Consider the following 56,263-nt stretch of genomic DNA (forward strand, 5'->3'; position numbering starts at 1 on the left):
AGGTTGTTCGCGCACTTGCCCTCGGCGACCCGGTCGCCGAGCCGGCGGGCGGCCTCCAGGGCGTGCTCGTACACGGTCACCGCGTCGTCGTAGCGGCGGCGCAGCGCGAAGTACTCGCCGAGGTTCAGCGCCAGGCGTACGGCCCCGCGCGCGTGGGCGGGCTCCGCGGCCCAGTGGGCGGCCGCCACCAGCGACCCGCGCTCGGCGTCGAGCCAGGCGAGAGCCGCCTCGCGGTCGGCGAAGCCGCCGGGGTCCGGGGCCCCGGCCGCGGCAGCGGGAGCGGGCACCGCCAGCAGGCGCCTTCTGGCCGCCGTCGCCCGGTCACCGTAGTGGGCGAGCAGCCGGGTCCTGGCCTCCTCGTGCCGCTCGTGCAGGCGCGGGTCGGCGCGGACTTCGGCCACGGCATAGGCGCGTACGAGGTCGTGCATGCGCCAGCGTCCGCGCGCGTCCCTCGGCTCCACCAGGTGGGCGCGGACCAGCGTGTCGACGCCGCGGACCGGGAGAGGCCCGCCGTAGCTCGCGGTCAGCGCGGTCACGGACACGTCCGCGCCGGGGTGGAGGGCGAGCAGCCGGAAGAGGTGGGCCTGCTCGTCGGTCAGCAGGCGGTACGACAGGTCGAAGGCGGCCCGCACGGCGCGTTCACCGTCGTCCAGGTAGCGCATGCGCGTCGCTATGTCCCGCAGCTCGTCGGCGAGTTCGGCGACGGGCTTGCCGGGGTCGGCGACCAGCAGGGCCGCGGCGATCTGCAGGGCGAGCGGGAGGTGCCCGCACCGCCGGCACAGCTCGCGCGCCGCGTCGGCCTCCCCTTCCAGCCGCCGGTCGCCCGGGTCGGCGGCGGTCAGCGCCTCGTGCAGCGCCGTCAGCGCGGCGGCCGGGGGGAGCATGCCCAGGCGCAGTTGGTGGGCGCCGAGTTGCGCGAGCACGTTCCTGGACGTGGTCAGGACGCGGTGCGCCGGGTTGCCCGGCAGGAGCGGCCGCACCTGGGAGGAGGTGGCCGCGTTGTCGGCCAGCAGCAGCACGGGGCCGCGGTCGGCGGCGACCCGTTCCAGTACGGACCGGTAGAGGCCCGCCCGCTCGTCCGCGGTCGGCGGGGTGTGCTCGGGCTCGACGCCGAAGGCGCGGAGGAGCACTTGGAGGGCGCCGTCCGCGGTCAGAGGGCTCTCGTCGGCGCCGTGCAGGTCGACGAAGTGCACCCCGCCCGGGAACCAGCCCGAATGTCGCGCCTCGTGCGCCGCGCGGAGGGCCAGGGAGGTCTTGCCCACCCCGCCGAGGCCGGAGATCGCCACCGGGGGCGCGGCCGGCGTGACACCGCGCGGCGGCGGACGTAACAGGTCGAGGAGTGCGGTCAGTTCGTTCGTACGGCCGACGAAGGAGGGGCCGGGAGCCGGCAGCGCCGAGAGGTCGGCGTGGGCACGGGGAGGTGACGGGGAGGGTTCGCCGGTCGGGTACGGGACGGGCGGGGGCGCCCCGTTGTCGGCGGCGGGACGGCCGCCGCGGTTGGCGTTCCGCTCCCGGCGGGCCTGTGTGAGGAGTTGGCCCCACCACGCCTCCGGTCGCGCCGGGTATCCGGTACGGCCGACGCGCCCGGCCTCGCTCTGCAGGAAGGCCGTCAGCACCAGGAAGTACCGCGTGTGGGCAGGACCCGGCACGCTGCCCGAGTTCAGCCAGCCGCTGAGCGTCGAGTCGGCGATCGTCGCGGGCGGGCGCTGCTCGCGGCCCAGGCGCACGAGCCGGTCCAGCGTCGGCCGGCCGGCGGCCTCGTACACCGCCGCCAGCTCCGCCCAGAACCGCTGCGCCTCCCCGGCCAACCGGAACTCCCCCCGTACTCAGGAACCTTCCGACGCTCTCCGGGTCACAAACCTCCCGGAAGCCGACACAAACCTACCGCCGACCGGCCCGGTGGCGGGCTCCCGAGGCGGCGCCGCCTTCGCCGGAAACCCCCCGGAAGCGCCCTCATGGGCCGGCGCCCGGCCGCAACAACGCGGCCGGCACCCCGCCCGGAAGGCAACGCCATGACCGACGCACCCACCCCGAACCGGCCCGCCGCCCCGCGCTCGGACGCGGCTCCGTCGACCACCGCCACCCGCACCCGCGCCCGCCGCTGCCGGGTCCTGCTCACCGCCGTGCGCTGCCTCGCCCTCGCCGCATGCGGCGGCGCCGCGGAAGCGCTCACCACGTGGCTGCTGCAGCGCTGACCGGCGCCGCCCCCGCCCCCGTTCAGGCCGGCGGTCGGCGGTGCGTCCAGAGGTCCAGCGGCGGCGTCGGCGGCACCGGGCGGAGGCTGCCCGTTCTGGTCCAGCCCCAGGTCTGGTACGCCGCGCCCGCCGCCGCGTTGTCCTGCGGCAGCAGCGCCACCGCGGGGGACGGCGCCCAGCGGGCCAGCAGGTGCTGCTGCAGCCGGGTGGCGATGTGCCGGCGGCGCTGGTCCGGCACCACCATCAGCTCCGCCACCACGAACGCCCGCGGCGACGAGGTGACTTCCGCCAGGGCCAGCGGCGGCCCCTCGGGGAGGTCCGGCCACCACACGCCCGAGCGGTCCGCCCGGAACCCGTACGCGCAGCCCACCGGGCGGTCGCCCCCGGCCAGCACCATCTCGAACCCCGGCCGCTGCACGTGGTCTTCGAGCCGGCGCAGGAAGCCCTCCCGCTCCGGCGCCGCCCCGCCGACCGCACCGTTGTACGAGGCGACGTAGACGTCCGCCACGGCCTCGCGCTGCGTGTCCGCCTGCCACCGGCTCAGGCCACGTAAGAACAACTCGGACACTCGTCCTCCCCCGGTCCGGCCGGCCGCACCGGCCCGAGCCCCTGTGACCACAGAGTAGACCCGCCGACCGTCGTGCACATGCCCCCGAACCGGACGACCTGCCGCCTACTTCTCCAGGCTCACCGTCAGGCTCCTGCCGTACGCGTGATGCGTGTCCACCACGAGCTTCGTCCCGCCGGCCACCCGGCTGACCCGGACCCCGTCGTCGCCCGCGGCTTTCCGCAGCGGCCGCCCGCGCAGCACCACGGTGACAGTGTCGCGGTCCATCGTCGGGTCCGCCACGGCCACCTCCACGCGCCCGTCGTCCCCGGTCCGTACGAGCACCGAGGCGGGCCCGTCGATGCTCAGCCCCGCGGTGTCGTGGCGTCCTGGGGTGAAGGCGTTGGCGGCGGTCATGCGGAGACCTGAGTGGCGGACCGCCTGGAGGCGCGGGGAGTTGGCGGTCACGACGAGGGGGCCGCGGCGGTACGCGTCCAACTGCGCGGCGGAGGCGTGCGGCACCAGCGCGTACGCCAGGCGCGCGAGCCCGTGCCGCGGCTCGTGGTCGACGGTGGCGCTGAACACGGTGCGCGTCACCGCCGTGTCCGGATTGCCGGTGCGCACGACGCGGCGGCTGCGCGTGACGTCCTCCAGCCCGACCCGTACCCGGGGCGCGTCCAGGAAGACGTACCCGACGGCCGTGCCCTCCGCGGCGTCCGCGTACCGCAGCCAGCTCAGTTCGGCCGTGCCGGGACCCTCCCAGGCGCGGCCGTCGCGGCGCGCGCCGGTGACGGTGACGGCGGCGGAGGGGTCCGCGGTGCGGGCGTCGACGGTCGTGGTCACCGTGCGCCCGGCGGGGTCGCCGACGCCGGCGGCGAGGACGACGATCTCGTCGTCGAGCATGAACCACGACTTGGTGGCGGTCGCGTTCCGGTAGACGACGAAGTCGCCGGGGAGGCGTTCGCGTTCGGCGTACGCGACGTCGTCGGACTGCACCATCGCGGACGTGCCGTACGCGCCGAGGACGGCGCCGCCCGAGTGGCGGTTGGTGCCGCGCGGGAAGTAGACGTAGGTGTTCTGCGACTCGGACGACGAGGTGAAGTTCAGCGGGTGGCCGGGGTTGTCGTACCAGAGCTTGCCGTCGTACAGCTCCGGTACGGTGCCGCGCCGCTCGACGGGCGCGGTGGCGCCGGCGAGGCCGTAGGGCGAGACGACCGTGTAGTAGTCGACGCCGTACGAGCGCGTCTGGTCCTGCCCGGAGAGGTACAGGTAGTACGCGCCGTCGCCCTGGAACCAGGGCATCAGGTTCTCGCCGCTCATGTACTCGTACTTGCTGATGCGGTCCGAGCTGCGCGCGAGCGCGAACGCGAAGCCCGGGCGGCGGTGGACGTGCTTGTCCATGGCGTTGTAAGCGACGCTGCGCGCGGCCGGGTTGAGGTCGGCGGGCGGGATGGCCGCGTCGCCGACGATGTCGGCGTAGCGCACGACGCTGACGGGGGAGACGAACCCCGCGGGGTCGAGGGCGGCGCGCGAGGTGGCGCGGATGTGCTTGACGTAGCTCTTGAGCGCGGCGGCCTCGGCTCCGGCCGCGTAGTCGGCGAGGTCGACGACGGCCTCGACGACGGCGGCGACGTCGGTGTAGCCGGAGGTCGTGCGGACGACGGCGCGGCCCTTGACTATCTCCATCATCCAGCCCTCGAAGATCAGCGGCGCGAAGCCGTCGCGCACCCAGCGCTGCACGACGGGCACGAGTGCGCCGGTGTTCGCGAAGCCGGTGCCGTCGAGGATCTTGAGCGTCTGGACGACGCGCGTGAGCAGCCCCTTCCCGTACGAGCCGGTGTACGCGACGGAGTGGTGCTGGATGAACGAGCCGTCGGCGTAGTAGCCGTCGGTGTTGCCGTGGCGGATGTCGTACGGGTCGATCGTGGCGAAGACGGTGAGCTGGTCTTCGAGCGCCTTGGCGATGCGCGCCTCGCCGCCGGTCTCCTGGGCGGCGGCGAGCAGGGCGCCCTGGATGATGCGGTTGGTGGTGATGTCGGCGAGGTTGGCGCCGGTGTGGAAGCGGGAGTCGAGATCGACGTCCCCGTCCTTGCCGTTGCGGAGGTACGCGTCCATGGAGGCGACGTACGTCGTGAGCAGCCCGGCGGGGACGGCGCCGGGGACATCGGCGAGGAGCGCGAACGTCTTGCCGACGTGGGTGGAGATCGCGATCTCCCAGTTGTGCCAGTTGCCGTAGTAACCCCGGGCCTGGTCGCCGTAGTAGCGCTCGTGCAGCCACACCAGCCCGTCGACGGCGCGGCGCTGGGCGGCGGTGTCGCCGTGCAGGTCGCCGCCGGGGGCGCGGGTGGCGAGGGCGATCTCGTAGAGCATGCGGTACGAGGTGGCGAGGTTGACGTCACTGGTGCCGAGGGGGACGCCGGCGAAGAGCTCGCCGGTGGCGGTGCCGGTGTCGGCCATCGCGGCGAGGTTGGCGCGGGCGGTGGCGTGGAGGGCGGCGACCTTGGCGGCCGCCTCGGGACGGGCGTTGATCTCGGGGGTGCCGGCGAAGACGGCGCGGGTGTTCGCGAGGAGGAGGGCGGGGTCCGCGGCTTCCGCGGTCCCGGCGGCGAAGCCCGTACGGGCCGGGAGGACGGCCAGCAGGCCGGCGGCGGGCAGGGTGGACAGCAGGCGTCTGCGGGTGAACTCCATGGGGTCCTCCCCCGGTGCGTTGGGGCACTGGCAGCCGGAGTCAAGCAGATGGGGGAGGCGCCGACAAGCGCTTGCGTGCCCCGTACCGGAAGATCGCGTCCGGAGATCGCACCGGGAAGAAGGGGCACGTGACGGGCGGGGCCCGGCGCACAGGTAGCCGGAGCGCACCGGCGGGAAGACGATCGCCTACCGCCGGACCCCGCCCGGCGGAACCAGCTTGATGCATGCAAGAAGTTGTTGCAAGTACTGTGCAATAAGCGCGTAGGGTGATCGGGGACGGATGTCCCACGAAAGGAGCAGCGCCTGATGAGCACGTACGCGCTACCGGATCTGCCCTACGACTACGCGGCATTGGAGCCGGCGATCACCGGGCAGATCCTCGAACTGCACCACGCCAAGCACCACGCGGCCTACGTCAAAGGCGCCAACGACACGCTGGAGCGGCTCGCCGAGGCGCGCGACAAGGAGCAGTTCGGCAACCTGGTCGGGCTGGAGAAGACCTACGCCTTCAACCTCTCCGGGCACGTACTGCACACGATCTTCTGGGAGAACCTCTCCCCGGACGGCGGAGACCGCCCCGACGGCGCCCTCGGCGACGCCATCGAGGAGCACCTGGGCGGCTTCGAGGCGTTCCGGAAGCAACTGAGCGCGGCCACCGCCTCGGTGCAGGGCTCGGGCTGGGGCGTGCTGGCGTGGGAGCCGCTGGGCAAGCGCCTGATCGTCGAACAGGTCTACGACCACCACGGCAACGTCGGCCAGGGCAGCACCCCGCTGCTGGTCTTCGACGCCTGGGAGCACGCGTACTACCTGCAGTACAAGAACGTCCGCCCCGACTACGTCCAGAAGTTGTGGGACCTCGTGAACTGGGACGACGTCTCGGCGCGGTATGCGAAGGCGACCGCCCGCGGCTGACAATCGGACTTTTTCGGCCGAGGTTTCACGGGAAACACTGCCAGAAGACGACCGGCCGCCCCCTCCTGTACGCGAGGGGGCGGCCGTCGCGTAAGGGGCGCGTCGCACGGTAGTGCGTTTTCGTTCCGTACGACCAGACTTGCCGGTTCCTGCCGGTGACGGGCCGCGGGCCACTACGATCCACGCTACCCCCCACCCCCATCGGCGAGAGCGAGAGCATGCGGTCGGACACGCGTCAGAACGCACACCTCACCTACCGCGCCAACGCGGGCGCCGGCCGCCACGGCTGGCTCCGGCTGACCCCCGCCTACTCGGTGAGCCTCGTGCGCCGCTACGCCGCCGAGATGCCGCCCGGCTCCGTCGTCACCGACCCCTTCTCCGGCACTGGCACCACGCCGCTCGCCGCCGCCGAGCACGGGCTGACGGGGCAGTCCCTGGACGTGAACCCCTTCCTGATCTGGCTGGGGAAGATGAAGACGGCCGCGTACGAGCCGGATCACCTGCGCGAGACCCGGCGGGCGCTCGCACCTCTGGTGCACCGCGCCGAGGAGTTATTGCCCGAGGCCGGCGAGCTGTGGCAGCCGGAGCTGCACAACATCGGGCGCTGGTGGGCGCGGAGCGCGCTGGACGCGCTGAAGGCGATACGCCGGGCGCTGGACGTCGCGGCGGGCGCGCTGCCGCCGGGCGGGCGGGACCTTCTGGACGTCGCGTTCTGCCGGACGCTGATCGCGTCGAGCAACGCGGCGTTCAACCACCAGAGCATGTCCTTCAAGGAAGAACACGCGGGCGGCGACAGCGCCCTCCAGGCACTCGACCCCGACGCCGCGCGGGCCGTGCTGGAGACGTTCCGCCGCGAGGCCGGCACCACCCTCGCGAACGCCGCGACCCCGCTGCCCGGCGCGGCGCGCGTCCTGTACGGCGACTCCCGCGACATGCAGCCCGCCGCCGGCCGGCTCACGCCCTGCGACCTGCTGCTGACCTCGCCGCCGTACGTGAACCGCATGTCGTACATCCGCGAGCTGCGGCCGTACATGTACTGGATGCGGCACCTGCGGCGGGCGGAGGACGCGGGCCGGCTGGACTGGCAGGCGATCGGCGGCACCTGGGGCGCGGCCACCTCGCGCGTACGGGCCTGGCGGCCGCCGGGCCCCGAAGCCGAGGGGGTGCCGGAGCCGGTCGCGGGCGAGCTGGCCAGGACGCAGGCGGCGATCCGCCGGGACGGCGGGCGGAACGGGCCGCTGCTGGCGAACTACGTCGGCAAGTACATGCACGACATGTGGGGGCACTTCCGTGCGGCGTACAAGAACGTGCGCGGCGGCGGGCGGGTGGTCTACGTGATCGGCAACTCGACCTTCTACGGGAACCAGGTGCCGGCGCAGGAGTGGTACGCGGCGCTGCTCCGCGAGGTGGGCTTCGCGGGGGTCGAGGTGGAGGTCATCCGCAAACGGAACAGCAACAAGGCGCTGTTCGAGTACGCGGTGTCGGGCGGGCGGGCGTAGGGCTCGCATCTGCCGGGACGGGCGGGTCCGGTCCGCGGGCGGCCGGCGCGGTGGTACGCGGCGGCGGGGGTTTATCCACAACTGGGGAGTAATCCACAGATTGGCGCTGCGGGCGCCGGCGGGCCGTGCCGAGGACGCAGAATGTCGGCATGAGCGAGATCGACGGGGGCAAGGCGGGACGTGCCGGTGACGACGCGAGCGTCGGCGGCGAGGGCTACGGAGACGGCGGGGTCGGCGGAAGCGGCGGGGGCCGGGGAAGAAGCGGGGACGGAGCGGGCGGCGAGGCAGACGCCGGCTCCGGCGGTGCCGCGGACGCGGCCCCGGCGTGGGAGCGGCGGTTCCGGGCGCCGCGGATCAGCCTGCCCGGGTGGGCGGAGGACGCGCCGGATCGCGCGCTGTACGTGTCGAACGTGACGGGCACCTTCGAGCTGTACGCCTGGGACCGCCGCACGGGCGGCGTCCGCCAGGTCACCGACCGGCCGAACGGCACGACGGACGGCGCGCTGACGCCGGACGGCGAGTGGGTGTGGTGGTTCTGCGACACCGACGGGGACGAGTTCGGGGTGTGGCGGCGGCAGCCCTTCGCGGGCGCCGCCCCGGGGCAGGACCGGGCGGCGGCGCCGGGTCTGCCCGCGGCGTACTCGGCGGGACTCGCGCTCGGGCGGGACGGCACGGCGGTGGTCGGCCGGTCCACGGAGGAGACGGGGACGACGATCCACCTCGTCCGGCCCGGGGGCGAGCCCAGCGAGATCTACCGGCACCGGGAGTCCGCCGGCGTCGGCGACCTCTCGCACGACGGCAGGCTGCTGGCCATCGAGCACACCGAGCACGGCGACGCGATGCACGCCGCCCTGCGGGTGCTGCGCCTCGGCGGCGCCCCCGGCGGCGACCCGCTGGTCGCCGACCTGGACGACACCAAGGGCGGCCGGGAGGAGCTGGGCCTGGAGGTGCTGGGCTTCGCCCCGGTGGCAGGCGACGCGCGGCTGCTCGTCGGGCACCAGCGGCGGGGCCGCTGGGAGCCGATGATCTGGGACCCGGTCACGGGCCAGAGCCGGGAGCTGGAGCTCGACCTGCCGGGGGACGTGTCGGCCGAGTGGTATCCGGACGGCAGCGCGCTGCTCGTCCTGCATACGTACCAGGCACGCAGCGAGCTGTGGCGGTACGGGCTGGAGGGCGCCGACTCCGGCGCCATGACCCGGATCGAGACGCCGCCGGGGACGATCTCGGGGGCGACGGCGCGGCCGGACGGCACGGTGGAGTTCCACTGGTCGTCGGGCGCGGAGCCGCCGCAGGTGCGGTCCGCGCAGGGTGCCGTGGTGCTGCAGCCGCCGGGCCCGGCGGCGCCGCGCTCGGTGCCGGTGGAGGACGCCTGGGTCGACGGGCCGGGCGGGCGGATCCACGCGCTGGTGCAGCGGCCGCCGGGCGAGGGCCCGTTCCCCTGCCTGTTCGACGTGCACGGCGGCCCCACGTGGCAGGACAGCGACGCCTTCGCGGCCGGCCCGGCGGCCTGGGTCGATCACGGCTTCGCCGTCGTCCGCGTCAACTACCGCGGCTCCACCGGCTACGGCCGGGAGTGGACCGACGCCCTCAAGCACCGGGTGGGCCTCATCGAGCTGGAGGACATCGCGGCGGTGCGGGAGTGGGCCGTCGCCTCCGGCTTCGCGGACCCCGAACGGCTGGTCGTCGGCGGCGGCTCGTGGGGCGGTTATCTGGTGCTGCTCGCCCTCGGCACGCAGCCGGACGTCTGGGCGCTGGGCCTGTCGGCGGTGCCCGTCGCGGACTACGTCGCGGCGTACGAGGACGAGATGGAGGCCCTGAAGGCGATGGACCGCACGCTGATGGGCGGCTCGCCGGAGGACGTCCCCGAGCGCTACGCCGCGTCGTCACCCCTGACGTACGTGGACGAGGTGCGGGCGCCGGTCTTCGTCTCCGCGGGGGTCAACGATCCGCGGTGCCCGATCCGGCAGGTGGAGAACTACGTCGGGCGGCTGGCGGAGCGCGGGCACCCGCACGAGGTGTACCGGTACGACGCGGGGCACGGCTCGCTGGTCGTGGACGAGCGGATCAAGCAGTTGGGGCTGGAGCTCGACTTCGTTCGCCGTCATCTGCTTCCGGACCTGGCTCCGCGGCCGCAGCAGCCGGATCCGGAGCCGCGGGACCGCCCTCGTCAGGATCGGGGGAGGTGAGGCCGAGGGCCGTGTCGCGCGCGACCTCCGCCTCGCGGCGGAAGAGCCGGTACCACATGAAGATCACGAAGCCGGCGAAGACGAACCACTGGGCCGTGTAGCCGAGGTTCTGGAACGCCTTGAGGTCGAGCCCGCTGCCCTGAGGTACCTCGGCGGGGACGGGCTGCATCCCGCCGTCGGCCTCGAAGAGGGTGATCCAGGCCGTGGAGACCTGCTCGTCCACGACGTTGACCAGCGCCGCGGCGCTGATCATGCCGACCTGGCCGCGGGGCAGCCCGCCTTCGGTGTGCACGCCGGGGGAGCCCTGGTGCTCGGACGCCTGGAGGGCGCCGGTGACGGTGACCTCGCCGGCGGGCGGCTCGGGGGCCCTGGCCGGGTCGGCCTCCCCGGGCAGCCAGCCCCGCAGGACGGGAACGGAGGTGGTACGGGCCCCGGCGTCGCCGTCGTCGCCCACGGGGGCGTCGGTGCGCAGGAGGGTCAGGACGTAGAAGCCGGTCTCGCCGTCGAGGGTGCGGTCGGGGACGAGGAGCTGGGGGCCGTAGCGCCCGGTGACGGTGGCGGCGTCGCCCGTGGTCTCCTGGGTCACGGGCAGCAGCTCGGCCATCGGCCGGCCGTCGATGCCGTCGGCGGCGCGGTCCTGCTGCTCCTGCTGTTCATGGTGGGTGTCCACGCGCGTCTCGAAGCGGCTCATCTGCCAGCTACCCATGACCAGGCAGACCGGGATGGCGAGTGCGGCGAGGACGTTGACGACCCACCACCGGGGCGTCAGCAGGAACCGGTACACGCCTCCACGGTACGGCCTCCCCCGCGGCCGTCCCGCCCAGGGGGCGGGATCGGGGCGGTCTGTCGGGGCGGTGTATCGGGTCGGTCTATCGGGGCCGGGGTCAGGCGCCCGGGAGCGGCTCGGTGTAGTAGACGGTGCCGGCGCAGGCGTTCTGGACCGTGATGCTGGCCACGGCGGAGGAGTCGGCCTCCGGCGAGTGGGTCAGGGTGACGGAGCCGTCCGTCGTGCCGTCGCCTTCGCCCGGCTCACCGGTGCCGCCGGTGTCGCCGCCGGTCTCGGTGCCCTGGTCCGTCTCGGACTGCGTCTCGTCCGGCGACGACTGGGTGTCGTCGGTGGGGTCCGGGGTCGGCGTGGTGGCGGTGGTGGTACAGCCGCCGTCGGTGCTGGTCTCCGGCACCCAGGCGAACTCCACCACGTACGACTCGTTGGGCGCGAGCACCAGCGCGCCGGTCGCCTCCGGCGGCGGCAGCAGGTCCGTGGCCGCGTCGCCGGCGGTGTGCGTGCGGGTGTCGACCGCGCTCGCGTTCGCCGCGCCGAAGGTACCGCCCACCCGCACGCCCTCCGACGACTCGACCACGCAGGCGGTGGTGGAGACGTTGGTGACGGTGAAGGACCCGGTGACCCGGCCCGCCTCGTCGGGCGTGCCGCTCGCCGCGACCGGCTCGCTGATCTGCGTCGGCGCGCACGGCTCCGCGGCGGCCGTGCCGCCCTCGGAGCCGCCGGTCGGCGCGGCGGTGTTCTCGTCGTGCCCGGGGCTCTCGGTCTTCTCTTCCTTCTCGCTCGGCTCCTCGCTGCCGGCGGTGGCGTCCGTGTCGTTGCCCTCGACGGCGCCGCCCCCGCCCTGCTGCCCGGCGCCGGGCAACTGGCTGTTGGCGACGCCCTGGCGCGGGTTCTTCTCGCTGGTCGAGCCGGCGACGTTCATCAGCGTCGGCACCGAGACCGCCAGCGCGACCACCGCGACCGCGGCGACGGTGACCAACTGGCGGCGGCGCGTACGCCGCGCGGGCACCGCCCGCTGGAGGTACTGCAGCGTGCCGGGCGCCGGCTCCAGGCCGTCGACGGCGGAGTGCAAGAGCAGCCGCAGCTCGTCCTCGCCGCCCGCGTCGTCGCCGTCACCGTCGCCGTAGCCACCGGGCCACCGCGGGATCCCGGCACCGCCGGGACCGCCCGCACCACCCGAGCCGACCGCACTACCCGCACCGTCCGAGCCGCCCCGCTCCCGGCGGTCGTCCGGAGACGCGGGGCCGTCCAGCCCCTCCGTACCACGGGACGCGGCAGCACCACCGGAGCCGGCAGCACCGCCCGGCTCGTCCGGGCCCGCGCCGGCCCCCTTCGACTCACCCGCCGCGCCCTGCACCTTCGCCCCGTCATCCGGCCCCGCGGCCTCAGCCGCCGCCACAGCCCCCGAAGACTCGGAAGCCTCCGGCAGCGAAGCCTCCGGCGCCGCCGCCGTCACCTCGTCCGAACCCGCCGGCACGTCCGGCGCCTCCGGCAGCTCCGCCGTCTCCGCCACATCCACTGCCCCACGTCCGCTTCCAGACCCGGTCCCGGCCGGACCGCCGGACCCCGACCCGCCGGATCCCTCGGCGCCCCGCTCCCACGGCGGCCCCGATCCGTAGAAACGCTCGCTCATGCCGGCGCTCCCATGGCTGTTCGCAGTGCGGCGATGCCCCGGGAGCCGTACGCCTTGACGGAGCCGAGCGAGATGCCCAGCGCCTCGGCCACCTGAGCCTCGGTCATGTCCGCGAAGTAACGCAGCACGAGCACCTCGCGCTGCCGGCGCTGCAGCCCGCGCATCGCCTGGATCAATTGGTCGCGCTCCAACTGTTCGTACGCACCCTCTTCCGCGCTGGCCATGTCGGGCATGGGCTTGGAGAGCAGCTTCAGCCCGGTGATGCGCCGACGGAGCGCGGAACGTGACAGGTTGACGACCGTCTGCCGCAGATAGGCGAGGGTCTTGTCCGGGTCCTTGACCCGCTTGCGCGCCGAGTGCACGCGGATGAATGCCTCCTGCACCACGTCCTCGCAGGAGGCGAGGTCGTCGAGCAGCAGCGCGGCGAGACCGAGCAGCGACCGGTAGTGGGTCTGGTACGTCTCGGTGAGGTGGTCGACGCTGGTGCCCTCCGCCATGGCGTCGTCAGCGTCCGCCGCGGACTTCTTCTCGGCAGGCCGCGCCGGCCACGGCGCGATCACCGGCAGTCCCCGGGACGCCGCGGAAGAACCGGGGCGCAGCGCGGGGCCGGCCGGAAGGGTCGCAATGCTGAGTGCCTCTGCCACGCCTGTTTGACACACCGACCCCCGTCAAGGTTGTACGCGCACGGCGGCAACGCCGGTCGTGTTACCGCGCGTACTGCCATGCCCACTCCCTCGCTACCCGTGCGGCCGGCCAATGCGGGCAGGGACAGAGACGTCTCTCGGCGCCGCCGCGGTTGCAGACGGCGCGAACCGAAATCGTCGGATGGCAAGGGCGTTCGGCGCAAGCGGTATGGACCAACGGATCGATGACGACTGGCTCAACGACCGGTGCCGCCGTAGACGACCGCCTCGTCGCTCTCGCTGTCGAGACCGAACGCCGTGTGCACGGCCCGTACCGCGTCCTTGACGACGTCCTCGCGGGTCACCACCGAGATCCGGATCTCCGAGGTGGAGATCAGCTCGATGTTGACGCCGGCGTTGGACAGCGCCTCGAAGAACGTGGCCGTGACACCGGGGTGCGAGCGCATGCCCGCGCCGACGAGGGAGATCTTGCCGACCTGGTCGTCGTAGCGCAGCGACTCGAAGCCGATCGACGGCTGCGCCTTGGTCAGCAGCTCCATCGCGCGGTGCCCGTCGGTCTTGGGCAGGGTGAAGGAGATGTCGGTCAGGCCGGTGGCGGCGGCCGAGACGTTCTGCACCACCATGTCGATGTTGATCTCGGCGTCCGCAATCGCCCGGAAGATGGCGGCGGCCTCGCCCGGCTTGTCCGGGACCCCGACCACCGTGATCTTCGCCTCGGAGACGTCGTGCGCGACTCCGGAGATGATCGCGTGCTCCATGCCTTCTGCTCCCTCGGAGATATTGCCTACCCAGGTGCCCGCATGCCCCGAGAACGAGGAGCGGACATGAATGGGCATGTTGTACCGGCGGGCGTACTCGACGCAGCGGTGCAGCAGGACCTTCGACCCGCTGGTGGCCAGTTCGAGCATGTCCTCGTACGGGATCCGGTCGATCTTACGGGCCTTCTTCACCACCCGCGGATCGGCGGTGAACACGCCGTCCACGTCGGTGTAGATCTCGCAGACCTCCGCCTCGAGCGCCACCGCGAGCGCCACCGCCGTGGTGTCCGAGCCGCCGCGGCCGAGCGTCGTGATGTCCTTGCTGTCCTGCGAAACACCCTGGAACCCGGCGACGATCGCGATGGCGCCCTTGTCCACCGCCTCCTGGATCCGGCCGGGCGTGACGTCGATGATCCGCGCCTTGTTGTGCACGGCGTCGGTGATCACACCCGCCTGGCTGCCGGTGAACGACAGCGCCTCGTGGCCGAGCTTCTTGATCGCCATCGCCAGCAGGGCCATGGAGATCCGCTCGCCCGAGGTGAGCAGCATGTCGAGCTCGCGGCCGGTCGGGATCGGCGAGACCTGCTCGGCGAGATCGATCAGCTCGTCCGTCGTGTCGCCCATCGCGGACACCACGACGACGACCTGGTGGCCGGCCTTCTTGGTCTCGACGATCCGCTTGGCGACGCGCTTGATGCCCTCGGCGTCGGCGACGGAAGAGCCGCCGTACTTCTGCACGACAAGGCCCACGTGCGCTCCTCGCAATGGTGTTTCGGTCGGCTCAGTCTACCGAGCCGGCGGGTACGCACAGGGCGGGCCGACTCGGAGACGTACCTGCCCGGGAGCACCGCGGGCACACGGAAACGTAAGGCAGCTCACATCCGGAGCCCAAAAATCCGGGCGCGCGAGCGGCGCGCGAACTCGGGGCGGGAGATCGGTACTCGGCACATGCGCGCGGCGTACGCACCGCTGCGCGCGCCCCGGCCCGTACACCGCGCCCCGGCTCGGGTGCGCCGCGCCCCCTCCTGCCTCAGGTGCGCCGCAGCCCCAGCGGCTCCGCGATCTCCGCCGCCATCACGCGGCCCGCCTCCTCCTCCAGCCGCCCGTCGTCCAGCGCGGCGTCGCTGTCGGTGTCGAGCCCGTCCAGCTCCCCCAGGGGCGTGTCCAGCCGCACATGGGCCACCAGCGACTGCAGCGCGCGCAGGCAGGCGCTCGCGGTCGGCCCCCAGTTGGACAGGTACGAGAACTGCCACCACCACAGCGCCTCGTTGACCCGCCCCGCCGCGTAGTGCGCGCGGCCGTGCCGCAGGTCGGTGATCACGTCGGCCAGGTCGTCGGAGATCCGGCTGGCGACGGGGGTGCTGCGCGGCACGTACGGGTCGAAGACCTCGGAGTAGACGTCCACCGGGTCCAGCAGCTCGGCGAACCGCTCGCGCAGCTCGTCCACGTCCGGCTCGGGGCCGGTGTCCGGCTCGTACCGCTCGTCCGGCACGAAGTCCTCGTGCGCCCCCAGCCGGCCGCCGGCCAGCAGCAACTGCGAGACCTCCAGCAGCAGGAAGGGCACGGCGCTGTTCGGCTCGTCGCCCTTGGCGACCTCGGTGACCGCGACGATGAAGCTCTCGATCGAGTCGGCGATCTGGACCGCGAAGCTGTCCGGGTCCTGCGTCGCCTGGTGCGTGGTGGCGTCAGACATCGAGCAGACCTCCTCTGTCGGCGCCCCGCGCACCGGCAGGCCGCGTGCGGCGGCCTGCCGGGCTGCTGGGCGCTGCGCCGGGATCCAGCCGGCGGGCACGTGGTTCCGTTTCAGACATCGAGCAACCGCCTGCCTTCGAAGGCGCGGCCGAGGGTGACCTCGTCCGCGTACTCCAGATCGCCGCCGACGGGCAGTCCGCTGGCCAGCCGGGTCACCTTCAGACCCATGGGCTTGACCATGCGGGCCAGATACGTGGCCGTGGCCTCGCCTTCGAGGTTGGGGTCGGTAGCCAGGATCAGTTCGGTGACGGCGCCGTCCGCGAGCCGGGCGAGCAGTTCCCGTATCCGCAGGTCGTCGGGGCCGACGCCCTCGATGGGGCTGATCGCGCCGCCGAGCACGTGGTACCGCCCGCGGAACTCACGGGTCCGCTCGATGGCCACGACGTCCTTGGGCTCCTCGACCACGCACAGCACGGCGGGGTCGCGCCGCGGGTCGGCGCAGATCCGGCAGTGCTCCTCCTGCGCGACGTTCCCGCAGACCGCGCAGAACCGGACCTTCTCCTTCACCTCGGTCAGCGCATGCGCCAGCCGGCGGACGTCGGCCGGCTCGGCCTGCAGGATGTGGAAGGCGATGCGCTGCGCGCTCTTGGGACCGACGCCGGGCAGCCTGCCCAATTCGTCGATCAGATCCTGGACCACGCCTTCGTACACGCAACGCCTCTCTCGTGTCCGCTCTCCTGCACCAAGCTAGCCGCTACCGCCGGGTTCAACCCGCTTCGGGGATGGCCTCCGGTTCCGGAACCCGGCAGATCCGGACGGCAGGGAACGGCCCCGCGGGACGACGGCGGAAGGGGGGGTCAGAAGGGCAGCCCCGGCATCCCGCCGAGCCCCTGCGCGAGCGGGCCGAGCCGCTCCTGCTGAAGCTGCTGCGCGGCGCTGTTCGCGTCCCGTACGGCGGCGACGACGAGGTCGGCCAGCGTCTCGGTGTCCTCGGGGTCGACGGCGCGCGGGTCGATCACCAGCCCGGTCAGCTCGCCGGAGCCGGTCACCGTGGCCTTCACCAGCCCGCCGCCCGCGCTTCCCTCGACCGGCGTCTCGGCCAGCTCCTGCTGGACGGAGGCGAGCTCCTGCTGCATCTTCTGGGCCTGCTGCAGCAACTGCTGCATGTCGGGCTGGCCACCACCAGGCATCACGTCGCTCGCTCCTTGTCGCGCTACTGCAGTTCTCTGCTGACTGGCTCTGGGTCTACGTCTTCTGCTTCTGCTTCTGCTTCTGGGTCGAGATCGCCGGCCGGGTGTCAGGCCGGTCGTCCAGGCGAGCCTACGGTCTCGGCCGCCGCGCTGCCGTCCATCGCAGGGAGGACGCGCGCCACTTGGGTTGCCCCGCGGGGAGTCGCCGTTCCTCCCGCCGTCGTCATCCTTCAGGAGTACGCGGACGGGCGGGCCGCCTAGTCGTGGCGGATCTCCTCTATGACGGTGGCGCCCAGCTCGCGGACGATGAGGTCGTGGCCGGACAGGGCGGTGTCGACGAGGTCGGGGTCGTCGTCGTCGGGGATGTCGTCCTCCAGCGGCGGCGGGGGCCCCGGATCGGGGGGCGGCCCGAGGTCGGGCGGGGGCTGGCCGCCGGGACCGGCCGACGCGGGCCGGGACTGCTGGGGAGGAGCGGGCGCCGGTACGGAGGGCGCGGGCGAGGTCGTCTGTACGGACTGCCGCAGCCCGGCGCCGCCACCCCCGCCACCACCACTGCCACCGCCGAACCCGCCGCCACCACTGCCGAACCCGCCGCCGCCTCCGGGACCGGGGCCGCCCGGTCCAGGCCCCCCGCCGCCACCGGGCCCCGCCGCCGGCCCGCCGCCGGCACCGCCGGTCGGGTCCACGATGGCCTCGACCTTCCACTGCACGTCGAACCGCTCCGCCAGCACCTCGCGCAGCACCTCGTCGCTGCCGCCGTTGACGAAGCTGTCCCGGGCGCCCGCGTTGCCGAAGCCGAGCTGGAGGGTCCCGCCGTCGAACCCGGTGACCTGGGCGTTCTGGCTCAGCAGAATCCAGGTGAAGCGCCGCCGGTGCTTGACGGCCTCCAGGATGTCGGGCCACATCTGCCGCACGGAAGCGGCCCCGGCGGCCCCGCCCCCCTGCTGTGCGGGCACGCCCTGAGCCGTAGCAGCGGGTGCCTGCGCCGCCACGGGCGCGGGCGCGGGTGTCGCGGCGGGTGCCGAAGCCGGAACCGGCGCGGGAGCAGGAGGCGGCGGCGCGGGTGCCGCGCCACCGGACGCGGCCGGGGCGCCACTCCCTGGCCAGGCCCCGGGCCGCCGTGCCTGCGGGTCACCGCCGGCGGAGGCGGGCGGCCCGGAGGGCACGCCCCCACCGGCATCGCCCGCAGGAGCCGCGGCCCCAGACTCAGCCCCAGCGCCAGGCGCAGGCGCAGCGCCAGGCGCAGGCGCAGCGCCAGGCGCAGGCGCAGGCCCGGCTCCGGAACCACCGGTGCCGGCACCGGGAACCGGTCCCCCTCGCTCGGCAAGGGCGGCGCGGGCACCCCCGGCACCTCCGCTGCTGCCACCGCCACCACCGAGGGCATCCCCGCCCCCGCTCCCACCCCCGCCGGGAGGCTGGTGGGCATCCGGCCCGGGCACGTACCCCACGGTCGGCGGCCCGGTCGCGGCGTTGCGCTCCAGGCGGTCCAGCCGGGCCATCACCGAGCGCTCGTCCCCGTACGCCCCGGGGAGCAGCACGCGGGCGCAGATCAGCTCGAGCTGCAGCCGGGGCGCGGTGGCGCCGCGCATCTCGGTCAGCCCCTCGTTCACGAGGTCGGCCGCGCGGCTCAGCTCGGCCGCACCGAAGGTGTCGGCCTGACGCCGCATCCGCTCCAGCACGTCCGCCGGAACGTCGATCAGCCCCTTGTCCCCGGCGTCCGGCACCGCGGCGAGGATCAGGAGGTCCCGCAGCCGCTCCAGCAGGTCGGTGACGAACCGCCGCGGATCGTGCCCGCCCTCGATCACCTGCTCCACCACGGAAAACGCACCCGCCCCGTCACCCGCCGCGAAGGCGTCGACGACGGAGTCGAGCAGGGCGTCGTCCGTATACCCGAGGAGGGCGGTGGCCATGGCGTACGTCACACCCTGCTCGCCGGCGCCGGCGAGCAGTTGGTCCATGACGGACATCGAGTCCCGTACGGAGCCGGCCCCGGCCCGTACGACCAGGGGCAGCACCGCGTCCTCGACGGGGATGGCCTCGACGCGGCAGACGTCGGCGAGATAGTCGCGCAGGGTGCCGGGCGGGACGAGGCGGAAGGGGTAGTGGTGGGTCCGGGACCGGATGGTCCCGATGACCTTCTCCGGCTCGGTCGTGGCGAAGATGAACTTCAGGTGCTCGGGCGGCTCCTCGACCACCTTCAGCAGGGCGTTGAACCCCGCGGAGGTGACCATGTGCGCCTCGTCGACGATGTAGATCTTGTACCGGCTGGCGGCGGGCCCGAAGAACGCCTTCTCGCGCAGCTCACGCGCGTCGTCCACACCACCGTGCGACGCGGCGTCGATCTCGATGACGTCGATCGACCCCGGCCCGTTCCGCGCGAGGTCCAGGCACGACTGGCACTCCCCGCACGGCTCCGGCGTCGGCCCGCGCTCGCAGTTGAGACACCGGGCGAGGATGCGCGCGCTGGTCGTCTTCCCGCAGCCGCGCGGCCCGCTGAACAGATACGCGTGGTTGACCCGCCCGTTCCGCAGCGCCTGCTGCAGCGGGCCGGTCACATGGTCCTGCCCGATGACCTCACCGAAGGTCTCGGGTCGGTAGCGGCGGTAGAGAGCGAGCTGCGACACGACTACGACGATATCGGTGACCGCCGACAACGGCGCCCACCCACGAAAACCCCCGCGCCCGCCACCCGGCCCCGGACAGCAAGGTGCCCCCCACGCACCCGCCAGAGCCCACCTACCCTTGCTGCCTTCCGGCCCTGGGGGAGTTCAGCGAGATAGCGCCGCGTGAGGGGCGACTCCACCTTAACCGATCCCACCCCCAACGAACGAGTTCGCGACCACCCCACCCCGTCTTGTACTGTGACCCGCGGAGGATTCGCCTAGAGGCCTAGGGCGCACGCTTGGAAAGCGTGTTGGGTTCACACCCTCACGAGTTCGAATCTCGTATCCTCCGCACCCCGCCTGACCAGGCGAAACGAGGCCCGCAGCGGCATGCCGCTGCGGGCCTCGCCGGGCTCCGGCCCTCGGGGGGCGGGCGGGTTACCGGGGCGTGAGGTTCATGCGGATGTCCTCGGCGGCCCACAGGACGAAGCGTTCGACAGGCGTGACCGTCTGACCCGGCGCCATCCGGAACCGGAACCGCTTCAGCAGCATCGCCAGGACGAGCTTGGCCTCGACCATCGCGAGGGCGGCGCCTTCACAACTGCGGGGCCCGAGCCCGAACGGGATGTACGCGAACCGGTGCCGCCGGGCGGACGCCTCCGGTGCGAAGCGGTCCGGGTCGAACACCTCCGGGTCAGGCCAGTGCTCGGGGTTCATGTGCACGGCCCAGAAGGGGTAGAAGATGGTCGTGCCCGCGGGAACGGTGTACTCGCCGAGCTTGAGGTCCTCGGTGGCCTCCCGGGCGCCGTACGGTCCCGGCGGGTACAGCCGCATGGCCTCCCGGAGCACCGTGTCGAGGTACGAAAGCGGCCTGAGGTCGCCGTAGTCGGGTGCGCCGCGGTCACCGAGAACCCGGTCGACCTCCTCGGTGGCCCGCTCGGCCACCTCCGGGTGGCGGGCCAGCAGGTAGAGCGTCCAGGAGATGGCGACACCTGTGGTGTGGTGGGCGGCCAGCATGGTCGTCAGCACCGTGTCGCGTATCCGCGCCGGCGACTCGCCTGCCCCGACCAGAGCCGCGACCAGGTCGCTGCGGTCAGCGTGCTCGGTGATGCCGCGTTCGCGGTGCGCGGTGAGCACCCCGTCGACGGTCGTGCGCAGGTAGGCGAGGGCCTCTTCGGAGCGTACGCGGCGCTCCTCCTCCGTGCCGCCCACGTCCATCTGGTAGAGCCGCGCCAGGTAGTCGGTGAGCACGTCCTCGAACGCCGACACGACCCGCCCGGCGGCCTCCTCGGACTCCAGGCCGTTGCCCAGCGAGTATTCACAGATCATCCGCAGCGACAGTTCGCTGAGGTCCTTCTGCAGTTCCACGGGGCCCCGCGCGGCGTTCTCCGCCCACCGGTCGGCCATCGACGTCGTCAGCGCGGTGAACTGCGCGAAGTGCGCTTCGTGCGAGGGCCGTCCGGCCAGCACGGAGAGCATCACCCGCCGCCACGGCACGTGTTCGTCCGCCGGGAGCGTCTGCACGTTGCCCGACTCCTGGAGGGGCTCCAGGAACTCGAACAGCTTCTCCGGCCGCTTGTTGATCTCCGCGGTGGCCTCCAGCAGCACCGGATCGGCGACCGACACCGCCACGTCCGCACCCGGTAAGGGGAAGCGCACCACCGGACCGAACTCGGCGTGCAGCTTGAGCTGATAGTTGTGCAGCCCGCCCGCCGCCACAATCGCCTTGACGCCGTCACCGCCCGCGGGCGGGCCGGGAATTCTGTCGATGCCGTCGTCCGGCATGGCACTTCCTCCTGGGGTCACGTCCCGGCAACGTTGTCAGCCGAAACCGGCGGTAGCCGGGGTGGCTTGGCCGGCCGATCGCTACGCTCGCATGGTTCCACGGATTCTGTAGCGCGGCAGGGGCATGGCGGGAGAGCTCAATGAACAAGCCGTCGTCGAAGGGGAGAGGACGCGAGGAGGAGAGCCCCCTCCAGCTCGCGACCCCGGCCGTCCCACGCATCTACGACTACTTCCTCGGCGGCAAGGACAACTACGCCCACGACCGGGCGGTCATGGAGGAGGTCCGGCGGCACGTTCCCGACGCACCCCTCATGGCGCGGGAGAACCGCGCGTTCCTGCGGCGCGCGATACGGTGCCTGGCCGGTTCCGGAATCCGGCAGTTCATCGACATCGGCTCGGGTATGCCGGTCGAGGGTGGCGGGCACCAGAACCTGCACGAGATCGCCCAGCAGGTCGCCCCGGACTCGCGCGTGGCATACGTCGACATCGACCCGGTCGTCGTCAGCCACGGGCGGGCGTTACTCGGCAGATCACCCTTGGTGGCCGTCGTCCAGGGCGACGCCCGGCACCCCGAGGACGTCCTGGCCGATCCCGAACTGCGTGATGTCATCGACCTCGACCGGCCGGTCGCCGTGATCATGCTGGCAATGCTGCACTTCATCGACGACGAGGCGGACCCGCCGGGAATCGTGGCGCGACTGCGCGCCGCGATGGCAGCCGGCAGTCATCTGGTCATCTCGCACTCGACCTCCGAGTTCGACACCGATGGCCGGGTCCAGAAGGCCGCCGATGTCTACAAGAAGGCCCACTCTCCGCTCACGCTGCGCAGCTACGCGGAGGTAAGGCGGCTGTTCGACGGCTTCGACCTACTCGACCCGGGCCTGACCACCGTGTCCCTGTGGCGCCCCGACCTGGCACCCGTCTCGCCGTGGTCCACCGCACCGGCCCCGACCACGCCGTCCGGTGCCGAACGGCAGTGGGTCTGCGCGGGAGTCGGACGAAAGACCGGCTGACAGCGGCCGTCGCCTTCTGGATCGCCTTCGAAGGACGCGGACGCCTGGCCGCGGCCAGGCGCTGACCACAACCGCAGATCAGCGGTCTACTGGACACGCCCGGCGTAGGTGCGGCCACACTGCAGGCGGGACGGAGACGTACGGATGGAGCTTGCCGGCGTGACGCTGGCCGGGCGTTACGAGCTGCGGGAGTTACTCGGTCGCGGCGGTATGGGGGAGGTGTGGCTGGGGCGTGACTCCTCGCTGCCGCGGCGGGATGTGGCGGTCAAGGTGTTGCCGTCCCTGGCCGGCGGACGCGGGGTGCGGCGCTTTCAGCGAGAGGCGGCTGTCCTTGCCGGGCTCCAGCACCCGGGCATCACCGTCGTGTACGACGCCGGGGAGCACCACGGCTTCCTGTTCATCGTCATGGAACTGCTGCACGGCCAGGACCTGGCGCGGCTGCTGGCCGACCACGGCGGTGCCCTGCCCGTCGCGCGGGCCGTGGACGTGGCTCGGCAGACCGCCGTCGCCCTGGACGCCGTACACGGCTGCGGCGTCGTCCACCGGGACCTCAAGCCGGGAAACCTGTTCGTACAGCCGGGCGACCGGGTGAAGATCTGCGACTTCGGCATCGCCCGCCCCGCCGACGCCTCGACCGTGCTGACCGTGTCCGGAGCCGTGCTGGGCACCCCGCGCTACATGTCGCCCGAGCAGTGGCGTGGGACGGAGGTCGGCACCCGCGCCGATCTGTATGCCCTGGGCTGTGTCCTGTACGAACTGCTCACCGGCCGACCGCCGTTCACCGAGGCGACGGTGTACGCCCTGATGCGGCAGCATCTGGAACAGCCCCCGCCGCCGCTTCGCGAGCTGCGACCCGGCCTGCCCGGGGACCTTGCGGATCTGGTCCTGGCGCTGCTTGCCAAGGACCCGGCCGGACGCCCGGATGCCCAGGCCCTGGCCCGCGAGCTGACGGGACTCGGCGTACGGGACGCGCCTCGGCCTCCGTCCACCCCGCCGTCCACCGCATCCGACGCGCCGGCCGGGCCGGACGCACCGACTGCGCCGGACGCGCCGCGCGACCTTCGTGCACAGGCGCTGCGCGGCGAGCACCACCTCACCCTGTCCGGTCACCGCGGCACGGTGGGGAACCTTGTGTTCAGCCCTGACGGCCGCACTCTCGCCAGCGGCAGCGCGGACAAGTCCGTGCGCCTGTGGGATCCGCGCAGCGGCGAACCGCGTACCGCGCTGCGCATGAAGGACTCCCGTTCGACCGGTGCCGCCTACGCCCCGGACGGCCGCATCCTCGCGACCCGGAACGGAAAGGACGTCGTTCTGCGGGACGCCGGCACCGGCGAGCAGCGCCTGGCCCTGAGGTACCCCGGATGGGCCGCGTCGGTAGCCTCCGTGGCGTTCAGCCCCGACGGCCGCACCCTCGCCACCGGCGGCAGCGACAGGGCCATCCGGCTCTGGGACGTACACACCGGCGATCCCGGCCTGGTGCTGAAGGGGCACGGCGGGTGGGTCAGTTCGCTGGCGTTCAGCCCGGACGGCCGCGACATCGTCGGAGGGGGCGACAGCGGTACGCCGCGGATGTGGGACGTCGGCACGGGGGAGCCGCGCTGGGAGCTTCCCCGCGGCGCCTACATCAGCCTCGTGTTCAGCCCGGACGGGGCCGTCCTGGCCACCGCCTTCGGAGGCACCCCCGTGCACCTCAAGAACGCCCGCACCGGCGAAGACCTGCGCGTGCTGGAGGGCCGGAACCAGGGAAGGACCGCCCTGGCATTCGCCCCGGACGGCCGCACCCTCGCCACCGGCGACCACGAAGGCGTCATCTGCCTCTGGGACACGGCCACCGGCGACCAGCGCCTCGCCATCGACGCGCACCAAGGGCCCATCCTCTGCCTGGCGTTCGCCCCCGACGGGCGCATCCTGGCCAGCGGCGGTCACGACCGGGTGATCCGGCTCTGGGACATCCGGACCCGGTAGTCAGAACAGTCCCGACTACGGCCGGACAGTCGGGCGGCGAGTGGGAAGGCGTGTTGGGTTCACACCCTCACGAGTTCGCATCCCGTCTCCTCCGCACTCCGTCTGACCAGGCAAAACGAGCGGCGCGGGCGGCTTTCATCCGGGAGCGGCGGTGGCGGAGACCCGTTGCATCGATACTGTCCGGGGACGGCGGAGGCCGGCGGTGAGGCGGGGGCCGCGAACGGTGTGGGGGTAAGTACATGGCGGCGGAGTCGGTGCAGGTCGTGTTCGTCGACGCGGAGACGGAGGCGGAGTTCGCGAGGACCGAGCTCGCTCCGGGGCAGCTTCCCGACTCGTTCGAGCACGAGACGCGCCTTGATCTCGGCGGGAAGGCGTGGGCCGTCGTTCGGGCCGATCCGCCGGACGCCGCGCAGTTCCTTCGGAGCGGCAGACTCGTGCTGACCCTGAGGCGGATCGAGCCGGTGGACCCGCAGGAGATGGCGTACTCCCTGCCGACGATCTTCGATCCGCTGCCGGCGACCGAGGACGCGGCCGGCCCGGGAGAGCACTTCGTGATCCACGAGGACGACTGGCGGCAGGCCGAGATGGTGTCCCGTCAGCTCGCGGGGCAGGTCGAGGCCGAGATGCGCGCGATCCGTGAGGTCTTCGAGCAGCATTCGCGGGTGATCGGCGAGGGTGCGTCGTCGGTACGCGTCTTCGACCGGATTCACCTGCGCCGGACCCCGGCCGCCCCCATCTCCACCGAGGTTTCGCGGCGGCGGCTGTGGGAGCTGCTGCCCGTCGTCGGCAGGCCGTACGCGGGCGTCCGGTTCCCCGACGGCCCGGGCCGTGTGGCCGGCTCGTTCGCGATCGACTCCGATCCGCTCGTCGTGTACGGCCAGGCGCAGGGCGACCTGGTCACGACGCTGTGCCTCGCGCCCTCGCCCGATGCCGCGGCGGAGTCGGCGGCCGGCCTCGAACAGGCGATGCGCGAGTTCGATCTGTTGCTGGCCGACTGGTGCAGCGGCCGGCTGCTGGACGCCTCGGCGATCGGCGCCTTCGTGAATCCGGCGTAGCTCCGGAGGAGTTGGGTTCGCCCGTCATGGGCCGGCTTGGGCGCACCGTGCGGCTCAGGCCGTTCAAGCCGCGGTGCCGATGTCGCCCTTGAAGACCTCGAGGGCGTGCCAGCGGACCGTCGTCAGCCGGCGCAGCAACTCGTCCACCGTCATGGCCGCCACTGTGCCACGGAGCGCTGACAAGAACAGCCCTCGTCCGTCTTCGTGCACGGCGGCCCCCTAAGCGAGCAGCACCGCGTTCCATACCGCCCAGATCGCGGCCAGGGGGAGGAAGACGGGAAGGAAGAGGCCGCCCACGATCCGGAAGGGCGGGCTGCCCGGATGGGGCCAGCGGTAGAACATCGCGGCCAGCCCGAAGAACAGCGCCACCAGGGCGGCGGTGGCCGCACTGATGGGATAGGCGCCCTCCCAGCCGCCCTCGGTGCTGAACATGTAGCAGCCGAAGACGATGAGGACGATCCCGGCCAGCAGGAACCAGCTTCCCGTGATCAGACGCCCGATACGCGCGATCCCCGCCGGCGGCGCGGCCGGCGGGGCGGGAGGCACGACCGGTGCGCCGCTTGCGCGCGGGGGCCCGGGGGCCGGCGCCGTGACCGTGGGGGTGCGGGCGCGGAGCACGGCCAGGGTGCTGTCCACGGTCGGGCGGTCTTCGGGCTTCTTGGCCAGGAGGGCGGTGATCAGCGAGGCGAGGACGGGGTCGGCGTGCTGCATCGGCGGCGGATCGTGGAGGGCCACGGCGGCGAGGGTGGCCGTGGGGGTCTCCCTGCGGAACGGGGAGACGCCCTCGATCGCCTCGTACAAGGTGACTCCGAGGGAGAACAGGTCGCCGGCAGCCTGGTCCTGAAGGCCGTTGAGGCGTTCGGGGGCCATGTACTCGGCGGAGCCGATGACTCCCCCCGTGGTGGTGAGGCGGGTGTCGGTCTCGTGGACGGCGATGCCGAAGTCGGTGAGGAGGATCTGGTCGTCGTCGGTGAGCATCACGTTCGCGGGCTTCAGGTCGCGATGGACGATCCCGGCCGCGTGGGCGGCCTTGAGGGCCTTGAGCAGGGCAGTGGCCGTCTCGGCCACCAGCGGCGCGGGCAACCGCCCGTCCGCGCGCAGCCGCTCCTCCAGCGAGCGCCCGTCGACCAGGCGCATCACGATCCAGGGTGCGCCGTCCTCGATGACCACATCGTGGACGGCGACGACGTGCGGATGGTCGCGCAGGCGGGCCGCGTTACGGGCCTCGCGGGCCGCACGTACCACCCGTTGGTGATGCTCCGCGTCCGAGCCCGCCTGGTGCGGCAGCCACACCTCCTTGACCGCGACATGAACGCCCAGCGCCTCGTCGTGGGCCTTCCACACCCGCCCGAACCCGCCCACGCCGAGCTGCCCGACAAGCCGGTAGCGCCCGCCGATGACCCGCTCCGGCCGCGTCTCCTCCACCAACGTCCCCCCGCTCTAAGTCCAGTCGGCCGCCCGTGGGAGGCCGCGGCAGAGCGTACTCAGTCACCCAGCGCGGCGCTACGCGGCGGGGCGCCGCGTGGGTGCGCGCCCGGAACCCGGCACCGCCCGCGCCCCGCGGCCGCCTTCCACGGATGGCACCGCAGCGGGGCTGCCGCGGGTTGTTCTACGTGGGGTAGAGTGCGGTGCCACCGCGGTCGCGTCGGAGGGAGCGGGCACGTGCGGCGCTCTGGGGAGTTGGAACGCGCGGTCATGGACGTCCTCTGGGACGCCGGTCGCCCCCGCACCGCCAAGGAGGTGCTCGACGCGCTGCCGGACCGCGCGCTTGCGTACACGACGGTGATCACGGTGCTGGACCGGCTGGCGCACAAGGGGACCGCCCGGCGGGAGCGTATCGGCCGGTCCTGGCACTACACCCCGGCGGCCAGCAGGGAGTCGTACGTCACCAGCCTGATGATGGACGTCCTCGCCCAGGCCGGGGACCGCGACGCCGTTCTGGCGCACTTCGCCCGCTCCGTGTCCGGCCCGGAAGCCGACGTCCTGCGCGACGCGCTCGCCGACGCGGCGGACGAACCGTCCGACGGCGAGGGCAAGCGCCGCCGATGAGCCATCTGCTGCACTTCACCGTCATGCTGGCCTGCTGCCTGGCGGCCGTGCGGCCGCTGGCCCGGGCCCGCTGGGTGACGCGGATGCCGCGTACCGCGCTCGTGACGTGGCAGGCCCTCGGCCTCACGCTGGAACTGTCCCTGCTCGGGCTGGTCTTCGCCGCCGTGTTCGCGCCCGCCAACCAGGGTCTGGTGCCGGGCCTGCTGAGCCTCGCGAGCGCCGGCGGCGCCCCCGCCGGACCGCTCGCCCCGGCGGGCCTGGCGCTCGGCGCCGCCTATCTCGCCGCCCGGGGCTGGAGCCTGGCGTTGGTCTGCCGTGACCTCGCCCGGCACCGGCGCCGCCACCGCCACCTGCTGACGCTCGTGGCCCGCTCGCGGCCGGGGCTGCCCGGCGTCGAGGTGCTCGACCACCCCGTCCCGGCCGCGTACTGCCTGCCGGGCCGCCCCGGACTCGTCGTGCTCAGCACCGGCGCGCTGCGCCTCCTCGGCCCGCGGCACCTCGCCGCCGTCGTCGCCCACGAGCGCGCCCACCTGCGCCAGCGCCACGACCTCGTGCTGCTCCCGCTGCTGGCCTGGCGGCGGTTGCTGCCGCACAGTGCGCTGCTGCTCGAATCCGTGGCGGCGGTCCGGCTGTTGCTGGAGATGTGCGCGGACGACGCCTGCTGCCGCCGCCTGCCGCGCCGCGACCTGACCGACGCGCTGGCCCGGTTCACTGCCGCGGGCGGCACCGTCCCGCCGCCCGCCGGGGGCTTCGCCGCCGCGGACACCGCCGTCACCGCCCGGACCGCCCGGCTGCTGGCGCCGCGGCGGGCCACGGCGTCCGCCCGTATCGCGGTCCTGGTCGTCGCCGCGGTCGCGCTGTCCACTCCGGTGAGCCTGTTCGCCCTCCCGCTGTGAGGATTCAGCGCTCGGGTACGGGGGCGATGCCGCGGAGCACCGTGGTGACCAAGTCGCCCGTGAATCCCGGGCGGACGGTCATCGGCTCCTGCGGGCCGGGGGCGAAGACCCGGGGGAGGATCAGCTCGTGGCACGCGCCCATGATCATGGTGGCCGCCGCCTCCGTACTGGCATCCGCGGCGATACGTCCCAGCTCCTGCTCGGCGCGGAGGTAACCGGCCAGCACGGCGCGGAGCGCGCCGCCGCCGTCGTCGGGGTGGAAGCCGGGACCGTGGAAGAGCACGAGCACCTTCGGCTGGCCGAGGAGCCCGGCGAACGCGGGCAGCAGGCGGGCGAGTACGGCGAGCCCGCGATCGACGAAGACGCGCAGGTTCTCCTCGACCGTGCCCTCCCCCGCCGCCGGCGGCTCCCCGGCGGCGGCCATCACCTCGTGGACGTGGGCCTGGAGGGCCGTCGCGAGCAACTCCTCCTTGCCCGCGAAGTGGTTGTAGAGCACCCCGTCCGCCACCCCGGCCTCGCGCGCGATGTCGCGCACGGTCAGGCCGGCGGTGCCGCGCTCGGAGATGAGCCGGGCGGCGGTGGCGACCAGGTGCTCGCGCAGCGACCGGTCGCCACCGCCGTCGCGCAGGATCGCGGCTCGCCTAGGTGACATCACGCCTGAGCGTAGTCCAGCCGGCGAGGACGGCGATCAGCGCCGCGTACCCCGCCAGCAGCGCTCCGGCGCCCGCCTGCGGCAGCCCGCCGGCACCCATGCCGGCCAGCGCGCGACCGCCGGCCAGCGGCAGCCAGCGCGCCACGCCGTCACCGACGAGCTGGGCGACGACGCCCTCCACCACGGCCATCCAGGCCAGCGCCGCGGCTACCGCCCCGGCGAGGTTGCGTACCAGGGCGCCGACACCCACGCCGATCGCGGCGAACGCGGCGTTCCAGGCGACGCCGCCGGCCAGGGTGCGCCACAGCTCGCCGTCGGCGGCGTCGAAGGCACCGCCCCGGGCCCGTACGGCGACGGCCGTGGTGACGAACGCCGTGACCGCGGTGGCGAGGCCGAACAGCAGGCCCGCCGCGGTGTAGACGGCGAGTTTGGCCGCGACGACGCGGTCGCGGTGCGGCGTGGCGAGATAGGTGTCGGTGATGGTCTTGTGCCGGTGCTCGCCGGCCACCGCGAGGATGCCGAGGACCAGGGCGAACAGGGAGGCCAGCCCCGCATGAGCGGCCGACCGGCTCCAGGTCTCGGAGTGGCCCGCGTCGTCGCCGGAGACGATCGGCCCGAGGGCGCCGGCCAGCGTGAAGACCTGGGCGGCAAGGAGCAGCAGCCATGTGCCGCGTACGGTACGGAGCTTCAGCAGCTCCGCGCTGAACAGTGCGGTCACGGGAGTGGTCTCCTTCATCGGCCGGCCCGGACACCGGCCCGGCCCGAGGCGGGCCGGGACGCGGACTCGGGCTCGGACGCGGACTCGGACTCGGACGCGGACTCGGGCTCGGACTCGGACTCGGTGAGCGTCAGGAACGCCTCCTCCAGCGACCTCCCGCCCTCGCTGAGCCGGGACAGGACCACGCCCGCCCCGGCCGCGATCCGGCCGATCTCCTCAGGACTCGCACCGCGCACTTCGAGCGCCGACTCACCCGCGGCGACGGCCTCGTAGCCGCGCGCGCCCAGCGCCTCGCGCAGCCGCGCCGCATCCGGTGTGCGTACGGACACCGCAGGGCTGCCCAACTCCGCCAGCGCGCCGTCGAACCTCGTGCGCCCGCCGCTGATGATCACGACGTGGTCGACCGTCTGCGCGACCTCGCTCAGCACATGGCTGGACACCAGCACCGTGCGGCCGTCGGCGGCCAGCGCGCGCAGCAGTCCGCGCAGCCACGCCATCCCCGCCGGATCCAGGCCGTTGGCCGGCTCGTCGAGCACCAGCACCTCGGGGTCGCCGAGCATGGCGGCCGCCAGGCCCAGCCGCTGACGCATCCCCAGCGAGTAGCCGCCGACCCGGCGGCCGGCGGCGTCGCCCAACTCCACCAGTTCCAGCACCTCTTCCACGCGCCCCGCGTCCACGCCGGAGGTGCGGGCGAGGATCCGCAGGTGAGCCGACCCGCTGCGGCCGGGGTGGAAGCCGGTGGCCTCCAGCATCGCGCCGACCGACCGGCGCGGCCGCGCCAGCTCCCGGTACGGCCGCCCTCCCACGGACGCCCGGCCCGCGGTGGGGCGCACGAGCCCGAGCACCATCCGCAGCGTGGTCGTCTTGCCCGCGCCGTTGGGGCCGAGGAAGCCGGTGACCTTGCCCGAAGGAGCGGTGAAGGACACCTCGTCGACGGCACGCCGGTCGCCGTAGACCTTGGTGAGCCGGCGGACTTCGACCTCCGTCATGACACCTCCCATGATGAACACTCGTTCATGAACATGCGTTCATGATATCGGACGGCGGTGTCGCCCTGACCGCCGCGTGCGTTGCGTGCGGCGTTCCGAGGGGTGGCGGCGCGCCTACGCCCGGCTCGGCTCGCCGTTCCGGGCAGCGGCTTCCGGACTCGCCCCGGCCGCCGGGATGCCGGGGCGCGGGGCCGGGCGCGGCCAGGCGCGGTCGCCGAGGTACGTGAGCAGCGCGGGGGTGACGGCCAGCACGGCCGCCGCGGCGACCAGGACGCCGCCGGCGAGGCCCAGTCCGAACTGCTTCATGATGCGGTCGGGAGAGAGCGCGAAACTGGCGAAGACCGCGGCCATGATCAGTGCCGCGGCCAGCACGACGCGGCGCGAGTCCCGCAGCCCCTCGGCCACGGCGTCGCGGGCGTCCACCCCGCGCAGCCGGGCTTCGCGGATCCGGGCGAGGACGAACACCTGGTAGTCCATGCCGAGTCCGAACAGCAGCGCCATCAGCGTCATCGGCAGGTAGCTCTCCAGCGGGCCGGTGGCACCGGCACCGAGCAGGCCCGCCGCCCACCCCCACTGGAAGACCGCGACCAGCAGCCCGTAGGACGCCCCCAGGGACAGCAGGGTGAGGACCACCGCCTGCACCGACACGACGAGCGAGCGGAACATCACCGCGAGCACCAGCGCGGAGATGACGACGACGGCCAGGACGAAGACGACCAGCCGGTCGGCCATCCGGTCGGTGAGGTCCTGGAACGTGGCCGTCACCCCGCCCACGTGCAGGCGCATCGGGGTACCGGCCGCGGCCTCCGGCAACGCCGTCTCCCGCAGTTCGCGTACGAGGCGGGGCGTGGCCTCGTCCTGCGCGTCGGAGCCCGGGACGACGGTGACGACCTGGACCCGGCCGTCCGGGCTGGTGGCCGGCGGGCCGACGTGGGCGACGCCGGGGGCGCGCCGCAGCCGCTCGACCAGCCCGGCGGTGTCGCCGGGCGAGGCGCCGCGCAGGTCGGCCACGACCATCAGCGGCGCGGTGGCGCCAGGGCCGAACGCCTCCTGCTTCAGATCGTGGGCCCGGCGGGTGGTGTCCGAGGCGGGGGCGTTGCCGGCGTCCGCGGAGCCCAGCCGCATCGCGGCCAGCGGCGCGCAGAGGGCGAGCAGCAGTACGGCGGCGCCGACGACCACCGCGAGGGGACGGCGGCGCAGGAGCTTCTCGTACGCACCGGGGGCCCGTTCGTACGCGCCGGGGCCCCGCGCCCCGGCACCCCTGCGCTCCAGCCGCCCGGGCGGCGTCAGCCACCGGTCGGCGATGCCCAGGAGAGCCGGCACCAGGGTGAGCGCCAGGCCGAGCGTCGCGGCGACGCCGAGCATGCACGACACGGCCAGCCCGTAGACGAAGGGCACCCCCATGAAGAACATCCCGCCCAGCGACACGATCACCGTGGTGCCGGCGAAGAGCACCGCCGCCCCCGACGTGCCGGCGGCCAGCGCGACCGCCCGGTCCGCGTCGTGTCCTTCACGGCGGGCGCTGCGGTAGCGGACGGCGATGAACAGCGCGTAGTCCACGGCGACGCCGAGGACGATCATCACGGCCACCGACATGCTGAAGTCCGGCACGTTCATGGCCTTGCTCAGCAGCATGACCAGCCCCATGGCGGTCAACAGCCCGGTCAGGGCGGCCAGGACGGGCAGTCCCGCCATCGCCAGCGACCCGAACGCGGCGAGCAGGATGACCAGCGCGGCCGCGAGACCGACGCTCTCGCTGAGCCCGGTGCTCGGCTTCGGGGCGAACATGGTGCCGGACAACTCGACTTGCAGACCCTCGCCGGACATGCCGGTCAGCCGCCGCTCGATCTCCGCGGCGGCCTCGTCCGGCACCTCGGTGCGGCCGACGGTGAAGACGATCCGCGCCGTCGCGGTGGTGCCGTCGGCGCTGACGAGCCCGCCCCGGGCGGCGTCGTCGAAGGAGACGACCTCGGCCACCACGGGGTCGGCGGTGCGCGCCGCCGCGAGCACGTCCCGCGCCCGCTCGCGTACGCCGGGAGCGCCAAGGCCGGCGCCGGCGTGCAGCACGATGTCGCCGGTGCCCGCGGCCTGTTCGGGAAAGTGCCGCTCCAGCACCTCGTACGCGCGCTGGGAGTCGGTGCCGGGCAGGTCGTACTCGGAGTCGAAGTCCGTGCCGGCCATGCCGCCGGCCGACGCGAGGGTCAGCGCGGCCAGCAGCCAGCCGAGGAGGGTGGTCCAGCGCCGGCGGTGACAGGCGCGGGCGATGCGGACGAGCATGAGGCGGCCTTCCGTACCCGACTTTGCTCTACGTCTTGTAGAGCAACTGTGGGCGGCACCGTAGCAGGAGTCCCGGCACTTGCTCTACGCGCGGTAGAACAACCGGCGGCCGACGCCGGACCCGGCCGGAGAGGCGGAGGGGGACCTGTCCTGTCCGGCGGCGAGACGAGGCCCCGCAGCGGCGTGCCGCTGCGGGGCCTCGTCGTTGCCGGTCGCCCGGTACGGGCCCGGTCTCGTCGGGGGATCGGGGGGCGGTACTCCCGACGGCGGCCGGGGGCTTCTACGGGGCCGTCCGGGGCGTCAGTCGACGAGGGCGGCGTAGCGCTCCAGGTACAGGTGCCAGCCCTGGTCGGCGCCTACGCCGTCCGCGACGGCCGGCCAGCCGGGGCCGTGGCGGTCGATGCCGCGGTGCTCCAGTTCGACGCGGGTGCGCTCCGCGGTCTCCGCGATGAAGCGGACCTCCACCTCGCTGGTCTTCTCCGGGTCGGTCTCCAGCGTCCAGGTCGGGTCGATGTCCCAGGTGAACACCACCCGCACCGGCGGCTCGTACGCCAGCACGCGGGCCCAGCGGCACTCGCTGCCGTCCTCGGCGCGGTCGTAGATGTGGCCGCCCACCCGCCGTTCGAAGACGGTCTCGGCGATGGGCGCGCCGAGGAGGTTGTGCTCCCGCGGCTTGAAGTCGCCGAAGCGCTCGGTGAAGACGGCGAACGCCTTCTCAAGGGGTGCCGCCACGACTGTCTGCCGCCGCACCAGAGGGGTTGCTGCCTCGGTCATGCTTTCTCCTCGCCGTGTGCTTCCCTGCCGTCGTCGTGGCTTTCCGCGGCCGCCTGATATCCGGCCAGGGCCCGGCTCCAGAACGTGTCGAGCTGGTCCCGGAGCGCGGCCACTCCCGCCGGGTTGAGCCGGTAGATCCGCCGCGTGCCCGCGGTGCGCTCGGTGACCAGTCCCGCGTTCTTGAGCACCTTCAAGTGCTGGGAGACGGCCGGCCTGCTGATCGGCAGCTCGTCCGCGAGCTCCCCGACCGCGCGCTCCCGCTCGGCCAGGCAGGTCATGATCGCCCGCCTGGTGGGGTCGCCCACCGCGCTCCACCCGTCGTCCGTTTCGTAAGTCGCCACGAACGGTAAGCCTAGACTTACTCATCCCGTCGCGCAACGGCGGCATGCCGGGTTGCGGTCGGTCGGGCCGCGGTCCGCGGTCCGCGGGATTCCCGGGGGAGGGTGAGGGTGAGGAGGGCGGCCGTGGCGGAGCAGGCGGCCAGGAGGAGGAAGACCCGGGGGTAGCCGCCCAGGGGGCTGGTCAGGGCGGTGACGGCGACCGGGGCCAGCGCGGAGGCGGTGATCGCCGGGGCCGTGAGGAGGGCGGTGAGGCGGGCGTAGTGGGTGGTGCCCCAGCGGTCCGTGACGGCGGTGGCCTGGAGGAGGGTGACGTTGCCGCGGACCATGCCGGCCGCGACGGAGAGCGCCACGAGCAGCGCGTACGGGCCGGGGACGAGCGCCAGCGCGGCCGTGGTGGCGCCGCCCGCGATCATCAGGAGGAACGTGCGGACGGTGGTGCCGGTGCGGCGGGCGAGCGTGGCGTAGAGGGTACGGCCGAGGGTCTGGCCGGCGCCGCCGAGGCCGAGGGCCCAGGCCGCGGCCGCGGGGCCGGCGCCGCGTTCGGTGAGGAGCGGCACCAGGGCGATGACGACGGCGTACATCGCGAAGCTGTTCAGCATCAGCGCGGCGGCCAGGGTGACGAAGGGGCGGGTACGGGCCACGGACCGCCCGCCGCCGGCGGGCCGCGGGGGCGGCGGGGGTGCCGGCGGCCAGGGGGCGCGCAGGGCGAGGGCGTGGACGGGAAGGGTGACCAGGGCGAGCACCGCGGCCAGCACGGCGTACGTGACGCGCCAGGAGAAGTGCGACGCCAGCGCGGCCGTCAGCGGGGCGAAGACGGTGGACGCCAGGCCGCCGGCCAGCGTGACGATCGTCAGCGCGCGCACCCGGTCCTCGCCCCACCAGCGGGTGACGGCCGCGAAGGCGGGCTGGTAGAACGTCGCGGCCATGGCGATCCCGGCGAGCAGCCAAGCGGCCGTGAAGGCCGCCATGTTGGGAGCCGCCGCGAGGGCGGCGACGGCGGTGACGCCCAGCGCGGACCCGGCGGTCATGACGGCGCGCGGGCCGCGGCGGTCGAGGACGCGGCCGAGAGGGATCCCGGCGAGGGCGGAGACCAGCAGGGCGGCGGAGAAGGCCGCGGTGGTGGCGGTCGGCGACCAGCCGGTGCCGGCGGTGATGGCCGGGTTGAGGACGGGGAACGCGTAGTAGACGATGCCCCAGCTCGTGATCTGGGTGGCGCACAGGGCGGGGAGCACGGCGCGCGGCCGGGACCGGTTCGCGGGGCCGGCCGTTGGCGGAGGCCGGCGGCCGCGCTCCCGCGGCCGCCCCTGCGCACCCGAGTCGTCCTGTACGTGCTGCTCGCTCACGGCACTCCTCGCAGTGGCCCGGCGCACGGTGCTGACGTGGCCGATCCTGCCCGCGCCACGCCCGCGGGGACATCGCCGGAAGCTGTGGAATCCGTACGATCCGGAGGGGTGAACCTGCGAAACTTGCGGATCGCACGGAACCGAACCGCGCCACAGAGGAGATACGGGCATGCCCGGTCGCCCCGCCACCGGAAAGGTCTACGCGCACGCCAAGCTGCGCCGCCTGCGCCGCGAGCGCGGCATGAACCAGGTCGACATGGCCCGCGCGCTCGGCATCTCCACCAGCTACGCCAACCAGATCGAGCAGGGCACGCGCCCGCTGACCGTGCCCGTGCTGCTGCGGATCGCCGAGGTCTTCGGCGTCGACGCGGAGTTCTTCTCCCACGCCGACGAGGACCGCCTCGCCGCCGACCTGCGCACCGCCCTGGCCGACGAGGCGTGCGGGGTGCCGCTGCCCGCGGCCGAGGAGATCACCGAGGCCGCCCGCGACCACCCCGAGGTGGCCCGCGCCCTGGTCGCCCTGCACCGCCGCTACCGCGACACCGCGGAGCAGGCCGCCGCGCTCGCCGCGCCGGGCCAGGACGGCGGCACCGCCTTCCCGCCCGGCGAACCGCACGACGAGGTCCGGGACTTCTTCTACGCCCACCACAACCACTTCGGGACCCTGGACACCGAGGCGGAACACACCGCCGCAGCTCTGCGATCAGGCCCGGGAAGGACCGCGGCGCAACTCGCCGCCCGCCTCGCCGGGCGCCACGGCGTCAGGGTCGTCCAGGCCGCCCCCGGCCGGGCCGCCGACGCCCGCCGCTTCGACGCCGCCAACGGGCTGCTCTTCCTCTCCCCCTGGCTCAGCGACGGCCAGCGCGCCTTCCAACTCGCCACCCAGCTCGCCCTGCTGGAGCACAGCCCACTGCTCGACGCGCTCACCGGCAGCGCAGCGGAGCTGACCTCCCCCGAGTCGCGGGCACTGGCCCGCATCGGCCTCGCCAACTACTTCGCCGGCGCCCTGCTCATGCCGTACGCCGCCTTCCACACCGCCGCCGAGGAGGCCCGCTACGACATCGAACTGCTCTCCGCCCGCTTCGGCGTCGGCTTCGAGACCGTCTGCCACCGGCTGAGCACCCTCCAGCGCACCGGCCACCGCGGAGTGCCGTTCTCCTTCCTGCGCGCCGACCGCGCCGGCAACATCTCCAAACGGCAGTCCGCGACCGACTTCCACTTCTCCCGCCTCGGCGGCACCTGCCCGCTGTGGACGGTGTACGAGGCGTTCGCCGCGCCCGGACGCATCCTGACCCAGGTGGCCGAGATGCCCGACGGCAACCGCTCCCTCTGGATCGCCCGCACGGTCACCCGCGGCGGCCACGGACACCACGCACCCCGCGCGGAGTTCGCCGTCGCCCTCGGCTGCGAACTCCGCCACGCCCACCGCCTCGTCTACGCCGGGGGCATCGCGCTCGACGACCCCCACGCCGCCACCCCGATCGGCCTCGGCTGCCGCATCTGCGAACGCCGCGACTGCGCCCAGCGCGCCCGGCCGCCGGCGGGGAGCCGGCTGGCGATCGACCCCGACCGGCGTACGTACGTCCCGTACCCGGTGGAGCGCAGGACCCCGTGATACGACCGCCCGACCGCGCCAGAGGGAGCACCCGTGAGCCGACCGTCAGACCTCCAGCACCCCCGCTTCGCCCGCCAGTACCTGAAGATGGCCCCCGTCGCCGACCGCCGCGGCGGGGCCGAGCACCGGCGCCGGCTGCTGGAGGGGCTGACCGGCCGGGTGATGGAGGTCGGCGCCGGGCAGGGGCGCAACCTGCCGCACTATCCCGGCACCGTCACCGAGGTCGTCGCCGTCGAGCCGGACGACACCCTGCGCGCCGCCGCCGAACGGGCCGCCGCCGACGCCCCCGTGCCGGTGCGGGTGGCCGCCGGGCACGCCGGGGAACTCCCGGCCGCGGACGGGGAGTGCGATGCCGTGGTCTTCTCGCTGGTGCTGTGCTCGGTGCCCGACGTGCCCGCCGCGCTCGCCGAGGCCGCCCGCGTGCTGCGGCCGGGCGGCGAACTGCGGTTCTACGAGCATGTGCGCTCCCGGCGCCGCCTGTTCGCCGCGCTGGAGGACCTCGGCACCCCGCTCTGGCGCCGGGCCGCCGGCGGCTGCCACCCCAACCGCGACACCGAAGCCGCCGTCCGCGCCGCCGGGTTCGGCCTCGGCGACGTCGACCGCTTCGGCTTCGCCTTCTCGGCCCTGGCCCCCCGCGTCGCCCACGTCATCGGTACGGCCACCCGCCCCTGAACCGCCGCCTCCGGTCCCCCGGCCCCGGCGCGCGGCCGAACCGCCGTGCCGCCGTGCCGCCGTGCCGGCGAGCCGCCGAGCCGCCGAGCCGTCTGCGGGAGTAGAGGAGTGCACGGCCGCGGTACGCGCCGTCCGCGCCACCCGCACTCCGTCCCCGGCCGCCCCATTCGCGTCGGCCGCTGGTCGGACTGATCGTAAAACTACACCCACTTGAGTGGCCGGAAGAGCGTCGTCGTTTTCGCCTGGACGCGCTGGAGAAATCACCTGGCGTGGCGGCGATATCTGCTCATCTCCGCTGCTACCGGGCCGAGTTCGGCTTTTCCTTGAGTTCGCAAAGGCAGGACAAAGTCGTGGCAAAGAATAAGGCATTGGCCGCCAGGGTCACCCTGGCAGACGTGGCGCCGAACCGCCGGCAGGGAGGTGCCATACGGGCGCTGCTCACCCCCGCCTCCGTCGGCGCGACCTCGGGATTCCTGGGGCATCTCGAATTGGCCCCCGGCGAATTCGTCGCGGAGCACTACCACCCGTTCTCCGACAAGTTCCTGTACGTGACCGAGGGTTCCGCCGTCGTCCGGATCAACGGCGAAGAAGTCCCGCTGGAATCGGACCAGGCACTGCTCATCACCCGCGGGCAGCGCAACCGCATCGAGAACCGCGGGTCCCGCGCGCTGAAGGCCGTATTCCAGATCGCCCCGCTCGCGCCCCGGCCGGAACTCGGCCATGTGGACACCGAACCCGTGCCCCATCCCGGGTGCGTGCCGCCGCGCGTGGGCGGCTGACATGGACGAGCACGCGGAGAAACGCGCGGTGATCACCGGGATCGGCGTACGGGCCCCGGGCGGGGTGGGGACGGAGGCGTTCTGGGATCTGCTGGTCTCCGGGCGCACCGCGACGCGCACGATGACCCTGATCGACCCCGCCCCGTTCCGCTCCCGGGTCGCCGCGGAGATCGACTTCGACCCGGCGGCGGAAGGGCTTTCGCCCGCGGAGGCGGAGACGTACGACAGGGCGACGCAGCTCGCGCTCGCCGCCACCAGGGAGGCGGTGCGCGGCAGCGGGCTGGACACCGCCGCGACGGCCCCGGGGCGGATCGGCGTCAGCATCGGCACCGCCGTCGGCTGCACCACCAGCCTCGACCTGGACTACCAGCGGGTCAGCGACAACGGCGCCCACTGGCTGGTCGACCACACGCGGTCGGCGGAGCAGGTCTTCGACTACTTCATCCCGTCCTCCATCGGCCGCGACGTCGCCTGGGAGACGGGGGCGGAGGGCCCGGTCACCGTGATCTCCACGGGCTGCACCTCGGGCCTGGACGCCGTGGGGTACGGGGCCGACCTCATCCGCGGCGGGCGGGCGGACGTGGTCGTCTGCGGCGCGACCGACGCCCCCATCTCCCCCATCACCGTGGCCTGCTTCGACGCGATCAAGGCGACCTCGGCGAACAACGACGACCCGGCGCACGCCTCCCGCCCCTTCGACCGGCAGCGCGACGGCTTCGTCCTGGGCGAGGGGGCGGCGGTGTTCGTCATGGAGGAGCTGACGGCCGCGCACCGCCGCGGGGCCCGCGTGTACGCCGAGGTCCGCGGCTTCGCGACGCGTTCGAACGCGTACCACATGACGGGGCTGACCCGGGACGGCCGGGAGATGGCCGAGGCGATCCGGGCCGCCATGCGGCAGGCGCGCTGTACCGGCGACGACCTCGGCTACATCAACGCCCACGGCTCCGGCACCCGGCAGAACGACCGGCACGAGACCGCCGCGTTCAAGCGGAGCCTGGGCATGCGCGCGTACGAGGTGCCGGTCAGCTCCATCAAGTCGATGATCGGGCACTCGCTCGGCGCGATCGGCTCGCTGGAGCTGGCGGCCTGCGCGCTGGCCATCGAGCACGGCGTGATCCCGCCCACCGCGAACTACGCGAATCCCGACCCCGAGTGCGACCTGGACTACGTGCCCAACGTGGCGCGGGAGCAGCGGGTGGACACCGTGCTCAGCGTCGGCAGCGGCTTCGGCGGCTTCCAGAGCGCGGCGGTGCTCGCCCGGCCGCCGGCGAAGGCGGCGGCGCCGTGACGGTGGCGGCCGGCGCGGCGGCGGCCGCGGCCGGGGGGACCACCGCCGGGGGCGGCGCCGTCGTGACCGGGGTCGGCGTCGTCGCGCCCAACGGCATCGGCACCGCCGAGTACTGGGCGGCGACCCTCGCCGGCGTGAGCGGCATCGGCGTCATCCAGCGCTTCGACGCGCGCGCCTACCCCGTGCGCGTCGGCGGCGAGGTGCTCGACTTCGACGCCGACGCCCTGCTCTCCCAGCGCATGCTGCCGCAGACCGACCGCATGACGCGCTACGCACTGGCCGCCGCCGACTGGGCGCTGGCGGACGCCGGTCTGGTGCCGGGGGACTCGGCCGCGTCAGGACCGGGCGCCGGCGGCCTCGGGGAGTACGACCTGGGCGTGCTGACGGCCGGCGCGTGCGGCGGCTTCGAGTTCGGCCAGCGGGAGTTGCAGAAGCTCTGGGGGACAGGACCCGAACGGGTCAGCACCTACCAGTCGTTCGCCTGGTTCTACGCGGTCAACACCGGCCAGATCTCCATCCGCCACGGCCTGCGGGGCCACAGCTCGGTCTTCGTCTCGGAGCAGGCCGGCGCCCTCGACGCCGCGGCCCACACCGCGCGGCTGCTGCGTACGGGCACCCTCGGCGCCGCCCTGACCGGCGGCTTCGACGCCCCGCTCTGCCCGTGGGGCCTGGCCGTCCAGCTCCCCACCGGACTGCTCAGCACCTCCGCGGAACCGGAGCGCGCCTACCTGCCCTTCGACGCCGACGCGGCGGGCTACGCGGCCGGCGAGGGCGGGGCGCTCCTGGTGGTCGAGCGGGAGGACACCGCACTGTGCCGGAACGCCGCCGGGATCTACGGGCGCATCGCGGGGCACGCCGCGACCTTCGACCCCCGGCCCGGCTCCGGCCGGCCCCCCGCGCTGGCGGCGGCGATCACGGGGGCGCTGCGCGAGGCGCGGCTGGACCCGGCGGACGTCGACGTGGTCTTCGCCGACGCCCTCGGCGTACCGGCCGCCGACCGGGCGGAAGCCGAAGCGCTGGTACGGGTCTTCGGCCCGGGGGCCGTCCCCGTCACCGCACCCAAGACGCTGACCGGCCGGCTCTACGCGGGCGGCGCCGCCCTGGACGTGGCGACGGCCCTGCTGTCCATACGCGACTCGGTCATCCCGCCGACCGCCGGCACCCGTTCCCCCGCCCCCGGCCTCGGCATCGACCTGGTGCGGGGCGGGCCCCGCGAGACGCCGGTGCGCCACGCGCTGGTGGTCGCGCGCGGCGCGGGCGGCTTCAACTCGGCGCTGGTCCTCAGCCGTTACGGCTGACCGCGGCCCCCGCCGTACCGGACACACCACACCCCAAGGAGGTCCCCCGTGTCCGACTTCACCCTCTCGCACCTCGTCGCGCTGATCAGAGACTGCGCCGGAGAATCCGACGTGGCCGATCTGAACGGCGACATCGCCGACATGGCCTTCGACGAACTCGGCTACGACTCGCTCGCCCTGCTGGAACTCTCCGCCCGCATCAAGCAGACCCTCGGCGTCGAGGTCGCGGAAAGCGACATGCGCACCCCCGGGGGCACGCTCCGGCTCATCAACGAAGCAGTCTCCGGAAGGGAAGCCTGACATGGGAGCGCGCACCGAGCACGCCATCGTGATCGACGCCCCGGTCGACCTCGTGTGGACCATGACCAACGACGTCGAGTCCTGGCCCGATCTCTTCGCCGGCTACGCCGAGACGGAAATCCTCCGGACCACGGACGAGGGCATCGACTTCCGGATCAAGACGTGCCCGGACGCGAACGGGCGGGTGTGGGAATGGGTGTCCCACCGCGCCCCGGACCGGGACTCCCTCACGGTCGAGGCGTACCGGATCGAAACGGGCCCCTTCGTGTACATGAAGCTGCACTGGACCTACAGCGTGACCGGCGCGGGCACCGAAATGCGCTGGGTGCAGGAATTCGACATGAAGGAAGGCGCCCCGTACGACAACGCCCAGATGACCGAGCACCTCAACGAGATGTCGCAGATCAACATGGGCCGGATCAAGGAGATCGTCGAAACGGCGCACCGCACCCGGGAGGAGGGCGCCCCCGCCGGCTGACCGGCGGGACCCGCGCCGGAGGGGGCCGGGTCAGCGGGTCACCGCGGTCTCCCGGCGCAGGCGCGACAGCTTCCCGGGGTTGCGCACGGAGTACAGCCCCGTGACCCGGCCCCCGTCGATGCGCAGCGCCGCGACGCCGTCCATCTCGCCGTCGAGGCGGATGATCACCGCCGGGCCTCCGTTGACGTGCACCGGCTGCGCCGTGAGGCGGGCGCCCACCATCCGCAGCCCCGCGGCCAGGACCAGCATCACCTTGCCGGCGCCCACGACGCGGTGCGGGATCGCCCGCGTACCGCCGCCGCCGTCGTTCAGCAGGACGACATCCGGCACGAGGATGTCGAGCGGCTTCCGCAGGTCGCCCGTTTCGATCGCGTGCCGGAAGGCCGCGACCGCGGCCCGGGTCTGGGCCGGGGAGACCGGGTCGCGGGGGCGGCGGGCGGCGACGTGCGCGCGGGCGCGGTGGGCGATCTGCCGCACCGCGGCGGGGTCCTCGCCGACGGCCCGGGCGATCTCGTCGTAGGCCAGGGCGAAGACCTCGCGCAGGACGAACACGGCCCGTTCCGTCGGCGTGAGGGTGTCCAGCACGAGCAGCATCGCCAGCGAGACGCTCGCGGCCAGTTCGGCGTCCTCGGCGGCGCCGTACGGGGTGAGCGCCGGCTCGGGGAGCCGGGGCCCGTGGTGCGGCTCCCGGCGGCGGGCGAGGGTACAGAGCCGGGCGAGCGCCTGCCGGGTGGTGATGCGGACCAGGCAGGCGCGCCGGTTCCGTACCGTGCCGGGGTCGAAGGACCGCCAGCGCAGCCACGCCTCCTGGAGGACGTCCTCGGCGTCGGCGGCCGAGCCGAGCAGTTCGTAGGCGACGGTGAACAGCAGGTTGCGGTGGGCGACGAACACCTCGGTGGCGGGGTCCGGGCGGCCGTCCCCGGTCACGCCGGGCGCCTGCGGATCGGGTACGGGCCGGGCATGGAGGCTCCTGTCTCTCGGCTCGCGACGTGCACCACACACGACGCCCGGCCGCGGCGTTTTGTGACACGGCGGCCGGCGGCGGGGGCGGGTCGGGTGCCGGTGCGGCCTCCGCCGCCCGCGCCCGGAGGGCCGGGGCGGCGGGTCAGGAGGAGGCCGAGCCGCCGGTGGCCAGGCGCATCAGGTCGGTGGAGAAGTCGACGTCCGCCACGCTCTGTTCGGAGCGGGTGGCCTGGCCGGCGAACCGGTGCTGGTAGCCGGTCCAGTTGTCGTCGGCGATCCGGCGGGGCGCGTCCGTACGCAGCAGGACGGCCAGTTCGCCCGCCGCCCGGCCGATCCGCTTGCCCAGCTCCGGGGAGCCCCAGTCCTCGGGGGCCGCGTAGAGCGACGTGGGGACCGGCAGGGCGCGGAGGAAGGCGAAGAGGGGGCGGAGCTGGTCGTCGGTGACCATCGCGTGCCGCGCGGTGCCGCCGGTGGCCGCGAGGATCACCGGCACGGCGATGAGCAGGTCGTTGTCGATCAGGTCGGCGAACGACTTGAACAGGCCGCTGATCCCCGCCTTGTAGACCGGCGTGGCCGCGATCACCGCGTCCGCCCCGGCCAGTCGCGAGATCGCCTCGCTCACCGCCTCGGTGGGGAAGCCGGAGACGAGGGAGCGCGCGATCCCGGTGGCCAGCGGCCCGAGGTCGAGCATGGTCACGGTGGCCGGGATGCCGGCCGCGCCCAGGGTGTCGATGCTCTGCTGCGCGATCCGGCCGGCCAGCCGGCGGGTCGAGGACTCCTCGCTGACACCCGCGTTGATGACGACGATCTTCCGCTCCGTGCTCATGCGGGCCTCCTTCGCTGTCGCTGTGACCGGGCGGGGTGGGGGGCGGGCCGGGGGCCGGCGGCGATCAGGGCGTCCGTCAGCTCCCGCAGGGTTTCCATGGCCTGCGGGTCCAGGGCCCGCGTCATCACCTCGCGGACCTGCCGCGCGTGGGCGCGGCCCAGGCTGCGGTACGTCTCGCGGCCCTGGGCCGTGAGTGCGACGCGGCAGGCGCGGGCGTCGTCGGGGTCGTCGCGGCGTTCGACGTACCCCCGGGTCTCCAGCCGGGCGACCAGGCGCGAGACGCCGGCCTGGGTCAGCAGCGCGTCCTCCATGAGCTCGGTGATCCGGCGCCCGTCGGCCGAGTCGGACAGGGCGTGCAGGACGGCGTACTCGCGCGGGAGCACGTCGCCCCAGTCGCCGGTGTACTCGAACTCGCGGGCGATCGTGGCCTGGGCCCGCAGCAACGACTCCCAGGCCGCGAGCGCGATCTGCGTGGTGTTCGCCATCACGGCACCACGGGGAACTCGGCCCGCACCTTCGGGTCGCTGTCCTGGTACGGCATGGTGCCGGACAGGTTGTCGCCGCGGTTGGGGTTCGGCCGCGGCTGCCGCGGTTCCGCGTCCCCGTACTTGGCGGTGACGAGCGACGCGTGCGTCGGCGCGTCCGGCACGCCCTCCGCCCGGCGCGACTCCAGCTCCTTGCGCAGGACCGGCACGACCTCGGTGCCCAGCAGTTCCACCTGCTCCAGCGCCGTCTCGACCGGCAGCGCGAGGCCGTCGAGGGCGAACAACTGGCGCTGGTAGTCGCCGAAGCCCTCCTGGAAGGTGAGGACCTTGTCGATGACCTCCTGCGGGCTGCCCACGGTCAGCGGGGTGGCCGCCATGTGGTCTTCGAGCCGGGACCCGCGGAACATCGGGTAGTTCTCGAAGTAAGGGCGGAAGCGCTCCACCGCGTCCTGGGAACGCCCGGCGATGAAGGACATCCCGCCCAGGCCGACGATGGCCTGCTCGGGCGTGCCGTGCTCGTAGTGCGCGTAGCGCTGCCGGTAGAGGTCGACCAGCCGCTTGAAGTGGAAGTTCGGCGCCAGGATGTGGTTGGCGAAGAATCCGTTCCCGTAGTACGCGGCCTGCTCGGCGATCTCCGGCGAGCGGATGGAGCCGTGCCAGACGAACGGCGGTACGTCGTCCAGCGGCCGCGGCGTGGCGGTGAAGCCCTGCAGCGGGGTGCGGTACCGGCCCTCCCAGTCGACGACGTCCTCGCGCCACAGCCGGTGCAGCAGGTTGTAGTTCTCCAGCGCGAGACCGACGCCCTCGCGGATGTCCTTCCCGAACCACGGATAGACCGGCACGGTGTTGCCGCGCCCCACCATCAGGTCCAGCCGCCCCTTGGCGACGTGCTGGAGCATGGCGTAGTCCTCGGCGATCTTCACCGGGTCGTTCGTGGTCATCAGCGTGACCGAGGTGCTGAGCACGATGCGCCGCGTCTGCGCGGCGATGTAGCCCAGGAGGGTGGGCGGGGACGACGGGATGAAGGGGGGGTTGTGGTGCTCGCCCAGCGCGAACACGTCGAGCCCCACCTCGTCGGCCCGCTTCGCGACCCGGACGATGTTGTCGATCCGCTCGGCCTCGCTGTAGGTGCGGCCGGTCAGCGGGTCGGGGGCGATGTCGCCGACGCTGAAGATCCCGAACTGCATGATCCTCTCCCTTTCACTCCGCGCGTCCGCCTGGGCGCGTACCCCCTCAACAACATGACTGGTCATGTATTCCCGCGGCCCTCGGGCGCGCCGGGAGCCGGCCGGGGCCGGCCCCGGCCTTGGCGGGGGAGAGACCGTTCCGGCGGGCGGGCAGGGGGGCCGCTTCGGGGGGCGGATGCGGACGGATCGCGTACGGACGGGACGCGGGGCGCCTCGGCAGCCCATACTGGGCTTCCGATGAGAAAAGGATCCGCGCCTCGGCGCCACCTGCCCACCAGTCCCTTCGACGCGCCCGTCGCCCCCGCGGTGAAGGACTTCGCTCCGGGCGACAAGGTCACACACGACCGGTACGGCCTGGGCACGATCGTCGCTGCCGAGAACGGCGTCGCGATGCTCGTCGACTTCGGCTCGTGCCAAGTCCGGGTCACCGCTCCGTACGATCACATGGAAAAGCTCTGACGGGGCCCGGTTGAGCGGACCGGGGACAGTACCGGGACCGCGTACCGCACAACAAAGGGGGCCGTGCCTGTGGCACGGCCCCCTTTGCTACGGCTTCCGCCGCGTCGTCCTGGATCAGACGATGCGGATGTTCTCCGCCTGCAGGCCCTTCTGGCCCTGCACGACGTCGAACTCCACCTGCTGGCCCTCGACGAGCTCGCGGAAGCCCTGCGCGTCGATGTTGGAGTGGTGGGCGAAGACGTCGGCGCCGCCGCCGTCCTGGGCGATGAAGCCGAAGCCCTTTTCGCTGTTGAACCACTTCACGGTTCCGTTTGCCATGGCTGGCGTCTCCTTCTTGGGGGGCATACCGGGGTCATACGTGTGCATGATCCCGCGTCGCCGTGATGAATTCCCGATCCGGAGCAAGCGCCGAAAAACAAAAATACGCCCGAGGTCAGAGCCGACGGGCGCACACAAAGTAAATGGGAACCACAACTGCAACCTCTTCAGCCTAACACAGACCATCCCGGCGGCCGGGGCGTGAGCGGCAGGGGCGGAGACCGGAACCGTCACTCCGGGTCCGCCCCTGCCTGTCAATGGGCCCCGCCTTCCGGGGCGGGGAGGACGAGGCGGAAGGTGCAGCCTTCGCCCGGGGCGGTGTCGAGTTCGATGCGGCCGCGGTGCCCTTCCGCGATGGCTGCCGCGATGGCCAGGCCCAGGCCGGCGCCGCCGGACTCGCGCTCGCGGGCGGGGTCGGCGCGGTAGAAGCGCTCGAAGACCCGCGCGGCGTCAGCGCGGCTGAGGCCGGGCCCGGTGTCGGCGACCTCCAGGACGCTGATGCGGGTTCCCTCCGGCAGGGGCGGAGCGGTGCTGGTACGTCCCGGACGGTCGGCGCCGCCGGTGCCGGGGGCGGCTCTCGTGGTGCCGACGTGCACCCGGACGCCGGTGCCGGGCGGCGTGTGCGTCAGGGCGTTGGCCAGGAGGTTCGCCGCGACCTGGCGGAGTCTGGTCGCGTCGCCCGTGGCGGCGACGACGTCGAGTTCCCCGGGGCCGTCCGCGATCGCGTCCGCCACCCGGAGGGAGCCGAGGCCGACGTGCCGGCCGGGGTGCTGGACGGCGGCGCTGCTGACGGTGTCGGCGGCGACGGAGAGGAGGTCCACGGGCTCGCTGGCGTACGCCGGTTCCCGGTCGAGCCCGGCGAGCAGGACGAGGTCTTCCACCAGCCGGTGCATGCGTTCCGCGTTCTGCACGATCAGCCGCTGGGCCTCGCGGCGCTCGGCCGCGGAGAGCCTGCCGGTGACCTCGTCCTGGAGGGCGAGTTCGGCGAAGCCCTGGATGGAGGTCAGCGGGGTGCGCAGTTCGTGTCCGGCGTCGGCGATGAACCGGCGCAGCCGGGCCTCGGATTCCTCGCGCCGCCGCAGCGCCTCCCGCAGCCGCTCCAGCACGGAGTTGAGGACCTGGCTCAGCCGCCCCGTCTCGGTGCGGGGATCGGTGTCCGGCAGGCTGAGCGCCAGATCGCCGTCGGCGATGCGCCGGGCGGTGCGCTCCATCCTCGTCAGGGGCAGCAGGCCGAACCGCACCACCGCCAGACCGAGGAGTACCACCCCGCAGACTACGGCGGCCAGCAGGGCGGCGCTGAACCACAGCAGGTTCGACGTCGCCCCCTCGACCGTGTCCGTCGGCAGGGCGATGACGGCGTGCGCGCCGTCGGCTCCCGAGTCCTGGAGCAGGACCCGCCAGCCGCCGTCCCCGCTGGTCGCGGAGACCGTAGCGGGCTCGCCCGGTTCGAGGCCGAGCCGCTCGAAGGAGGCGGGCAGGCGGGCACCGGGGCGGTCGTCCGCGCCGAGTACGTGGTCGAGCAGCCGGCCCGAGCCGTCGTAGAGGTGCACCCGGAAGTCGGTGGGCAGGCCCTGCCTGCCGCCGTCCGGTGCCCGCGGAGCCTCGCCGGTCGCCGCCACGTCCGCGAGCAGCCTGCCGGGAATGCGGAAGTCCGCGAGCTGGCTGTCCAGACGGGCGGTCAGGGAGGAGCGTACGGCGACGATGCCGGCGGCCTCGGAGACCACCACCGCGGTGATCGCCAGCAGCGCCGCCCCGAAGATGAGGCGGTACCGCAGCGACCTGGGCCGCAGGAGACGGAAGGCGGTCATGCCGGTGGGTGGCCTTCCCGGCCGCCGCGTTCGCGGTGGGGCAGCCGCAGCGTGTAGCCGACACCCCGGATGGTGTGGATCAGCGGCCGGCCGGTGCGGTCGATCTTTCGCCGGAGGTACTTGATGTAGGTGTCGACGATGCGGGTGTCGCCGGCGAAGTCGTGGTGCCAGACCTCCTGGAGGATGTCGGCCTTGGACACGACGCGCGTGGACCTGGCCAGCAGGCAGGCCAGGAGCCGGAACTCGGTCGGGGACAGCGGCACCGGCTCCCCCGACCGGCTCACCTCGTGCGTCCGCAGGTCCAGCTCCACGTCCGCGTAGCGCAGGCGGGACGGCTGCTCCGCCCGCGGGCGGCCGGCGGTGCGGCGCAGAATGGCGTGCACCCGCAGCAGCACCTCCTGCAGATGGAAGGGCTTGGTGACGTAGTCGTCGCCGCCGGCCCTGAGACCGCTCACGCGGTCCTCCGGCTCCGTACGGGCGGTGAGGAACAGGACGGGGGTGTGGATCCCGGCGAGCCGCAACTGCCGGGTGACGGCGAAGCCGTCGAGGTCCGGCAGCATCACGTCGAGCACGATGAGGTCGGGCGTGAAGGCGCCGGCCTCGAACAAGGCGGCGGAGCCGGAGTCGGCGGTCGCCACGCGGTAGCCGTACGCGGTCAGCGCCGAGGTCAGCAGCGTGCGGATGCCCGGATCGTCCTCGACCACGAGGACCCGGTGCCGGCCGGGAACCAGCGGCCGGCTCCGGTCCTGCGGCGTGCTCATCCGGCCACCTCCTCGTCCTTCGCGAGTGCCGCGGCGCGCTCGGTGAGGGTGGTACGGAGCCTGGCGGCCGCCTCGTCGACGGCCGCGGCGTCGACGCCCGCATCCTTCGCCTGCCCGGCGACCCGGTCCAGGACCCGCTGGGCGCCGCCGGAGCCGTACATGCTCCGGTAGAGGTCACGGTAGGCGGACAGGTAGGCGTCATCGAAGGCGTCGAGTCCGAGGAAGCGCTCCTTGAGCGGGTGGCCCGTCGTCATGCCGCCGCCGTCACCGCCGCCCGGCGGAGCACCGCCGGCCGGGGGCTGCTGCCCTCCGTCACGGCCTGGCGGAGCCCCGGGCATACCGGAGGGCATCTCCGACGGCGTGCCGTCAGGCCCTCCCCCGGGCATGCCTTCCGGCATCCCTTCGGGCATTCCCTCCGGCATCCCTTCGGGCATTCCCTCCGGCATCCCTTCGGGGAGTCCTCCCTGCTGCCCGCCCGGCATGCCGCCGCCCATTCCCGCCCTGCCGCTCTCGCGCGGGCCGAGGTCGGCCGACCCGGAGAAGGTGAGGTTGTAGTCCCAGGGCAGGACGGTGAACCTCTTCGTGTCGAGGTCGTACCAGAGCAGGTAGTTCTTGCCCGGGCCCGCCATGTCGTCGAAGTTCATCAGCAGGTTCTGCGTCGCCAGGTAGCGGGCGAGCGAGCCGACGTCGACGTACTCGTCCAGCTCCCGCGCGAACTCCTCGTCCGATGCCTCGTCCGCCCACTTGATGAGCTTGATCAGCGGTGCGAGGTCCTGGCTGCCCTCCTTGTTCAACTGCTTGAAGGACTCCTCGTACTCCGTGGGGTCGTCGCCCTTGTACGCGAAGCTCCCTCCCGCTCGTGCCTTGTACAGGACGCCGTCGCCGCCCAGTTCGGTGTCGGCGTAGTCCTTGCTCGGGTTCTCCACCATCAGCCGCGTGGCCGTGGGCCGGTTCCCCACCGTCAGCTCGGTGACCGCGTAGCGCTGGGTGTGCTGGCCGGACTCCGCGGTGAGGGACAGCGACAGGGCCTCGTTCAGCGGCAGTTGGCCGTTGCTGCCGGGGCGCAGGGCGATCTCCCGCATGCCCTGGTACGCGCGCCCTTCGATGTACTCGTCGACCTTCATCAGCCAGGGCAGTTCCTCGGGTTCGGCCGCCGACAGTTCGTACGCCGTCATCCCCGGTCCCGCGCCGCCCGGAAGCTGCGGCAGGCCCGCGCCGTCCGGCCCGGTCCGCCCGCCGCGCAGGCTCATCAGCGTCGAGTTGCCCTTCAGCCGGATGCCGACGTCCTTCAGGTACGTGCCGTCGATGGTGACGTCGGCGCTGATCCAGTCCTTGGTGCCGTCCTGCCGGAACTCCTTGATCATCTTGTTGAAGTCGGTCCGGTCGTAGTCGATCCGGATCGAGTGCGTGACCGAGGTGTCGTAGAGACCGACGCCGCCCCGCACGTCCTCGGTGATCTGGTCGTTCTCGGCGGCCGCCGCACCGGTGACGTACGGCGCGACCCGGGCGTCGCCGAAGAAGGCGACCAGCACGGTCAGGCCGGTGCACAGCAGGGCGGCGGGCTTCCAGTGATGGCGCAGCCGTACCGGTACGCGGTCGCGCAGCCGCGGTCGCCTGGGGCGGGGGGCGGGCACCGGGGTGCTCCTCACAGGTCGGTCTGGTCGTAGCCGGTCAGCACCGTGACCCGCTGGCCGTACGTCTGCTCCTGGAGCGCGTTCACCAGCTCACCGGGCTCCGTGCCCTTCCTCATCCGCACCGTGTAGAAGACCTCCGTGAGCGCTCCGCCGCGGATGGTCTCCGTGCTGACGAGCTCGAACTCGGTGGTGTAGCGGATGAGCACGTCGCGGATGGCGGCCGTGTGGTCCTCACCCGTCGGCATCTGCACCTTGACCACCTGGCGCTGGACGTCGAGGTGGAACCAGTTGAAGCGGTGCATCACGATGATGATCAGGCAGATCGCGAGGCCCGCCACGGCGGCGAGGGTGTAGAAGCGGGCGCCGCAGGCCATGCCGATGCCCATGGTGAGGAAGATGAAGCCGACGTCCCTGGTCTCCTTGATCGCGTTCCGGAACCGCACCACGGACAGCGCACCGACCAGCGAGAAGGCGCGGGCAAGGTTGGAGCCGACGACCAGCATGATCAGGGCGACGATCATGCCCACGATCACCAGGGTCTGCACGTACGACTGGCTGTAGGAGACGTTGCGGTGGGTGGCGCGATAGACGTAGCCGATCACCGTGCTCAGGATGAACGACAGTGCCATCGCCACGACGATGTCGGTGACGCTGAACGTCCCGCTCAGCTCTTGCAGATCGAAGTTCACGGTACTCGTGCCTCCACGGGCGGCTTCCCGGCCGGCGGCTGCTGCCCCGTGACGGGAGACGGGTGGTTCTCCTCGCGGACGTGGAACACCGACCGCGGGGCCAGTCCGAACGCCTCGATGCTCTGTACGTACTTCGAGACGCGGACGAGGTTCAGGTTGTGCCTGGCGGCCAGATCGGTGATCCAGTACGGGGTGCGCTCGTTGACCTTGACCTCCATCACCGCGAGGTGCGGCGGGATGGTGAAGCGGTTCTCCGGGGTCGGCGTGCCGAAGTGGAAGTCGCGGTCCCGGCCGCGCACCCGGCGGTCGAAAGTGACCCGTACGCCGGTGTCCTGATCGCGGCCGACCAGCGCCTCGCGCTGGTAGCCGGTGATGGCCGTCGGCCGGAGGTCCAGCCGTACGATCAGATTCAGCACCTCGTGGACGAAGGCGCGCTCCCGCGGCCCGTGCTCGATCAGCTCCCGCCGGTCGCAGAGCCGCAGCGCCGTGCCGTACGGGAGGCTGATGCGGCGCTTCTGCGTGACGCGGTTCACCCGCTGTTTGATCTCCACGCACACCGGCGACTCGTCGGTGATCCCGGCCAGGTCGCCGTAGTGCCGGATGCGCAGCTTGCGGCGGAACTTCAGGCCCTCGATCTTCTCCCAGTAGAAGCGCAGCCGGGCGGTGTCGTAATAGAGGCTCCACACGCCGTAGCCGCCGGTCGGGCTGTGCAGATCCCGGTCCATGCGCTCGGCCAGTTCGTCACGCACCCGACCCGCCAGCTCCAGCGGGACGAGATACTTCAGCTCGTAGCGGTTGAACGCGTGCAGCCTGCTGGCGACCTGGAGCGCATGCTCCTCCTCGGCCGGATCGGGCCCGGCGTCCTCTGCGCGCCCGACGGTCGTGATTCGTCCCGCCATAGGGGCAACCGCCTCCTTCCTCCCCTTCGCGGATCTTCTGGGGTGCCCGAGCCACGAAAGCCGAGGAATATGAGAGGCGGCTGAGAGAAGCGGGGGAATCCCGGGTGTAGTCCGGATGTCGCCCGGGTGAACACGGCGCGAGCCGGTTCACGGCCGTACCGGCGCGGATCCCGTACCCGTCACGCCGCCGGCGGGAAGCGGAGTGCCACCGTCAGGCCGCCGTCCGGACCCGGGACCGCGGTCAGGTCGGCGGCGTGGGCCTCGGCGATGGAGGCGGCGATGGGGAGGCCCAGGCCGTGGCCGGGGGTGGGGGTGGGGGCGGGGGCGGTGCGGTCGGGGGTGAGGCGGCGGAAGGGTTCGAAGAGCGCCGGGATCTTGCCGGCGGGAACGGGCGGGCCGGTGTTGGCCACCGTCACGGTGCGGTCCTCGATGCGTACGCGGACGTGCCCGCCCGGGTGGTTGTACTGGACCGCGTTGCGCACGACGTTGGTCAGCAGGTGCCGCAGCAGGACGCGGTCTCCCCGTACGGGCGCGGCGTCCGCCGCCGCGACGGTGAGGTCGACCCGCCGCTCCCCGGCCGCGGCGGCGAGTTCCGCGGCGACCAGGCGCGTCGTGGCGGTCAGGTCCACGCGCTCGGTCCGGTCCAGGCCGCGGTCGCTGCGGGCGAGCAGCAGCAGGGCGTCAACCAGCCGCTCCGCCTCGCGGTTGGTGGCCAGCAGGTCGGCGCGTACCTCCGCGAGGCGCTCCGGCAGCGGGTCGGCGAGGCCGACCTGGAGGCTGGTGCGCTGGGCGGCCAGCGGCGTCTTGAGCTCGTGGGAGGCGTTGGCGACGAAGCGCCGCTGGCTCTCGAAGGCCCGCTCCAGGCCGTCGAGCATGGCGTCGAAGGTGTCGGCGAGGCGGTGCAGCTCGTCGTCGGGACCGGTCAGGGCCAGCCGCTGGTGCAGGTTCTGTTCGCTGATGCGGCGCGCGGCCGCCGTCATGGACGCGACCGGACGCAGCGCCCGGCCCGCCAGCCACCAGCCGAGGAACCCGGCCAGCAGCGCCAGGACCAGGACGCCGACCGCGGACCAGACGATCATCTGCCGCAGCGCGGTGTCCTGCACGGCCTGGACGGTCTCCTCCATCTTCCTGATCTCGGCGTAGTCGCCGGGCGCCCGCGGCCCGGAGGCGTACGTGGGGTGTGCGCCCGTGACCGGCCGGCCGGCGGTCGAGTGGTACGAGATGTCCAGTCCCCCGACCTTCTCGGCCGTCCCGTGCCGGGCGAGGACCACGACGAAGGCCAGCAGACCGGTGCCGGTGAGCAGGAAGAGGCCGGTGATCGCCGCGGTGAGGCGGGCCCGGAACGGCAGCCGGCGCAGCGGGGCGCGGGGGTTCAGCCGCACAGCCGGTAGCCCTCCCCGGTGTCGGCGGCGATCATGCCGCCCCCGCCGAGCTTGCCGCGCAGCCGGCTGACGGTGGCGCGGACGGCGCTGGTGCGCGGGTCGAGGTGCTCGTCCCAGACGGTACGGACGAGGGTGTCGTGCGGCACCGGCGCGCCCCCGGCCCGCAGCAGCAGATGCAGCACGGCGAACTCCCTGGGCGTCAGGTCCACGGGCCGGCCGTGCGCGTGGACGCGGTGCCTGACCGGGTCCAGGACGATGCCCGCGAACTCCAGCGCGCCGGGCGCCGGCTGGTGCGAACGGCGGCTCAGGGTGCGTACCCGCGCGACGAGTTCGGCGAAGTCGAAGGGCTTGGCGAGGTAGTCGTCGGCGCCGAGCGCGGTCAGCCCGTAGACCTTGTCGGTGACCTCGCCCGCGGCGGTCAGCATCAGGATCCGCGGCGGGCCCTCGGCCGCGCGCAGCCGCCGGCACACCTCGTCGCCGCTCAGGCCCGGCAGGTCGCGGTCGAGGATCAGCACATCGTACTCGGTGAGCAGGCACATCCGCTCGGCCTCGTCGCCGGCGTGGGCGACGTCCACCGCCATGGCCTCGCGGCGCAGGCCGGTGGCGAGGGTGCGGGCCAGGATGCGGTGGTCCTCCGCTACCAGGACTCTCATCGCCCCATCGAACCAGGACGGCGATTGCAGCCGCGTAAGTGCGCTTATGCCGCTGTAACGCGCTTGTCCGGCCGCAAGCACCGGGCTGCTTTCGTCTCCCCCAAGAACTTCGTCAAGCGGGCCGGGATGTCGCTGTCGGCCCGGCGGTATCGGCTCGCTCGGCTCCGCCGACGGCGGCGGCCCCCCGCAGGTCACCAAGGCGACGTTCCTCCTGCACGGCGCCGAGGAGCAGGGCGCGTTCACGAGCGGGGCGAAGCGCGTCGCGGGCGCCGCGCTCGACGGCTTCCGGCTGGACGCCAACGACAAGGCCGTCCGGCAGATGACGGGCCCGCTGGGCAGCATCCGCACCACCGCCACCGTCGCGATGTGGCTCATCGGCCTCGCCGGCGTCGCCGTGCTCGCCCTGCTGGTCAACCTGGCCGTCAGGCAGCGCCGTACCGAGTACGGCGTGCTGCTGGGCCTCGGCGAGAAGAAGTGGAAGCTCGTCGCCCAGCAGGCCCTGGAGATCGCCGCCGTCGCGCTCCTCGCCGTCGGCCTGGGCGCGCTGCTCGCGCCGGGCCTGACCCAGAGCGCCGGGCAGAGCCTGCTGGGCCGGGAAGCCGCGGCCGCCCAGCGGGAGATCGACGCGTGGGAGCCCCCGGCCCCCGGCAGCACCGGGATCGACGAGGGCGCGAGCCCCGGCGACCGGCCCGTGGACGGGGCCGAGCCCGTCGACCGGATCACCGTGGCGCTCGACCCGGCGGACCTCGCCGTCGTCGGCGGCGCCGGGCTCGGCATCGCGCTGCCGGCCACCGCGATCCCCGCCGCGTCCGTGCTGAGCCTCAGCCCCCGCACCATCCTCACGAAAGGCAAGTGACCCGCCATGACCGCCCGTACGGCACCCGCCGGCGACCCCGCCCCGCTGCTCCGCCTCGCGGGCGTCTCCCACCTACTCGGACCGGCGGCGCAGGACCACGGTCCTCAGGAACGTCGACCACACGTTCCACCGCGGCACCTTCTACGCCGTCCTCGGCCCCTCGGGCAGCGGCAAGACCACCCTGCTCAGCCTCGCCAGCGGCCTCGACTCCCCCACCGCGGGCACCGTCAGCTTCGCCGGCCGGGACCTCGCCGCCATCGGCCTCGGCCGCTACCGCAACAAGCACGCCGCCACCGTCTTCCGGCAGTTCAACCTGCTCACCTACATGACAGCGCTGCAGAACGTCACCGCGGCCATGGAGATCACCGGAGCCAGGCCCGCCCGCGGCGGCCGCCGGGCCCACGCCCTGGACCTGCTCGCCCACCTCGGCCTGGACGAAGACACGGCGACCCGCAACGTGCTGCGCCTGTCCGGCGGCCAGCAGCAGCGCGTGGCCATCGCCCGTGCCCTCGCCTGCGACGTCGACATCCTCTTCGCCGACGAGCCCACCGGGAACCTCGACGAGGACACCGCCAGGGGCATCGTCGGCACCTTCGCCGACCTGGCGCACACGCGCGGCACGTGCGTCGTGGTCGTCACGCACTCCGCGCAGCTCGCCGCCCGCGCCGACCGCGTCCTGACGCTGCGCAAGGGCAGGCTGACGGAGCAGCGGCACACACCCTGAGGCGGACGCCCGCTCAGTCCCGCGGCGGCCGCAGCGGGATCGTGCCTCGGTCCCGGACGCCGTCCAGCATCGCCCGGTTTACCGGCGGCCGAGGGCCGGGGGTGGCGGCGGTGAGGCGGATGACGTCGCGGCCGACGAGCGCGGTGCGCCATTCGGCCAGGGTGGGGCGGGTGCCGTACGCGCCGGCTGCCTGCGCGTAGCGGTCGCGTACGGCCGCTTCCTGGCGCTCGTCCAGCTCGCCGGGGACCAGGCCGAGTTCCCGCCCGGGCGCGGTGTACGCGTCCTGGGCGAGGATGCGGCCCGTGGCGAGGGCGGCCTTGTAGCGGTCGCTGTCCACCGTGGCGGAGCCGGCCGGGGCCAGCGGGTCGCCCCAGTCGGGGGTGTCGGCCTGGGCGAGGACGGGGGCGCGGCCCGCGACCCGGAAGCCGTCGCAGTCCAGCAGGTAGACGGCGGGCCCGGGGCGTACGGTCCACAGGATGTTGGCCTGCGAGACGTCGCCGAGCACCAGCCCCCAGCGGTGCAGCCGCTCGACCAGTTCGACCAGCGCCAAAGCGAGTTCCCGCCGCTGGCCCGGCGCGGGCTGGGCGATGCTCCGCCAGGACGGCTTCGGCTCGCGCAGCAGGAACTGCAACTCGGTGAGCTTCGCCGCGCCGTTGGGCGCCTGCCACGTCATCGTCGCCGGGGCCCGGTGCATCAGGAAGCCGACCGCGCGCCCGCCGTCCACCACCCGGCACAGCGGCCACGCGGCGCGCGCGTCCAGATGCGCGCGCTCCTCCGGCGGCAGCGCGCGGTGTACGCCGACGAGCGCGGCCAGCGCCTCGCCGTCGGCCTCGTGCGGCGCGCGGTAGCTCTTGTAGAGCAGGCCGGGGAGGTCCCGTAGCGCGTGCACCTCGCCCTGGCCGCCGTCGCCGATCTTGCCGCCGGAGGCCAGGGAGGCCAGCGGCACGTCCGTACCGTCGTCGGCGGTCACCCGAGGCCCTCCCAGAGACAGATGAGCGTGC

At 73.4% G+C, this 56,263-nt stretch carries 51 protein-coding genes, 1 tRNA gene, 1 other RNA gene and 2 pseudogenes (2 of these 55 cut by a window edge); 20 read left to right on the plus strand and 35 right to left on the minus strand.

What is annotated here, in order from left to right; all coding sequences use genetic code 11:
* On the minus strand, positions 1–1,808 hold the 5' portion of the coding sequence (locus ACFYVJ_RS19130; RefSeq protein WP_388892825.1) for an ATP-binding protein. 778 nt of this gene lie to the left of the window's left edge; 1,808 of the gene's 2,586 nt are visible here — the first part of the coding sequence; it begins with the start codon at positions 1,806–1,808; its stop codon lies beyond the left edge, outside the window.
* A 204-nt stretch (positions 1,809–2,012) separates the two neighbouring features.
* On the opposite strand from ACFYVJ_RS19130, the gene ACFYVJ_RS19135 reads away from it, so the two are divergent.
* Entirely contained in the window at positions 2,013–2,195 is a 183-nt protein-coding gene (locus ACFYVJ_RS19135) for a hypothetical protein (RefSeq protein ID WP_388892827.1), read from the plus strand.
* A gap of 22 nt (positions 2,196–2,217) precedes the next feature.
* Here ACFYVJ_RS19135 and ACFYVJ_RS19140 read toward each other — a convergent pair whose 3' ends face one another.
* Both ACFYVJ_RS19140 and ACFYVJ_RS19145 read right to left on the minus strand, forming a co-directional pair.
* Positions 2,218–2,763 carry a hypothetical protein gene (locus tag ACFYVJ_RS19140; protein ID WP_388892828.1) on the minus strand — a complete coding sequence of 182 codons (546 nt, stop codon included), beginning with the start codon at positions 2,761–2,763 and terminating at the stop codon, positions 2,218–2,220.
* Between the two features lie 105 nt (positions 2,764–2,868).
* Positions 2,869–5,430, minus strand: a complete 2,562-nt coding sequence (locus ACFYVJ_RS19145) for a polysaccharide lyase family 8 super-sandwich domain-containing protein (RefSeq protein ID WP_388892829.1) — start codon at positions 5,428–5,430, stop codon at positions 2,869–2,871.
* Between the two features lie 306 nt (positions 5,431–5,736).
* Between ACFYVJ_RS19145 and ACFYVJ_RS19150 the strand changes: the two genes are divergently transcribed.
* The 3 genes from ACFYVJ_RS19150 to ACFYVJ_RS19160 all read left to right on the plus strand — a co-directional run bounded on the left by ACFYVJ_RS19150 (position 5,737) and on the right by ACFYVJ_RS19160 (position 10,027).
* The gene (locus ACFYVJ_RS19150) at positions 5,737–6,342 is read left to right on the plus strand and encodes a superoxide dismutase (protein ID WP_388892830.1); all 606 of its coding nucleotides are present in this window, start codon (positions 5,737–5,739) and stop codon (positions 6,340–6,342) included.
* Between the two features lie 218 nt (positions 6,343–6,560).
* Positions 6,561–7,841 carry a DNA methyltransferase gene (locus ACFYVJ_RS19155; protein ID WP_388892832.1) on the plus strand — a complete coding sequence of 427 codons (1,281 nt, stop codon included), beginning with the start codon at positions 6,561–6,563 and terminating at the stop codon, positions 7,839–7,841.
* Between the two features lie 149 nt (positions 7,842–7,990).
* The gene (locus ACFYVJ_RS19160) at positions 7,991–10,027 is read left to right on the plus strand and encodes a S9 family peptidase (RefSeq protein ID WP_388892834.1); all 2,037 of its coding nucleotides are present in this window, start codon (positions 7,991–7,993) and stop codon (positions 10,025–10,027) included.
* 85 nt (positions 10,028–10,112) lie between these two features.
* Here ACFYVJ_RS19160 and ACFYVJ_RS19165 read toward each other — a convergent pair.
* From ACFYVJ_RS19165 to ffs, 9 genes and pseudogenes are all read right to left on the minus strand, one after another.
* Positions 10,113–10,811 (minus strand): annotated as a pseudogene (locus ACFYVJ_RS19165) (SURF1 family protein); the annotation flags it as partial.
* A 100-nt stretch (positions 10,812–10,911) separates the two neighbouring features.
* Positions 10,912–12,324 (minus strand): hypothetical protein, encoded by a 1,413-nt coding sequence (locus ACFYVJ_RS19170; RefSeq protein WP_388892836.1) that lies wholly within the window; start codon positions 12,322–12,324, stop codon positions 10,912–10,914.
* Between the two features lie 116 nt (positions 12,325–12,440).
* Entirely contained in the window at positions 12,441–13,004 is a 564-nt protein-coding gene (locus ACFYVJ_RS19175; protein WP_388892838.1) for a SigE family RNA polymerase sigma factor, read from the minus strand.
* 320 nt (positions 13,005–13,324) lie between these two features.
* Positions 13,325–14,596, minus strand: coding sequence for an aspartate kinase (locus ACFYVJ_RS19180; protein ID WP_388892840.1), 1,272 nt, complete (start codon positions 14,594–14,596; stop codon positions 13,325–13,327).
* 280 nt (positions 14,597–14,876) lie between these two features.
* Positions 14,877–15,539, minus strand: coding sequence for a DUF5063 domain-containing protein (locus ACFYVJ_RS19185; protein WP_326796811.1), 663 nt, complete (start codon positions 15,537–15,539; stop codon positions 14,877–14,879).
* Between the two features lie 110 nt (positions 15,540–15,649).
* Complete coding sequence (gene recR / locus ACFYVJ_RS19190) at positions 15,650–16,249, minus strand: recombination mediator RecR (RefSeq protein ID WP_388892842.1); 600 nt, start codon at positions 16,247–16,249, stop codon at positions 15,650–15,652.
* A 146-nt stretch (positions 16,250–16,395) separates the two neighbouring features.
* Positions 16,396–16,704, minus strand: coding sequence for a YbaB/EbfC family nucleoid-associated protein (locus tag ACFYVJ_RS19195; protein ID WP_388892979.1), 309 nt, complete (start codon positions 16,702–16,704; stop codon positions 16,396–16,398).
* A 281-nt stretch (positions 16,705–16,985) separates the two neighbouring features.
* A complete protein-coding gene (locus ACFYVJ_RS19200) occupies positions 16,986–19,352 on the minus strand; it encodes a DNA polymerase III subunit gamma and tau (RefSeq protein WP_388892844.1) in 2,367 nt (788 codons plus the stop codon).
* Positions 19,353–19,431: 79 nt separating this feature from the next.
* Positions 19,432–19,526: signal recognition particle sRNA small type (gene ffs / locus ACFYVJ_RS19205), an RNA gene on the minus strand.
* A 72-nt stretch (positions 19,527–19,598) separates the two neighbouring features.
* On the opposite strand from ffs, the gene ACFYVJ_RS19210 reads away from it, so the two are divergent.
* Positions 19,599–19,683: transfer RNA gene (locus ACFYVJ_RS19210), tRNA-Ser, on the plus strand.
* Between the two features lie 86 nt (positions 19,684–19,769).
* Here the strand turns inward: ACFYVJ_RS19210 and ACFYVJ_RS19215 are convergent.
* Entirely contained in the window at positions 19,770–21,116 is a 1,347-nt protein-coding gene (locus tag ACFYVJ_RS19215) for a cytochrome P450 (RefSeq protein ID WP_388892846.1), read from the minus strand.
* Positions 21,117–21,256: 140 nt separating this feature from the next.
* On the opposite strand from ACFYVJ_RS19215, the gene ACFYVJ_RS19220 reads away from it, so the two are divergent.
* From ACFYVJ_RS19220 to ACFYVJ_RS19230, 3 genes are all read left to right on the plus strand, one after another.
* On the plus strand, positions 21,257–22,129 hold the full coding sequence (locus tag ACFYVJ_RS19220) for an SAM-dependent methyltransferase (protein WP_388892848.1): 873 nt from the start codon (positions 21,257–21,259) through the stop codon (positions 22,127–22,129).
* 144 nt (positions 22,130–22,273) lie between these two features.
* Complete coding sequence (locus ACFYVJ_RS19225) at positions 22,274–24,094, plus strand: WD40 repeat domain-containing serine/threonine protein kinase (protein WP_388892850.1); 1,821 nt, start codon at positions 22,274–22,276, stop codon at positions 24,092–24,094.
* A gap of 239 nt (positions 24,095–24,333) precedes the next feature.
* On the plus strand, positions 24,334–25,149 hold the full coding sequence (locus ACFYVJ_RS19230) for a hypothetical protein (RefSeq protein ID WP_388892852.1): 816 nt from the start codon (positions 24,334–24,336) through the stop codon (positions 25,147–25,149).
* A gap of 219 nt (positions 25,150–25,368) precedes the next feature.
* On the opposite strand, the gene ACFYVJ_RS19235 is transcribed toward ACFYVJ_RS19230, so the two are convergent.
* Positions 25,369–26,574, minus strand: coding sequence for a serine/threonine-protein kinase (locus ACFYVJ_RS19235; RefSeq protein WP_388892854.1), 1,206 nt, complete (start codon positions 26,572–26,574; stop codon positions 25,369–25,371).
* A 237-nt stretch (positions 26,575–26,811) separates the two neighbouring features.
* On the opposite strand from ACFYVJ_RS19235, the gene ACFYVJ_RS19240 reads away from it, so the two are divergent.
* Both ACFYVJ_RS19240 and ACFYVJ_RS19245 read left to right on the plus strand, forming a co-directional pair.
* Entirely contained in the window at positions 26,812–27,198 is a 387-nt protein-coding gene (locus ACFYVJ_RS19240) for a BlaI/MecI/CopY family transcriptional regulator (protein ID WP_388892856.1), read from the plus strand.
* Positions 27,195–28,094, plus strand: coding sequence for a M56 family metallopeptidase (locus ACFYVJ_RS19245; RefSeq protein ID WP_388892858.1), 900 nt, complete (start codon positions 27,195–27,197; stop codon positions 28,092–28,094). Before ACFYVJ_RS19240 ends, ACFYVJ_RS19245 begins: the two co-directional genes overlap by 4 nt.
* Positions 28,095–28,098: 4 nt before the next feature.
* On the opposite strand, the gene ACFYVJ_RS19250 is transcribed toward ACFYVJ_RS19245, so the two are convergent.
* From ACFYVJ_RS19250 to ACFYVJ_RS19280, 7 genes are all read right to left on the minus strand, one after another.
* Entirely contained in the window at positions 28,099–28,746 is a 648-nt protein-coding gene (locus ACFYVJ_RS19250; RefSeq protein ID WP_388892860.1) for a TetR/AcrR family transcriptional regulator, read from the minus strand.
* On the minus strand, positions 28,736–29,464 hold the full coding sequence (locus ACFYVJ_RS19255) for an ABC transporter permease (RefSeq protein WP_388892862.1): 729 nt from the start codon (positions 29,462–29,464) through the stop codon (positions 28,736–28,738). The genes ACFYVJ_RS19250 and ACFYVJ_RS19255 overlap by 11 nt, the downstream gene beginning before the upstream one ends.
* A gap of 14 nt (positions 29,465–29,478) precedes the next feature.
* A complete protein-coding gene (locus tag ACFYVJ_RS19260) occupies positions 29,479–30,453 on the minus strand; it encodes an ABC transporter ATP-binding protein (RefSeq protein ID WP_388892864.1) in 975 nt (324 codons plus the stop codon).
* Positions 30,454–30,567: 114 nt separating this feature from the next.
* On the minus strand, positions 30,568–32,730 hold the full coding sequence (locus tag ACFYVJ_RS19265) for an MMPL family transporter (RefSeq protein WP_388892866.1): 2,163 nt from the start codon (positions 32,728–32,730) through the stop codon (positions 30,568–30,570).
* A gap of 300 nt (positions 32,731–33,030) precedes the next feature.
* Positions 33,031–33,504 (minus strand): SRPBCC family protein, encoded by a 474-nt coding sequence (locus ACFYVJ_RS19270; protein ID WP_388892868.1) that lies wholly within the window; start codon positions 33,502–33,504, stop codon positions 33,031–33,033.
* A complete protein-coding gene (locus tag ACFYVJ_RS19275; protein ID WP_388892870.1) occupies positions 33,501–33,845 on the minus strand; it encodes an ArsR/SmtB family transcription factor in 345 nt (114 codons plus the stop codon). Before ACFYVJ_RS19275 ends, ACFYVJ_RS19270 begins: the two co-directional genes overlap by 4 nt.
* Before the next feature lie 17 nt (positions 33,846–33,862).
* Positions 33,863–34,999, minus strand: coding sequence for an MFS transporter (locus ACFYVJ_RS19280; RefSeq protein ID WP_388892981.1), 1,137 nt, complete (start codon positions 34,997–34,999; stop codon positions 33,863–33,865).
* A 358-nt stretch (positions 35,000–35,357) separates the two neighbouring features.
* Here ACFYVJ_RS19280 and ACFYVJ_RS19285 point away from each other — a divergent pair, with 358 nt between their 5' ends.
* The 7 genes from ACFYVJ_RS19285 (at position 35,358) to ACFYVJ_RS19315 (ending at position 41,618) form a co-directional block, all read left to right on the plus strand.
* Positions 35,358–36,803 carry a short-chain fatty acyl-CoA regulator family protein gene (locus ACFYVJ_RS19285; RefSeq protein ID WP_388892872.1) on the plus strand — a complete coding sequence of 482 codons (1,446 nt, stop codon included), beginning with the start codon at positions 35,358–35,360 and terminating at the stop codon, positions 36,801–36,803.
* Positions 36,804–36,836: 33 nt separating this feature from the next.
* Positions 36,837–37,475: a class I SAM-dependent methyltransferase gene (locus tag ACFYVJ_RS19290; RefSeq protein WP_388892874.1), complete on the plus strand. Its 639-nt coding sequence runs from the start codon at positions 36,837–36,839 to the stop codon at positions 37,473–37,475.
* Between the two features lie 269 nt (positions 37,476–37,744).
* On the plus strand, positions 37,745–38,254 hold the full coding sequence (locus tag ACFYVJ_RS19295; RefSeq protein ID WP_388892876.1) for a cupin domain-containing protein: 510 nt from the start codon (positions 37,745–37,747) through the stop codon (positions 38,252–38,254).
* A 1-nt stretch (position 38,255) separates the two neighbouring features.
* Entirely contained in the window at positions 38,256–39,542 is a 1,287-nt protein-coding gene (locus ACFYVJ_RS19300; protein ID WP_388892878.1) for a beta-ketoacyl-[acyl-carrier-protein] synthase family protein, read from the plus strand.
* Complete coding sequence (locus tag ACFYVJ_RS19305; protein ID WP_388892880.1) at positions 39,539–40,840, plus strand: beta-ketoacyl synthase N-terminal-like domain-containing protein; 1,302 nt, start codon at positions 39,539–39,541, stop codon at positions 40,838–40,840. Before ACFYVJ_RS19300 ends, ACFYVJ_RS19305 begins: the two co-directional genes overlap by 4 nt.
* 48 nt (positions 40,841–40,888) lie before the next feature.
* Positions 40,889–41,140 (plus strand): phosphopantetheine-binding protein, encoded by a 252-nt coding sequence (locus tag ACFYVJ_RS19310; RefSeq protein ID WP_388892882.1) that lies wholly within the window; start codon positions 40,889–40,891, stop codon positions 41,138–41,140.
* Position 41,141: 1 nt separating this feature from the next.
* Positions 41,142–41,618 carry an SRPBCC family protein gene (locus ACFYVJ_RS19315; protein WP_388892884.1) on the plus strand — a complete coding sequence of 159 codons (477 nt, stop codon included), beginning with the start codon at positions 41,142–41,144 and terminating at the stop codon, positions 41,616–41,618.
* Between the two features lie 30 nt (positions 41,619–41,648).
* Here ACFYVJ_RS19315 and ACFYVJ_RS19320 read toward each other — a convergent pair whose 3' ends face one another.
* From ACFYVJ_RS19320 to ACFYVJ_RS19335, 4 genes are all read right to left on the minus strand, one after another.
* The gene (locus ACFYVJ_RS19320) at positions 41,649–42,545 is read right to left on the minus strand and encodes a sigma-70 family RNA polymerase sigma factor (RefSeq protein WP_388892886.1); all 897 of its coding nucleotides are present in this window, start codon (positions 42,543–42,545) and stop codon (positions 41,649–41,651) included.
* Between the two features lie 178 nt (positions 42,546–42,723).
* Complete coding sequence (locus ACFYVJ_RS19325) at positions 42,724–43,407, minus strand: CE1759 family FMN reductase (RefSeq protein ID WP_388892888.1); 684 nt, start codon at positions 43,405–43,407, stop codon at positions 42,724–42,726.
* A complete protein-coding gene (locus tag ACFYVJ_RS19330; protein WP_388892890.1) occupies positions 43,404–43,892 on the minus strand; it encodes a MarR family winged helix-turn-helix transcriptional regulator in 489 nt (162 codons plus the stop codon). Before ACFYVJ_RS19330 ends, ACFYVJ_RS19325 begins: the two co-directional genes overlap by 4 nt.
* Complete coding sequence (locus ACFYVJ_RS19335) at positions 43,892–45,079, minus strand: CE1758 family FMN-dependent luciferase-like monooxygenase (protein ID WP_388892892.1); 1,188 nt, start codon at positions 45,077–45,079, stop codon at positions 43,892–43,894. Before ACFYVJ_RS19335 ends, ACFYVJ_RS19330 begins: the two co-directional genes overlap by 1 nt.
* A gap of 237 nt (positions 45,080–45,316) precedes the next feature.
* Between ACFYVJ_RS19335 and ACFYVJ_RS19340 the strand changes: the two genes are divergently transcribed.
* Positions 45,317–45,538 carry a hypothetical protein gene (locus ACFYVJ_RS19340; protein ID WP_388892894.1) on the plus strand — a complete coding sequence of 74 codons (222 nt, stop codon included), beginning with the start codon at positions 45,317–45,319 and terminating at the stop codon, positions 45,536–45,538.
* Positions 45,539–45,652: 114 nt separating this feature from the next.
* On the opposite strand, the gene ACFYVJ_RS19345 is transcribed toward ACFYVJ_RS19340, so the two are convergent.
* The 8 genes from ACFYVJ_RS19345 to ACFYVJ_RS19380 all read right to left on the minus strand — a co-directional run bounded on the left by ACFYVJ_RS19345 (position 45,653) and on the right by ACFYVJ_RS19380 (position 53,682).
* Positions 45,653–45,856, minus strand: a complete 204-nt coding sequence (locus ACFYVJ_RS19345) for a cold-shock protein (protein ID WP_047016605.1) — start codon at positions 45,854–45,856, stop codon at positions 45,653–45,655.
* A gap of 254 nt (positions 45,857–46,110) precedes the next feature.
* The gene (locus tag ACFYVJ_RS19350) at positions 46,111–47,664 is read right to left on the minus strand and encodes an ATP-binding protein (protein WP_388892897.1); all 1,554 of its coding nucleotides are present in this window, start codon (positions 47,662–47,664) and stop codon (positions 46,111–46,113) included.
* On the minus strand, positions 47,661–48,425 hold the full coding sequence (locus ACFYVJ_RS19355) for a response regulator transcription factor (protein WP_388892899.1): 765 nt from the start codon (positions 48,423–48,425) through the stop codon (positions 47,661–47,663). Before ACFYVJ_RS19355 ends, ACFYVJ_RS19350 begins: the two co-directional genes overlap by 4 nt.
* Positions 48,422–50,059, minus strand: coding sequence for a CotH kinase family protein (locus tag ACFYVJ_RS19360; protein ID WP_388892901.1), 1,638 nt, complete (start codon positions 50,057–50,059; stop codon positions 48,422–48,424). The genes ACFYVJ_RS19355 and ACFYVJ_RS19360 overlap by 4 nt, the downstream gene beginning before the upstream one ends.
* Positions 50,060–50,070: 11 nt before the next feature.
* Positions 50,071–50,748 (minus strand): DUF4956 domain-containing protein, encoded by a 678-nt coding sequence (locus ACFYVJ_RS19365; protein WP_388892903.1) that lies wholly within the window; start codon positions 50,746–50,748, stop codon positions 50,071–50,073.
* Positions 50,745–51,647, minus strand: coding sequence for a polyphosphate polymerase domain-containing protein (locus ACFYVJ_RS19370; protein WP_388892905.1), 903 nt, complete (start codon positions 51,645–51,647; stop codon positions 50,745–50,747). Before ACFYVJ_RS19370 ends, ACFYVJ_RS19365 begins: the two co-directional genes overlap by 4 nt.
* 179 nt (positions 51,648–51,826) lie before the next feature.
* Positions 51,827–53,029: a sensor histidine kinase gene (locus ACFYVJ_RS19375; protein ID WP_388892907.1), complete on the minus strand. Its 1,203-nt coding sequence runs from the start codon at positions 53,027–53,029 to the stop codon at positions 51,827–51,829.
* Positions 53,020–53,682 (minus strand): response regulator transcription factor, encoded by a 663-nt coding sequence (locus ACFYVJ_RS19380; protein WP_388892909.1) that lies wholly within the window; start codon positions 53,680–53,682, stop codon positions 53,020–53,022. Before ACFYVJ_RS19380 ends, ACFYVJ_RS19375 begins: the two co-directional genes overlap by 10 nt.
* Before the next feature lie 319 nt (positions 53,683–54,001).
* On the opposite strand from ACFYVJ_RS19380, the gene ACFYVJ_RS19385 reads away from it, so the two are divergent.
* The gene (locus ACFYVJ_RS19385) at positions 54,002–54,538 is read left to right on the plus strand and encodes an FtsX-like permease family protein (protein WP_388892911.1); all 537 of its coding nucleotides are present in this window, start codon (positions 54,002–54,004) and stop codon (positions 54,536–54,538) included.
* A gap of 163 nt (positions 54,539–54,701) precedes the next feature.
* Positions 54,702–55,262 (plus strand): annotated as a pseudogene (locus ACFYVJ_RS19390) (ABC transporter ATP-binding protein); the annotation flags it as partial.
* 13 nt (positions 55,263–55,275) lie between these two features.
* Here ACFYVJ_RS19390 and ACFYVJ_RS19395 read toward each other — a convergent pair.
* Together ACFYVJ_RS19395 and ACFYVJ_RS19400 are read right to left on the minus strand one after the other, a co-directional pair.
* Positions 55,276–56,232 (minus strand): hypothetical protein, encoded by a 957-nt coding sequence (locus ACFYVJ_RS19395; protein WP_388892913.1) that lies wholly within the window; start codon positions 56,230–56,232, stop codon positions 55,276–55,278.
* On the minus strand, positions 56,229–56,263 hold the 3' portion of the coding sequence (locus tag ACFYVJ_RS19400) for a protein phosphatase 2C domain-containing protein (protein ID WP_388892915.1). It continues 1,096 nt past the right edge of the window; the window shows 35 of its 1,131 coding nt (coding positions 1,097–1,131); the start codon falls outside the window, past its right edge — the gene reads right to left on this strand; it ends in the stop codon at positions 56,229–56,231. The genes ACFYVJ_RS19395 and ACFYVJ_RS19400 overlap by 4 nt, the downstream gene beginning before the upstream one ends.

The organism is Streptomyces sp. NPDC004134, assembly GCF_042874195.1.
GTDB lineage: Bacteria > Actinomycetota > Actinomycetes > Streptomycetales > Streptomycetaceae > Streptomyces.

What these genes read in the sequence shown, in the direction of transcription:
- ACFYVJ_RS19135 (WP_388892827.1), top strand. Translation starts at nt 2,013, where the DNA reads ATGACCGACGCACCCACCCCGAACCGGCCCGCCGCCCCGCGCTCGGAC.
- ACFYVJ_RS19145 (WP_388892829.1), bottom strand. Translation starts at nt 5,430, where the DNA reads ATGGAGTTCACCCGCAGACGCCTGCTGTCCACCCTGCCCGCCGCCGGC.
- ACFYVJ_RS19150 (WP_388892830.1), top strand. Translation starts at nt 5,737, where the DNA reads ATGAGCACGTACGCGCTACCGGATCTGCCCTACGACTACGCGGCATTG.
- ACFYVJ_RS19155 (WP_388892832.1), top strand. Translation starts at nt 6,561, where the DNA reads ATGCGGTCGGACACGCGTCAGAACGCACACCTCACCTACCGCGCCAAC.
- ACFYVJ_RS19160 (WP_388892834.1), top strand. Translation starts at nt 7,991, where the DNA reads ATGAGCGAGATCGACGGGGGCAAGGCGGGACGTGCCGGTGACGACGCG.
- ACFYVJ_RS19185 (WP_326796811.1), bottom strand. Translation starts at nt 15,539, where the DNA reads ATGTCTGACGCCACCACGCACCAGGCGACGCAGGACCCGGACAGCTTC.
- ACFYVJ_RS19195 (WP_388892979.1), bottom strand. Translation starts at nt 16,704, where the DNA reads ATGCAGCAGTTGCTGCAGCAGGCCCAGAAGATGCAGCAGGAGCTCGCC.
- ACFYVJ_RS19215 (WP_388892846.1), bottom strand. Translation starts at nt 21,116, where the DNA reads ATGCCGGACGACGGCATCGACAGAATTCCCGGCCCGCCCGCGGGCGGT.
- ACFYVJ_RS19220 (WP_388892848.1), top strand. Translation starts at nt 21,257, where the DNA reads ATGAACAAGCCGTCGTCGAAGGGGAGAGGACGCGAGGAGGAGAGCCCC.
- ACFYVJ_RS19225 (WP_388892850.1), top strand. Translation starts at nt 22,274, where the DNA reads ATGGAGCTTGCCGGCGTGACGCTGGCCGGGCGTTACGAGCTGCGGGAG.
- ACFYVJ_RS19230 (WP_388892852.1), top strand. Translation starts at nt 24,334, where the DNA reads ATGGCGGCGGAGTCGGTGCAGGTCGTGTTCGTCGACGCGGAGACGGAG.
- ACFYVJ_RS19245 (WP_388892858.1), top strand. Translation starts at nt 27,195, where the DNA reads ATGAGCCATCTGCTGCACTTCACCGTCATGCTGGCCTGCTGCCTGGCG.
- ACFYVJ_RS19250 (WP_388892860.1), bottom strand. Translation starts at nt 28,746, where the DNA reads ATGTCACCTAGGCGAGCCGCGATCCTGCGCGACGGCGGTGGCGACCGG.
- ACFYVJ_RS19260 (WP_388892864.1), bottom strand. Translation starts at nt 30,453, where the DNA reads ATGACGGAGGTCGAAGTCCGCCGGCTCACCAAGGTCTACGGCGACCGG.
- ACFYVJ_RS19265 (WP_388892866.1), bottom strand. Translation starts at nt 32,730, where the DNA reads ATGCTCGTCCGCATCGCCCGCGCCTGTCACCGCCGGCGCTGGACCACC.
- ACFYVJ_RS19270 (WP_388892868.1), bottom strand. Translation starts at nt 33,504, where the DNA reads ATGACCGAGGCAGCAACCCCTCTGGTGCGGCGGCAGACAGTCGTGGCG.
- ACFYVJ_RS19285 (WP_388892872.1), top strand. Translation starts at nt 35,358, where the DNA reads ATGCCCGGTCGCCCCGCCACCGGAAAGGTCTACGCGCACGCCAAGCTG.
- ACFYVJ_RS19300 (WP_388892878.1), top strand. Translation starts at nt 38,256, where the DNA reads ATGGACGAGCACGCGGAGAAACGCGCGGTGATCACCGGGATCGGCGTA.
- ACFYVJ_RS19315 (WP_388892884.1), top strand. Translation starts at nt 41,142, where the DNA reads ATGGGAGCGCGCACCGAGCACGCCATCGTGATCGACGCCCCGGTCGAC.
- ACFYVJ_RS19325 (WP_388892888.1), bottom strand. Translation starts at nt 43,407, where the DNA reads ATGAGCACGGAGCGGAAGATCGTCGTCATCAACGCGGGTGTCAGCGAG.
- ACFYVJ_RS19330 (WP_388892890.1), bottom strand. Translation starts at nt 43,892, where the DNA reads ATGGCGAACACCACGCAGATCGCGCTCGCGGCCTGGGAGTCGTTGCTG.
- ACFYVJ_RS19335 (WP_388892892.1), bottom strand. Translation starts at nt 45,079, where the DNA reads ATGCAGTTCGGGATCTTCAGCGTCGGCGACATCGCCCCCGACCCGCTG.
- ACFYVJ_RS19340 (WP_388892894.1), top strand. Translation starts at nt 45,317, where the DNA reads ATGAGAAAAGGATCCGCGCCTCGGCGCCACCTGCCCACCAGTCCCTTC.
- ACFYVJ_RS19345 (WP_047016605.1), bottom strand. Translation starts at nt 45,856, where the DNA reads ATGGCAAACGGAACCGTGAAGTGGTTCAACAGCGAAAAGGGCTTCGGC.
- ACFYVJ_RS19350 (WP_388892897.1), bottom strand. Translation starts at nt 47,664, where the DNA reads ATGACCGCCTTCCGTCTCCTGCGGCCCAGGTCGCTGCGGTACCGCCTC.
- ACFYVJ_RS19355 (WP_388892899.1), bottom strand. Translation starts at nt 48,425, where the DNA reads ATGAGCACGCCGCAGGACCGGAGCCGGCCGCTGGTTCCCGGCCGGCAC.
- ACFYVJ_RS19370 (WP_388892905.1), bottom strand. Translation starts at nt 51,647, where the DNA reads ATGGCGGGACGAATCACGACCGTCGGGCGCGCAGAGGACGCCGGGCCC.
- ACFYVJ_RS19380 (WP_388892909.1), bottom strand. Translation starts at nt 53,682, where the DNA reads ATGAGAGTCCTGGTAGCGGAGGACCACCGCATCCTGGCCCGCACCCTC.
- ACFYVJ_RS19385 (WP_388892911.1), top strand. Translation starts at nt 54,002, where the DNA reads ATGACGGGCCCGCTGGGCAGCATCCGCACCACCGCCACCGTCGCGATG.